This is a genomic window from Gordonibacter massiliensis (ex Traore et al. 2017) (assembly GCF_019731765.1).
GTDB classification, from domain to species: domain Bacteria; phylum Actinomycetota; class Coriobacteriia; order Coriobacteriales; family Eggerthellaceae; genus Gordonibacter; species Gordonibacter massiliensis.
In genome coordinates, this window is sequence record NZ_JAASIO010000011.1 from 57,672 (window position 1) to 115,342 (window position 57,671).

Consider the following 57,671-nt stretch of genomic DNA (forward strand, 5'->3'; position numbering starts at 1 on the left):
ACGTTCGGATTGTCGGCGATGGTCAGCGACTGCAGCGTCTGGGGCGAAGGCGTGTCCAGCGTATCGGGCGCGATAAGGGGGCACGCGGTGAACGAAACGGAGGTCGTCGACGCGGGAAGGTTGATGTTCGCAAGCTGCGGGCACTTCGAGAAGGTGACCGTCGTCACGGTCGAGGGAAGCTTGACGGTTTCAAGGCTCTCGCATTGGCTGCACGCGTCCAGCGTCGTCAATCCCTCGCATAGGGAAACGTCCACCGTTTTGAGCTTCGGGCTCATATAGAAGGCGTTCGAGCCTATCGTCGTCACGCCCGAGGGGACGACGATGGACTCCAGGTTCGGCATTTCGGCAAACGCCATCGAGTCGATGGTGTTCAAGCTAACCAGAGGGCTTAGATCGAGGGTGGAAACAGCCGCCCTGGTAAAGGCCCATTTGCCGATGGTCTCCAGCGCCGCGCAGTTCGAGAAGTCGATCGACTCCACATGGCTGCCTTCGGTGGTGCCGGAAAAGGCCTCTGTTCCCACGGACTTCAGCTTCGTGCATTTCGAAAGGTCGATCTTCTTGCACCAGTCGATCCGGTCGAAGGCATCGTCTCCGATCGTCACGATGCTCGCCGGGAGCACCAGCTCCTCCATCAGCTCCGACGACCTGAAACCGAGACGGGAGAAGCCGAACTTCTCGATGGTTTCCAGCTGGCTGTCTTCGGGGAAGATGAGCCGGCTGGTCTGCAGCGCGTAGAACGCGTACCCGTTGACGGTTTTCACCGTCGAGGGGATGGTCAGCGTCTTGGCCGACGTCAGGATCTTGCCCGCCGCCTGCCCGCCGCCCATGCTGGCGCCGTCGCCCAGGGCGGTGACCGTGAAGGCGTCGGGGCCGCTCGTCACGCTCGAGGGGATGACGACGTCCTTGCCGGCCTGGGAAGGAATGCTCATGGCCGTGATGGTGACCTCGCCCGCATCCACGTCGTCGATGCGGCAGGTCCAAGTGCCTATCTCGTCGGTGAAGGAGAACGTCTCCCCTGCCTCGCGGGCCTTGGAGCCGTACGTCTTCGCGGCGTTGAACGCGCTCGTCGCCCCCTCGAGCGGCGCGACGGCGGCGTCCACCTCGTCCTGCGTGGCGTTCTCGTTGTCGAGCACGGCCTGGGCGGCGTCGATGGCCGACTGGAAGGCGCCGAGCGCGTTGGCCGTGACCCAGTAGGTGCCGCGCGACACGTCGGCGCCGTCGGCGCTGGCCGCCACGCCGACCTTGGCCGCGTTCGCGGCCTCGAGGGCCGACGCGAGCTTCGCCGTGTCGAGATAGGTGCCGTCCTGCTGCGCGGCCGTGAACGCCACCTGGGCGTCCGCCAGCGCGGACAGCGCGCCGTCGATGGCGGACTGGGTCGGGTTCAGGCTGTCGCGCACCTGCTGCGCGGCGACGGCGGCGGCCTTGAAGGCGTCGTACGCCTCGGGCGCGACCCACTTCGAGCTGGAGGGGACGTCGGTTCCGTCGGCGCTGGTCATGGTCGCCTCAAGGTCGGCGTTCGCCTTCTCGAGCGCGCTGTCGAGCGCGGAGGTGTCGGCGACGTCGCCGGTGGTGAACTTGAACAGCACCGGTTTCTCGAGCTTCGAGTTCGTCGAGACCCCGCAGGCGCTCTCGAACACCAGGTAGTAGTCTTTGCCGGACTCCAGCACGCCGTTCTTCACGGTCAGGTAGGTGGGCGCGATCTTGTCGGTGAACACGAAGTCCATATCGCTCTGATCGTCGTCCGACCAGCTTGCCACGATCTTGCCGGGGTCGAGCGAGACCGCGTCGCTTCCCACGCCGACGCCGTCGGCGGCGTAGATGTGGATGTTGGGATAGGCCACCTGCTTCGCCATGGTCTCGCTGAACTGCTGCGAGTTCGAGCCCGAGAGGACGAACGTGAACTTCGGGTTCGCCGCGTCCACGTAGCTCGCGATGTCGTTGCAGAAGCTCTTCGTGTTGCGGGAGACGGTCAGGTTCGTCGTGATGTGCCGGGGGTTCGGCTCGGTGAGGTCGACGATGGCGGCGCCGCCCTGCTTGGCGTAGTAGGGCGTCACGATGTCCTGGCCCTCGGGGTAGTTGATAGCCTGCTGCGACGTGTCGGTGGTGAACTCGAACACGATGTTGGCGCTCAGGCTGCGCCCCAGGGTGCCGCCGTTGCCCATGGTGCAGCCCTGCTCGAACACGAGGTAGTAGGTCTTCCCGGCTTCCAGCGCGTTCGCGGGCAGCGTCCACCTGAACCCGGTCACCCAGTTCGAGTAGTGCTGGGCGAAGTCCTTGTTGTATTGGAACTGGCTCTCGACGCACGGGGCGACGAGGTCCTTGCCCAAGCCGTTCTCGTCGAGCGAGCTGTAGATTTTCACGTACGCGCCCATGCCGCTGTAGGCGCCGTTGTTGCCGCCGGGCCCCTGGCGCTCCCATTGGAACGCTATCGGCGCGGTCGCGTCGTAGGGGCGCGTGATGATGTTGTAGTAGTACGCCGGCGACTTGTTCACGGCCTTCCACAGGGCGTCGCCCGTCAGGCCGCTGTCGAGCGCGCTCAGGTCGACGGTCTCGGCGACGTACTTGCTCGTGTCGGTGACGATGACGTCGTCGATGAACGTGCCGTCGCCGGCCGGCTCGTCCATCCAGATGCCGTAGGTTTCGAGCGCCGCGCGGCCCGCGTTGTCGGGGACGTAGGTGGAGGCGCCTTGGAAGCCCTGGTAGTAGGACGCGCCCTCCCAGTTGTTGTCGGCGGTCGGCGAGGCGTAGGCCCGCCCGGCCGTGAAGCACATGCCGAGCGCGAGTGCGAGCGCCATCAAGGCGCTTTCGAGCTTGAACCGGGTCTGCCGCTTGTCAATAGCGCGTTGTCGTACAAGCATAGAGATCCTTCCTGTCGGTTTTGGCCTTCTTTCGTACAGCTTTCGGACCGGGCGGAGCGGGCCCCGGCTCGGTCGCCGCGGCCCGATTCCCGTATCCCGGATTACGCCTCGTTCCGCCCGCGCCTGCGCGCGAGCGCCGCGCATCCTAGGCCCGCCAAGGCGAGCAGGGCGAGCGATGCGACGGGCGCGGCGACGCCGTCCCCCGTCTTGAGAAGAACGGCGCCGGAGCCGCTCGATGCCCCGCTTTCGCCGGGCGTCGATCCCGACCCGTCGCCGACGAGCCCTTCCTGCTCGCGCGCCCCCTGCTGCTTGGCCGCGTCGAAGACGGCGACCGCCTCGGCAAGAGCCGCGCGCGCCGCGTCGAAATCGCCCTGCGTGGCATTCGGGTCCTGCAGCGTCGCACGGGCGTCGGCAAGGGCTTCGGACAGGGCGTCGTGCGCTTCCCGGGTAACCCACGTCGTGCCCGCCGGCACGCTCGACGCATCGGAGGCGACCACGGCGGAATCGAGGTTTTCCGAGGCCCGCTCGACGTCGGAGGCCAAGGGGCGCGGATCGGGCCTCAACCCGTCTTTCTTGGCGGCGTCGAACGTCGCCCTCGCCTCGGACAGCGCCGCCAGCGCCGCGTCGACGGCGTTCTGCGTCTTGCCCGATGCCGCGAGGGCGGCCCTTGCCCGCTCGATGGCCTCGGCGAAGGCCGCCGCGTCCGCCTCGCTCGTCCACTGCTCGGTGCAATACACCTCCGAGCCGTCCGTGCTCACCTTCGTCGCCGCTTGGTCGGCGGCAGCCGCCTCGCACGCCTGCGACAGGCGCGTCGTGTCCACGCTGGCGCGATGCGCCACATGGGCGAAGAAGTCCTCCTTCGCCGAGGCGAGCTCGCGCTGCGCGGCGTCGATGTCGTTCTGCGTCGCGCCCGCGTCGGCGGCGACGCCGCGCGCCTTGTCGATGGCGGCTTGCAGGACGGCCTTCTCGGCAGCGGTGGCCCACACCTTGCCGTCGACGACGTCCTTGCCGTCGAACGACTCCGCCACGCTCCCCAGCTCCGAAGACACCTGCGCGATGGCGGCGTTCAGCGCGATCTTGGTGGGCGCCGCCGTGTTCTTGCTCGTGCGGTCGAACTCTTCTTGGGCGGCGACGAGCTCGGCGAGGGCCGCGTCGGCCTCTTTCTGGGTGGCCTCGCCGCCGTCTGCCAGGGCTTGCGCCTTGTCGATGGCGGCTTGCAGGACGGCCAGGTTCTCGGGCGTCGCCCAATCCGTTCCCGGTGCGACGTCCTTGCCGTCGGCGCTGGAAACCAAGCCGTCCTTGTAGGCTTGGACCGCGGCCACGGCTTCGCGCAGCTTCGCGAAGTCGGCCGGCGGCTCCTCGATGACGAACGTCTTCGACACGGTTCCGCGATAGCTTCCCGTGCCGGTCACCTTCAGCGTCGCCGTGCCGGGATCGACGTTGTCGGAATAGGACACCTCGTAGTCCCTGCCCGGCTCCAAGGCGCGCGTCGAGGCGGCCGTCACGATGTCCGCTTTCGTCGCTTCGTCCCAAATGCGGATCTCGGGAACCGCGATGGTCACGGAAACGTCGGGCTTCACTTCAAAGCCCGTCCATTGCTGCGGCCCGACGTCGGAAACGGCGCAGGCGCTCACGTCGGTCGCCTCGGCAACGAAGGTCCAGCGCGCCTCCTTTTGCAGAGAGGCGGCCACGTTGTGGCCGGTCGTGTCCTTGCTGGCTACGAGCGTGTAGGTCTTGCCCGGCACGAGCACGCCCTCGTCGACGCCGAGCACGATGGTCGGGGACGTGGAGAGCGTCTGCCAGTACAGCCCGTTGCCGATGGTGGCCACCGCGGCGCCGTCCTCGTCGACGATCGAGAACGCCTGGTCTATTCCTTCGCGGTACTTGCCCCACTGCCATCCGGAATGGCCGGGCTGCCACCCGGACCCCGGGCCTCCGAAGGCCAGCGAGAACAGGGCGCCTTCGGCCGCGACCGGAGAAAGCAGGTAGTTGTCGTAATAATCGCTCGTTTCGTCGTAGAAGACGCCTTCCAAGGGCCCTGCGTTTTGAAGGGACACCGTCGCTCCGTTGCCCTGGTATCCGTAGACGGGAGTCCGGTCGGTCGAGGCCTGCTCGTCGAAACCCGTGCAGCGCACCGTGAGCGTGGCGAAATCGCCGCCGGCCGCCGTGCGGATGACGAGACGGGCCTCGCCGTTCGCCCGCCCCGTTAGCTCGTTCCAATCGTAGGGACCCGTGCCGGGGTGCGTCGCCACGTTCGTGTTCGTGACAAGGCCGACGAAGCCGCTCGTGACGAACCCGCCGTCGCGCACGACGGTCACGGTCGCCCGGGGGTCGTCTTTCGTCAACTCCACAACGTCGCCGTCGGTCACGGCCGCATGGTTCACGTAGATGCCGTCTTCGAGCGAGGCGAAGGTCACGTTGCCGTAGCCGGCGGCGGCCTGCGGCGACGTGCTCGTCGGATAGCCGTACAGCACGCAGGCGGAGGACCCTGCGAACACGCCCTGGCCCCATACCGGAAGGGAACCGTCGCCCTTGGACCGCACCGTCACCGAGGCGAGCGCGCCCATGTTGGAGAACGAACCGTCGCCGATCGAGGCGACCGATGCCGGGACCGACACCGTGGCGACCGTCGCCTTCGAGGCGAACGCCTGCGCGGCGATGCCCGTGACCTTGCACACGGTGCCGGTCGCCGGGTCCTCCACCGTCTCCGGAATCTCCACGTCCACCGGCTTCTCGCTCAGAAGGTCGATGCCCACGACCTCGGCCGTGCCCGCGGCCACGTCGTAGCGGTAGGAAAGGAGGTAGCGCTCCGGATAGTCGACGACGAACCGAAAGTCGACGTCCTTGCCCAAGAACGATATGCCGTTGTTGGCGCCGAAATCCTTGCCGAAGCGCAGCGTGTACGTGCCCGCGGGCAACGATCCGGCTTCGACGCCCACGCGGACGGCCGTGATGCCGTTGCCCTGGGGCTTGCCGTCCTGGCCGTCGAACACGATGTTGAACTTCTTCAGAAGGCCGTTGCCGTCGTCATAGGCCGCCACCGTGTTGCCGTCCGCGTCGACGATGCTGACGTAGGGCAAGCAGAAGCTCATCTGGTAGGTTCCGTCGCCGCCGTTCGCGTTGTTTCCGCGAGCCATGCCGAAGGCGAACACGATGTCGTCGTACCCGCTGAAAGGAACGGTGAAGCGGTTGTCGAAGCGAACGTCGTCCTCGCCGTAGAACATGATGTCGGGGTTGGGAAGGCTGGAACCGGGCAGGGCGTTCAGGTCGAGCAGCCTTATCTGCTGGTCGAGGCCCTGGTAGCCCTTGTATTTCTCCGGTTCGTCCACAACGGAGTTCTCGGAGAACCTCGCGTACAGCACGTAGTCCGTCACGGGCTTCCACTCGCTTGCCGGATGCATGAGGCTCGCGTCCGACGTCCACGTGGAGAACGTGTAGCCTTCCCGTTCGGGCTTCGCCAGCTTGCCGCTTTCGAACACCGTGTCCGCCGCGAAGGAGCCGCCGTTCATGACGGCCACCGCCGTCAGCGACGCGGCGCTCGAGGTGTAGCCCTCCATGGCCTTCGCGCTGTCGGCGTCCTTCACGTACACCGTGCGCTGGGTTTTGATCTGGTCCTTCCGGTCGCCGAACGAGTTTTCCGACACGCTGGCGAGCGTGCATGCCGAAAGGTCGATGCCGGTCAGGTTGAACGCTCCGGCGAAGGCGTGGTCCCCCACCGTGGCAAGCGCGTTTCCGCCCTTGACCGTGGCGAGGTTCTCCAGGCCCAGGGCATACGCCCCGATGCTGGTGACGCCGTCGCCGACGACCGCGTCGGTGATCGTGTCGGCATAGGCGGCGAACCAGGGAGCCTCGCCCGCCGAGGCGTAGTCCCGCATCGCGCCGGAGCCCTCGAACCTCAACGTATGCGTCGCGTGGTCGGGATTCGCTTCGACCGTCGCCGTCAGCGAGCCGTCCTGCGCCGCGGAGGCGTCCCACGAGTCGGGTTCGCCGGGACCGTCCCCACCGGCGCGCTCCTTGATGGAAACCGCGTAGTTGCCGCCGTATTGGATGGAATTCGCGCCGTCGAACCGGACATACCCGTCTTCACCGACCACCGCCTCGTACACGGCGCCCGACGGATCGCCCAGGATCGACAGGGCGGAGCCGAAGGTGTTCGTCGTCGACGTGTCGGAGAAATCGACGCTGTAGCCGGTGCCGCGGGAGGTCTGCCCGACGTCGTAGCCTCCGTAGTAGGACATCGTTACGGTGTCGCCGACTTTGATCTGCTTGTCTTCGGAAAGGCCGGACGTGGCACCCACCGCATCGAACGCGTAGGTCCAGCTGTCGAAGTAGGTGGCGAAGCAACCGTGCCACGCGAACGCGATGCGCAGGTCCCCCGTCGAGGTGTCCTGCGCGGAGTACGGGGAAAGGCGGAACGCGTAGGTCCAATCGGACTGCGTGCTCGATTCCAGTCCGCTCCACACGTCGGCGGCGGCGCCGCTCGCATTGGCGAGGACGGGGCCGACGCCGGCCGTGCCAACGTGTCGTCCGGCACCGTCGTGCATGTCGAACGTCATGGAGCTTGCGAGCGCACCGTCTGCGACGTTGCCCGCGCGCTGCTCGAACACGACGGCGAACGGAGCGAAGGAGTCCTCGCCGCTCGCCGCGTTGTTGCCCATCCCGCTCCAGAACGCGGAAGGCCGGGTTTGCTCCGGATCGCCTATCTTGGTGACGAGTATCCGGTAGGGATCGTCCGCCGAGCCGCTTGCCGTCGCAGCGTTGTAGGCGTCCTGCCGGGGCCCGTCGAACGCTAGCGCGGTTGCCGGAACCGCCACCACCATGCTCAAGGCGAGCACGACGCTCAACGCCACGCGCGCTGTAGCCCCGCGCGCCCGAGCGAGCGCGAAGGCGCGTTGCCCGCTTGCTTCTCTTTTTTCAGCCAAGCCCATGTTGAAGCCTACCTCCCGTACGCGTCCGTCCCGCATTCGCGAGAACGGGCTCCGGGGTATCCCAGGAGCCTCCTCGTAAAGCGTGTCCCTCTTCGTGCAAATTATTCTTATTTGTAAATAATGGTGCATTATATTCATTGTGGTATTATTCGCAAATCAACCTTGTCGCCTTTCCTGTCGCGCCTGTCCTCGGACGCGTCGGCACAGAGGCCGCATATTCCTTGATGGATGCTATTCTATTGACCGAATAAATTATTTTGAGAAGAATCGCGCGTATTGGCTTTTACGAAGGAACTGGCCGTTAACTTAGTCCATATTGTCACTTGCACTTGTATACTGTAGGCATTCGAGCATAATTCATCGTCGACGCAAGGGAGGATTGCTGCATGGCTCTGGAGAAAGCGAACGCGCCATCGAGCCAACACGGCACCGTTCGCCCTTTGTCCCGCATCGAGCTGCAGCTGGACAACGAGACCGCGCGCATGCTGGGCGACGCCGAACTGGCCGTGCGCTCGCTCGACCGCCATCGGGACGACGCACTCGCCGAGCAGGCGTTCGCCGACGCCTGCCTGCACATCGAGTCCATCGCCAACATCAAGATGACCGGCAAGCAGGCCAGCACGCAGCACGTGTTCCGCACCGCCGTCATGCAGCCCCAGCAGAAGGACAGCAAGGGCGAACAGGCGAAGTCGGAATCGCTCAGGAACACCGACGCCCTTCTAACGGCTTGCGAGCTGGGGAAAGGGCGTATCCGCAGAGACACGTTCGGCGAGATACACCGCCACCTGCTCACGGGCACGACGCGCGAATCCTTCAGGGGGCAGCTCCGCGCCAACGCCAAGCAAGTGGGCGGCAGCCGCTACCATTCGTTCGGGTCGCCCTACCGCACGCCCGATCCGGCCGACATTCCCCCGCTGCTGGGCGACCTGGCCGTCTTCTGCGACCACGCCGAGCTGCCCGCCGTCGCCCAAGCGGCGCTCGCGCACGTGCAGTTCATCGCCATCCATCCCTTCGAGCGCGCCAACGGCAAAACGGCGCGGGCCATCATCCAGCTGGTGTTCCAGCACCGCGGGCTCATCACGAAAGCCATCGCGCCGCTGTCGCTGTCCATGGTCATCTCGTCGCACGACTACCAGAAAGGCGTCGTGTCCACCATGCAGAACCTCCTGGCGGACCGGCCCGACCCGCAGGAGCTGAACGCCTGGCTGCGCTACTTCTGCACCTGCTGCACGCGCGCCGTCGACGAGGCCGTCGCCTTCGAGCGGAAGGCGGCGGCGCTGCAGGAAACCTGGCTTTCCCACCTGGGAACGCGCTCGGACTCGGCCACCACGTTGCTCGTGCGCGCGCTGCCGGGCATTCCGGTGTTCACCGCCGCCAGCGCCGCCGCCTACATCGACCGCAGCTTCAAGAGGGCCACCTCGGCCGTCGACGAGCTGATGGAGGCCGGCGTCATCGCGCAGATCACCGAGGGCAAGCGGAACCGAGTGTTCGAGTGCCCCGGCATCGTCGACGCCTACGCCGGAATCACGGGGTTCCAGTAAACCGGCAAAGCGGGAGCGGGCCCGCCCGCCCGGTATCGAGCGCGCGACCTTCTCGGCTCCGCGCAAACCGCACCCGCCCTTACCGCACGCTCACCAGCAGGTCTTGGAACGCCGCCTGCACGCAAGCCGGATGGCCGGCCCGCGCGACGACGGACGCCAGCGTCTCGGCGGGCAGCCGGTAGGTGTTGTTGTTCTGGGAGATGTGCATGGCCACCACCTGCTCCAGCTCGCCGCACAGAAGCCGCTCCAGCTCCTCGGCCGCCTGCACGTTCGAGAGGTGCCCCACGTCGGACGCCACGCGGCGCTTCACCGGGTAGGGGTACGGGCCGTCGGCGAGCATCTGCACGTCGTGGTTGCTCTCCAGCGCCAAAAGCCGCACGCCCGAAAGCGCCTCGTCAGCCTCCCCCGTCACGACGCCGGTGTCGGTCATGAAACCCGCGACGTCGCCGCCCGCCGCTTCGAAGCGGAACCCGCACGAGGCGGCGGCGTCGTGCGACGTGCGGAACACGTGCACGGACATGCCCGCGAGCGACAGCGCGTCGCCCGCGCGAAGCGCGCGCACGTCGTGCGCGCCCTCGAGCGATACCACCTCGCTGCTGGCGGCGCGCACGGCGTCGTCCACGTACACCACGGGCGCGATCCCCTGCTTCGCCAGGCCCCGCAGCACCACGCCGAGGCCCTTCGTGTGGTCGGTGTGCTCGTGGGTGACGACGATGGCTGCCAGGTTCGCCGGATCGAAGCCCGCCTCAGCCGATCGCGCGAAGAAGTCGCGCTTGCATATCCCGCAGTCCACCAACACGCCCGCGCCCGTCGCTGTATCCTCGACGATGGCCGCGTTGCCGCGGCTTCCGCTGGCCAGCACGTGCAATGCCAAACGACGTTCCATTCGCTTCTCTTCCCGTCCGTCTCCCGCATCTGTCTCGCATCCGATTGTACCCGAAGCGCCGGACGCGCACGGGCAGACGCCTGCGCGCCCGGCGCTTCTCCATGCGCGGCGCGCCCCGTCGTCGGCCGGCGAACGCGGCGGGGCCGCACCAAAAGCACCGTTTCGTTGGTTTCGCAGGGCAAGGGCTCTGCCCTCGCCGCTCGACAAGGTGCGTTTTCGCAGGCAGACGGCAAAAGCAGAGCCCTTGCCGTCTGCCTGCGATCATCGAAAACGAGCCTTTCGCCGGCCTTCGATGCAGCCCCCTTCTGTTTTCGAATGGAAAGTTAGCTTTACATTAGGAACCGAAGCGCTTATACTGCATGGAAAGCTAGCTTTACATTTGCACAGCATTCGAAAGGACCGCGTATGGAGAACCGCCTGGAGGAGATCCGCAAGGAGCGCGGCATAAAACAGGAGGACCTCGCGCTGGAGCTGGGCGTGTCGCGCCAGACCATTAGCTCGCTCGAGAAGGGGCGCTACAACCCCTCCATCCTGCTGGCGTTCAAGATAGCCCGCCGCTTCGACCTGAGCATAGAAGACGTGTTCATCTACCGAGAGGAAGACCAATGAAGAACAAGCCCGCCGTCATCACCCTGTCTCTGGGGATCCTGTTCGCCCTCGCCACCGTCGCGTTCGCCTTCAACGTAGGCGGCGTGTCCGACGCGCTGCCGTTGGGGGCGCAAGCGGCCTTCGGCCTGGGCGGCTGCGCGTTCGCGCTCGTGGTCTGCGGCATCTTCGCACTCGTGCAGAAGCCCACGAAGGCCCAGATCATCGAGCAAACCGACGAGCGCAACGTCGCCATCGGCAACCTGGCCGCCACCAAGGCGTTCAACCTCTTCACCGTGCTCGTGCCCGTGGTCGCCCTCGTGCTGTGGGTTCTGGGCCAGGTGACCCTTGCGGGCGTGCTCGCCATCATCGCCTTGGAGGTGGCGGTGTTCGCAGCCTACCTCGTGTTCATCGCCCGCGCGCAAAAGACCATGTAGGAACGACCATGGGGCTGTATCAAAAGCTGCCAAAACGCTCGTTCGCGTTGGCCGTTCCGTAGGGCAAGGGCTCTGCCCTTGCCGTCTACCTGGGGTAACATTGCTTGTCGAGCGGCAAGGGCAAAGCCCTTGCCCTACACGATCAGCGAAAACGACGCTTTTGATGCAACCCCATTCCTTCAGGACGTTCGGACCCCGTCGCTCGATAGGATGCGGCTTATCGGGACGGCGGCAAACACAGGATCGCCGACCCGCGCATGACGGTTTCGCCCCCAACGCACCCTCCCCGAACCGCGAAAGCCTGCCGAACACCCGCCCAAGACGCGCGCCGGCCGCCCTTCCGCGCCGCGCGCCGCGCGCTTCGCCTACCATGGATGCACGAGCAATCCCAACCAGAATCGCATAACCGCGTCTGCACCCGAAGGGGAACGGCATGCCCAAGCACACCATCGCAGCATTCCTTGCACGCAAGGACATCGAGGTATCGTTCCAGCGCTACGCCATCGACGCCCTGTCGGCCATGGCCCAGGGACTGTTCGCCTCGTTGCTCATCGGCACCATCCTCTCCACCATCGGCGACCTCGCGCACCTCGCCTTCCTGAACGAGATCGGCGCGTTCGCCAAGAGCGTGGCGGGGCCGGCCATGGCCATCGCCATCGGCTACGCGCTGCGGGCGCCCGCGCTCGTGCTGTTCTCGCTCGCGGCCGTGGGCTACGCCGCCAACGCGGCGGGCGGCGCAGGCGGGCCCTTGGCGGTGCTCGTTATCGCCATCGTCGCCGCCGAGGTGGGAAAAGCGGTGTCGAAGGAGACGAAGGTGGACATCATCGTCACGCCCGCCGTCACCATCCTCGCCGGCTGCGGTCTGGCGCTGGGCGTGGCCCCGTGGATCGGCGCGCTGGCCTCGTCGGTGGGCGGGTTCATCATGTGGGCCACGGAGCTGCAGCCCCTGTTCATGGGCATCATCGTGTCGGTGGTCATCGGCATCGCGCTCACGCTGCCCATCTCGTCGGCCGCCATCTGCGCGGCCTTGGGGCTCACGGGGCTCGCCGGGGGCGCGGCGCTCGCGGGCTGCTGCGCGCAGATGGTGGGCTTCGCCGTCATGAGCTTCCGCGAGAATAGCTGGGGCGGCCTGCTCTCGCAGGGCCTGGGCACGTCCATGCTGCAGATGGGCAACATCGTGAAGAAACCGCTCGTGTGGGTGCCGCCCATCGTGGCGTCCGCCGTCACCGGGCCGCTGGCCACCTGTGTGTTCGCCCTGCAGCAGAACGGCCCCGCCGTGGCCTCGGGCATGGGCACGTGCGGGCTCGTGGGCCCCATCGGTGTGTACACCGGCTGGGTGGCGGGCATGGAGGCCGGCGCGGCCGCCCCGGGCGCGTTCGAGTGGATCGGCCTGGTGCTGGTGTGCCTGGTGCTGCCCGCCATCATCAGCTGGGCCGTGTGCGCCGCCATGCGCAAAGCCGGCCTCATCGTCGAGGGCGACCTCAAGCTGGAGGACTGAGCGCCGCCGAAGGGGCGCGGCGGCGGCCGCGCGCCCCTCGCGAGCACCCCGAAAGGGCGGTGCTTCGGGCGCGGCCTGCTACAGCCTCTCCACGATGCCCGTGACCAGGCGGGCGAAGTCGGCCTCGCGGTCGCGCGCCACGTCGAGCACCTCCTCGTCGGTGGGCGAGGCGCCCTCGATGCCGCACGCCATGTTCGACACGAGCGACATGCCCAGCACGCGCATGCCCACATGCCGCGCGGCGATGACCTCCTCGCACACGCTCATGGCCACCGTGTCGGCCCCCCACGAGCGGAAGGCGCGGATCTCGGCCGGCGTTTCGAAGCTCGGCCCCAGAAGGCCCAGGTACACGCCTTGCTGCACGCGGATGCCCAGCTCGTCGGCCACCTGGAGCGCCAGCCGGCGCAGCGCGGGGTCGTAGGCGTCGAGCATGGAGAAGAACCGAAACGCGATGCCGTCGGGCTCGAGGCCCGCCACGGGGTTACGCCCGGTGAAGTTGATGTGGTCCTCCATGATGCAGAAGTCGCCCACCCGGTAGCCTTCGTTGATGGCGCCGGCGGCGTTCGTGGTGACGAGCGTGCCGATGCCCAGCCCGTGCATGAGCCACACGGGGTAGGCCACCTCCTGGGCGGTGTTGCCCTCGTAGCCGTGCAGGCGGCCCTGCATGGCCAGCACGCACTTCCCGCCCAGGTTTCCGCACACGAAGCGGCCCACATGGCTCGTGGCCGTGCTCGTCTTCATGTGGGGCACCTCGCCGAAGGGCACGTAGACGGCGTCCTCTATCTGCTCGGCCAAGGGGCCCAGCCCCGAACCCAGTATCATGCCCACCTCGGGCGCGCGCCCGCCGATGCGCTCGGCCACGACGCGCGCGGATTCGGCCAGGTTCTCTTTCAACACGTTGGGCTGGGACATGGATGCGCTCCTTGAACTATGAGATGATGACTGTTGCCAGACGTATTCTAGCGCACGATCGACCGCCGCGCGAGAAGGCCCGCGGACGATCGAGGCCCAAGGAGCACGAGGCGAGCGCGATCGCCGACAGCGCTCCCTAGCTCGCGGCCGAGCCGTCGCGGCGCACGTAGCGGATGGCGCAGCAGTCGTCGCCGCGCGCGATGGTCTTGGGCAGGTCCAGCTCGACGCCGTGCGCCTCGCCGATGCCGCGGTCGCCGCACATGGCCAGATCGCACAAGCGGGATATCTCCTCGTCCGTGCAGCCCTGCTTCTGCCACGCCTTCACGAGCGGGCAGTAGTGGAAGTCGATGGAGAGCTTGTCGTCCGTGCACTCCACCACCTTCATCTCGAACACGATCTGCGCGCTCTTCGTGAACAGCACCTTCTTCAGGCCCTTGAGGCTCTTTGTGCCGCTCTGCTTCACGATCTCGCCGCCTTGGTACAGCCCGCAGCGCTTCACGGCGTCGGCCGCGAAAGAATCGTCGGGCAACCCGTGCTTGCGCGCCTCGTCAACCAGCAGATACAGCCACAGCGCCCGGTGCTCCAGCTGCTCGCGCACTTTCACGAACAACGGAAACGTGTTCTTGGGCTCGTTCACGATGGCGCTCATGAGACCCCTCCCCCTTGTCGGCTTTTAACGTAAGGTTCATTATACGGCATGGCGCATCGGAGCCGCCCGAAGCGCAGGGACCGCGCAGCCGTAAGCCGAGCAGCAGGCCGCCGGCGCCGCGACGTCGCCAAAAGGGCCCGAGACGACGCGGGCGCTATCCGCTGAAGCAACGCCGTGCGAATCCGGCGGCCGTTTCCGAGCAGAATTGACGGTAGGGTACGGATTCCGCAAGTTCGAACCCTCCCGAATGACGTCTTCGACCGCCTTTTCGTCCGCATCGCCCTTGTATGGATTTTGCGATCTGGGCAAACGCGGCTTGATGCGCTGCTACCCCATCCGGCTCGCGTTCCCTACCGTGATTTTTGCTCGGAAAAGCATCCCCCCCTTGCACGGAGCCCGAAAACCGGAACCCCAAAGCGCATCGCGCGGCGCGTGGCACGGCTCGGAGCGCGAACCCGTGCAGCGCGCGCCCGCTTGAAGGTTCCTAAGCGCGGCGACCTGTCAACACGCGCGGCCGGTCGGCCAGGTCGCGCACGACGCGCACGTCCGCGAAGCCCGCTTCGGCGGCGAGGCGGGCCGCGTCGTCCAGGCAGGTCTCGTGCAGCTCGAAGGCGAAGCCGCCGCCCGGTTTGAGCGCGCGGGCGCAGAACGCCAGCAGGCGTTGGAACACGTCGAGGCCGTCCGCTCCCCCGTCGAGCGCGAGCGCGGGCTCGAAGGCGGCGACTTCGCGCGGGATGTCCGCCAGCACGGCCGTGGGGACGTAGGGCGGGTTGGACACCACGAGGTCGAGCCGGCCCAAAGCGCTTGCGGGAACGCCCTCGCCCAGGTCGCACTGCACCACGCGCACGCGGTCGGCCACGTCGAGCGCCTCGGCGTTCTCGCCGGCGAGCGCCACCGCCTCGGGGGCGATGTCGGTGGCGATGACGCGCGCCTGCGGATGCTCGTAGGCGATGGAGCAGGCTATGCAGCCCGACCCCGTGCAGAGGTCGGCCACGAACAGCGGCGACGGAAGGGACGAGGCGGGCGCGGCGCCGGTTGTCGGAACGGGCGCGCTGCCCGGCGAGACGGCGGCTGCTTCGCCGGTGGAGGCGTCGCCGAGCGCGGCGGGCGCGGCGGCGGCAGGGTCAGAGGGCGCGGCGTCGACCGAGTCGGAAGATGGGGCGCCCTCCCCTTCCGCCGCCATGGCCGCGAGCAGTTCCTGCGCCTCGGCCTCGGTCATGCGCGAGTCGAGCGCGCGCGGCCTGTCGGCGCTCGGCAGCAGGGCCAGCGCCTCGCTCACCAGCACCTCGGTCTCGGGACGGGGGATCAGCACGCCGGGACGCACCTTCACCGCGATATGGCGGAAGGCGACCTCGCCGGTGATGTACTGCAGAGGCTCGCCCTTGCCGCGGCGCGCCACGTAGTCGCGCAGCACGTCGCGCTCGTCCATCGACAGCGGGCGCTCGAACCCCGTGTACAGCTCGATGCGGCGCAGCCCGCAGGCCTCGCCCAGAAGCCATTCCGCCGACAGACGCGGGTTCTCGTCGCCCTTGCGCGCCAGGTAGCCCTCGGTCCACTCGAGCGCCGCCTTGACGGTCCAGATGTCGGTTTCAGCCATGGTGAATCCCTCTATGTTGGATGCCGTTCGCAGGAGCGCCCTCGAAGGCGCCCGCGTCCGCTGCGGACGGAAAACGGCTATCGGAAAAACGTCCGCGTCCGCGTTCTCGCGCTTCGCGCGAGCGGGCGCTCTGGAGAGCGCCCCTACGGATTCTCCCAGCGAGAGCCCCTTGCCATTGGGCTAGGCTCGCCCGGCGGCAGGCCGGCGGAACCTTAAACCGCCGCTTCCAGCTTTTTCGCGCGGTCGGCGGCCTGCAGCGCGGTGATGAGCTCGCCCAGGCTCGCGCCGCCGGCGCCCAGCAGCACGCCGTTGTACGTGCCGTTGTAGCCGATGCGGTGGTCGGTCACGCGATCCTGCGGGCCGTTGTACGTGCGGATCTTCTCGCTTCGGTCGCCGGTGCCTATCTGGCTGCGGCGCTCGGCGCCCTCGGCGGCCTGCTGCTCGGCCAGCATCTTGTCGTACAGGCGCGCGCGCAGCACGGCCATGGCGGCTATCTTGTTCTGCAGCTGCGATTTCTGGTCCTGCGACTGCACCACCAAGCCCGACGGCAGGTGCGTGATGCGCACGGCCGAGTCGGTGGTGTTCACGCACTGGCCGCCCGGGCCGCCGGCGCGGTACACGTCGATGCGCAGGTCGTTCTGGTTGATCTCGACCTCCACCTCGTCGGCCTCGGGCAGCACGGCCACCGTGGCCGTGGACGTGTGGATGCGCCCCTGGCTCTCGGTCTTGGGAACGCGCTGCACGCGGTGCACGCCGCTCTCGAACTTCATGAGGGAGTACACCTTGTCGCCTTTGACCTTGAACTGTATCTCCTTGTAGCCGCCGGCTTCGGAAGGCGACACGTCCAGCGTCTCGGTCTTCCAGCCCTGCTCGGAGGCGAACCGCTCGTACATCTTGTACAGGTCGCCCGCGAAGATGGCCGCCTCGTCGCCGCCGGCGCCGGCGCGGATCTCCACGATGATGTCCTTGTCGTCGGCCGGGTCGGCCGGGATGAGCATGAACTTGATGTCCTCTTCCAAGGCGGGCAGACGCGCCTCGATGCCGGCGATCTCCTCCTGCGCGAACTCCTTCATGTCCGCGTCGGAGAGCATCTCCTTCGCCGCCGCCAAGTCATCGGCGGCCTGCACGTACTCGCGCGCCTTGTTCGCGAGCGGCCCCTGGTTGGCGTACTCCTTGGCCAGGCGGTTGTACTCTTTTTGGTCGGAGAGCACGGCCGGGTCGCCCATCTTGGCCTGCAGGTCCTCGTAGGCCTCGATGATCTTCTCAAGCTTCTCTCGCATATCCGTTTCCTGCATGTGCGTGGGTGTCCTTCGTGACGTGGTTCCGGTGCGCGCAACGGGCGATCCCCGCGAGCGCGCCTCTTTTCGCAACTGTCCATGATATCAGAGAGCGCGGCAAAGCGCAGCCTATTCGCGCGAAGCGCGAAAACAACCTCGCTGGTCGGCGCTGCGAGCAGGCACGGCAATGCAAGACGCGAGGCAAACGCCTCAGGTCGACCGTAGGGGCGCTCTCCAGAGCGCCCGTTCGCGCGAAGCGCGAAAACTGCCGCCCAGGTTGGCGCTAGTAAGCCAGCGAGGGCCGTCCTCGTACCCGAGATCGTGGGGAGGCCGGGGGCGAAGCGTACTTTGGTACGCGAGCCCCCGGCATCGCCGCGAGGTCGGGTGCGAGGGCGGGCCGCAGCGTCGAGGGGTTCCGGCGGCCGGCAGGCCGCCGGAACCTAAATGGCCAGGTACTCCGCAGCCTCTTCCGCGCACAGGGCGCCGTCGGCCACGGCAGTTACCACTTGGCGCAGGCCCTTCGTGCGCACGTCGCCGGCCACGTAGACGCCGGGCACCTCGGTCGCGCCCGTCTCGTCGGCCACGAGGTAGCCCGTCTCGTCCATCGTCAGCGCGCCGTCCAAAAACTCGGTGTTGGGCTCGGTGCCCACGGCCACGAACAGGCCGTCCACGGCGATGTCGCGCTCCTCGCCGGAATCGAGCAGCTCCACGCGCACGCCCGCGAGCTTGCCTTCGTCCGCCACCAGCTTGCGCGGCACGGCGTTCCACACGAACTCGAGGTTCGGCAGGTCCTCCAGGCGCTTGTGGTAGATGGCGGTGGCGCGCAGCTTGTCGCGGCGATGCACCAGGTACACCTTCTTGCAGATGCGCGACAGGTAGATGGCGTCGGCCGCGGCCGTGTTGCCGCCGCCCACCACCATGACCTCCTTGTCGCGGAAGAAGTTGCCGTCGCACGTGGCGCAGTACGACACGCCGCGGCCCTGCAGGTCATCTTCCAGCTCCAGCCCCAGCTTGCGCGGGCGCGCGCCGGTGGCGATGATCACGCTGTTGGCGCGGTACTCGTTGAACGCGGTCTTGAGCACCTTGGGGTTCTGGGTGAAGTCCACGCCCAGAATTTCCTCGCCCACATGGCGCACGCCGAAGCGGTCGGCCTGCTGCTTCATGGAGAAGGCCAGCTCGAAGCCGTTCGTGCCGTCGGGGAAGCCGGGGTAGTTCTCCATGTGCTCGGTCTGCGCGAGCTGGCCGCCCGGGGCGATGCGCTCGAACAGCACGGTTTCGAGCCCGGCGCGCGCGGCGTAGAGCCCGGCCGTGAGGCCGGCGGGGCCGGCGCCGACCACCGCGACGTCGATGACCTGGTCTTCGGCCGCGGCGGCCTTGCACTCGGTGGACGTTTCGTTGTTGACGGGTTCCTCTGCCATGGGGAAGCCTCCTAATCGTGGAACCTATGCGTTTGGTGCTCAGTATAAGGCTCGTCGTTCAACTGTCACCGAATCGGCACCAATATACGCCGAATATGCAGGAATCGGTTGGAGTACCGTCAAGACGCCGCCCCGAAGGAGGTCCGTCCCCTTCGAAACGTCAGCAAGCCTCGCCCGCTCCCGCGGGCTGCACCGCCGCCTGCTCGGCGCGCCTCCGGTGGCGGAAGCGCAGGAGCGCGCCGGCCGCACAGGCCAGCAGCATCTGCACGATGGTGACCGAGAACCAGATGCCGTCCACGCCGGCCGCGCGCGCGATGCCGAACACCACCAGCACCACGAGCACGGCCTCGCCGTACACGATGGCGTTCGACGCCTTCGCGTCGTCCACCGCGTAGAAGTACGACGTGGACGCGTGCGTGAACCCGTAGAACACGTAGGCCATGGAGAAGATGGGCAGCGCGTAGGCCACGATGGCCGCCGTCTCGGCCGACGAGCCGAACAGCAGCGGCACCTGGTTGCGCAGCAGGTACATGGCCAGGAGGCCGACAGCGCCCAAGCTGATGGTTATGACGTAGTTCGTGTTCCTGAACCGCCGCACGCCGTCGGCGTCGCCCATGCCGTAGTGCTTCGAGATGAGCGGCTGGCTTCCGTCGCCCACGCCCTGGATGAGCATCTGGATGACGCAGGCCGTGTACGACACCACCGCGTAGGCCGCGAGCGCCGTCTCTCCGCCGTAGGCCGACAGGTTCACGTTGATGGCCACCACGGTTGCCTCGGGCAGCAGCGTGAGCCCGAACGGCGCCATGCCCAGCTTGAGCGCGTGCGCGACGATCTTGCCGTCCGGGCGCAGATCGGCCCGCGCGACGCGGTTCTTCTTCAGCAGGAAGAACACGAGCACCGGCACGAACGCCGCCGCCTGCGACACCGCCGTGGCGGCTGCGGCGCCGGCCGTTCCCCAGCCGAACAGCATGACGAACACGTAGTCCAGAAGCACGTTCATCAGGCCCGCGAGCACCTGCACCGCCATGGCGAAGCCCACGCGCCCTTGGTTGCGGATGAGCGGCGTGCAGCCCGTGACGAATATCTGGAACGGCACGCCCCACGCGATGACGCTCGTGTACGCCACGGCCTGCGCGAGCGTCTCGCCCTGCCCGCCCAGAAGCCGGCAGATGGGCTCGGCCGCGAACAGCAGCAGCGCCATGACGGGCAGCGCCGCCACGAGCAGCATGACGAACGTCGTGCCCACGGCGCGCCGCGACTTCGCCTCGTCGCCCGCGCCGCGCGCGATGGACGAGATCACCCCGCCGCCCATGCCGATGCCCGTGCCCACGGCCATGACGAACGCCACGAGCGGGAACGCCACGTTGATGCCGGCCACGCCCGCATCGCCCACCGCATGGCCCACGAACATGCCGTCCACGATGCTGTACACGCTCGCCAGCGTGAACGTGAGCATCGTGGGCAGGATGTAGCGCAGGTACTCCTTCAACATGCTTTTCTTGATCATGGTGATTCGCTCCGATAAGTCTCTTGCTTCAGGTATCGACCGCATGCTACTCTAAACCTTAAAGCGGCTTTAAGGTAAAGACGCAAGAAGAGATGATTCGCATAATCTTCAAACCTCGTGCCCCATCAGCAACGACGATGCGAGGACGCAAAGAGCGCCCGGACGGCAGCGTGCGAGGGAGCAGGGATCCGCACGGGTGCGAAGCAACGCGCGGATGCGAGCAAGCGCAAGGACGCAACCCGGTGGAGCGGGCGCGAGCGGGAGGGCGCGAAGCGGCCCGCGGAAGGCGACAGGACGACGCGCCTCGAAAGGAGCGGCATGGAGTACCCCAAGCGATACGACATCAAGGACGCGGCGCGCTACCTGGGCGTGGCGCCGTCGGCGTTGCGCTACTGGGAGCGCGAGGGCCTGGTGACCGCGGAGCGCAACGGAGCGAACGACTACCGGCGCTACTCCGTTCACGACCTCATCGACGCGGGCGAGATCGTGTTTTACCGCAAGCTCGGGGTTCCGGTGAAGGAGCTGCAAGGCTACCGCTCCCTTTCCCTCGAAACGCTCGACGAGGCGCTCGCCGACACGCAGTCGGACATCGAGCGGCGCATCGCCGAACTCGAGGCCGTGGGCGCCCGTCTCGCCCGGCAGCGCAACCTCAACGCCTGCGCCAAGCGCCTTGCGCGCGGAGGCATGAGGCCGGGCATCCCCGCCATCAAACGGCTCTCCCCGCTCGATTACGATTCCGAGCGGCAATGGCAGCTGTTCGTCGACGAGCCGTGGCGCTACGGCATCATCGTCGAGGCCGCGCGGCCCGACGTCTACCGCGAGGCCGTGGTGGACCTGCCCGCCTCCGAAGGCGAGACCATCTGGCCCGAAAGCGCCGAGGCGAACCGTCGCGAGAAGGGCGGCAGGGCCACCCGGTCGCTCGAGTGCCTGCTGCGCATCGATCCGGATACCGACGAGACGAACGCCCCCGCCCTGTTCGCCGAAGCCGTCCGCTACGGGTTGCGCGCGCGGCTGATCATCGGAAGCTACCTGCTGGCCGCCGCCGACGACGGCACCGACGGCCCGCGCTGGGACTACTACCGAGCCTGGGTCATCGCCTGAGCCGTTTTGGGTCTCGCGGGACAAAATCGGGAGCTATGGTAAGTTTTCCTGGCAATGCCCTCTAAACGCGCATGCGCCACCAGGGGCTTTCCCACATCATGCCGCCAGACGCCCTCAAGAACTTGCCATTGCGGTCGAATTTGTCCATGACTGAATTACTTACATAATTAGGTAGGAGCTACGCGCCCAGAGCCACGAACGCGAGGAAGCGGGCGGGCTGGCGGGCGGGCAAGGCTTCAGGCTGCTTGGGAGAATTCCGTCCGCCCTTGCGCGCGTCCAGCGCAGATCCGGCGCGGCTCCAACTTAGCCCCCGTGCGACTCCGGTCATCAGCGCAAAGCGGAGTCACGCTCTTATAGAACGAAAAGCATTTCCGCAGGACAGCGGCGAATGAAAGAACCCTCGCCCTGCGGACCTCCCGGCCCCGATACGCGAAGGGGCGCCGGTCGCGATCGCGACCGGCGCCCCTTGAAAGCCTTGCGCGCCCGACGGGCTAGGCCAGCATCGACAGGATGTTCTGCTTGGGCTGCACGCCCACGGCCTGCTTCTTCACCTGGCCGTTCTCGAACACGATGAGCGTGGGGACGCTCATGACGCCGTACTTCTGCGCGATGTCCGGGCTCTGGTCGATGTCCAGCTTGTACACGGACGCCTTGCCGGCCTGCTCGCTGGCGATCTCGTCGACCGTGGGGGCGAGCATCTTGCACGGGCCGCACCACGTGGCGAAGAAGTCGACGAGCACAGGACCCTGCGCGTCGAGCACCTTGGACTGGAAATCGGAAGAAGAAACAACCTCGCTCATGAAAAGCCTCCTTATGTGTCCGGGCCGCTGAGCGGCCGCGTCGCGGTGCCCACGGCGCCGCATCGCCGCGCCCGGCGGGCGCGCGATTCCTTCTGTTCTCCTCGTATTGTAAACGCCTTCGCTCAACTGTGCATCTAATTGTTACGGTTTGGGGCATAAATCTTGGTTTTCCCGACATTTTCACGCGGCGAGCGGTTTGCACGGCGAGCGCGCTCCACCGTTGCTCCACAGCTCGGCCGCCCCGCACGGCGGGCAGGCCGACCTTGCGGTTCGCTTTCGGAAGGCGCCGCCGCATCCTCGCTGCGCTATAATGGGCGCGAGACGCAGAAAGGATGCCCGCATGAGCGAAACGAACCCCCGCACCTCCCCTTCCCGAACCTCGGAAACCCGCGAGCCCGCCTGGCGCGGGCACGCCGCGGCGCCCGTCGACCTCGTGCTCGAGGGCGGCGCCATGCGCGGCCAGTTCACGGCCGGCGTGCTGGACGCCTTCATGGACCGCAAGCTCTTCTGCGAGCGCGTCATCGGCGTTTCGGCGGGGGCGCTTTGCGGCTACAACTACGTGGCCGGCGACGCGGGCCGCTCGTGCTACCTCAACGTGAAGTACGCGGGCGACTGGCGCTACCTCTCCATGAAGAGCTTCGTGCGCACGGGAAACGCCTGCGGCCGCGACTTCGCCTTCAACGTGATACCCAACCAGCTGGAACCCTTCGACTACGACGCGTTCAACGACTCGCCCCTGCGCCTCGTGGCCGTGTCGAGCGACCTGGACTCCGGCGAGGCCGACTACCACGAGTTCCACGACGCGCTGGACGACGTGCCCTACCTCATAGCCTCGTCGTCCATGCCGCTCGTGAGCCAGATCGTGGAGGTTGACGGCAAGCGCCTGCTCGACGGCGGCACGTGCGACAGCGTGCCCGTGCTCTACTCGCTGCTCACCGGCCCCGCCAAGCGCATCGTGGTGCTCACGCAGGACTCCGGCTACGTGAAGGGGCCGAACAAGCTCATGGCGCTTCTGCGCCAGCGCTACGGCGACTTCCCCTTCTACCTCGATAGGCTCCAGCACCGCCACTACGAGTACAACCGCCTGTACCGGGCCCTGCCGTGCCTGCACGACGAGGGGCTCATCTTCCTCATCAGGCCACCCGAGCCCGTCACCGTGGCCAGCATGGAGAAGGACCCGGCCAAGCTCATGGCGCTCTACGAGCAGGGCTACGCCGAGGCCTTGCGCGTCTGGCCCGCCCTCGAACGGTACCTGTCCGAATAGGCGATTCGGAAGCCGTCGCCGCGGGCGGCGCGCGCTCCCTCCGCCGACGCGTGGTGTAGTGTTGGTGTGCTGCCTCGCCTACCATGGCGAGGGCATGCTTCCCCGCCCCCTCGGCGCGGACGGGAGGCGGCCCCGCGGGGCGCGCTTTGCGCGAACCCGAAGGAGCAACGACGACAGGAGGTTTCCCATGAGCGTCAAAACGAACGGAACCGAGAGAACCGCCGCCCTGCCCCGCCTGCTCATGACCGCGGCGCTGTGCGCCCTCGCGCTGGTCGCGGCGGCGGCGTTGAGCTCGTGCGGCGGAGGCCAGGCGAAGTCCACCGTGGCGGTGACGCTGGAGAGCCAGGCCGGCACCGGCTACCAGTGGACCTACGTGGCGAGCCCCGACGACGTGTTCAAGGAGACGGGCCACGACACGAAGGCCGACGAGAGCAAGGCGGGCGGCACCGTCACGGACACCTTCACGTTCCAAGCCCAGAAGGGCACGGGCGACGGCGACGCCTCGATCACCTTCCTGCTGGAGCGCCCCTGGCTGAACGCCGAGGAGGACGAAGACGTGAAAACCGTCCAGTACGTGTTCAAGGTGAGCGACGACAAGAACGTCACGCTGTCCTACGCCAACGGCGAGAACGCCCCCGACCCCGTCATCTCGTAACCGCCGCGAGCTTCAACCGTTGCTCCAACCAACCCGCCGCGCGGATGCGGCGCGCCGCCGGCTGTCATAATTGGGAAAACGCCGCGCCCCGCCGCCTGGTCCGGGCGCGGCATAGGCAACGGGCATCGGGAAGAAGAGGCGCATGGGCAAGCGAATCACCTGGCGCGCGAACGCGCTCATCTGCATCATCATCCTGCTGGGTTTCGCGCTCACCTCCTACATCAGCTACCACTCGAACCGCGAGGCGTTCGAGCAGGACGCGGAGCGCGTGTCGCAGCTCACGTCCGAAGGCATCGCGCGCGACATCGACGCGCAGTTCACGCGGCCCATCGACGTGTCGCTCACCATGGCGAACGACAGCCTGCTCAAGGAGTACCTGACCGTCGAGCGCGAGCACCTCGACGACGCGGACTACCTGGAGTCGCTGCGCGCGTACCTGGACGCCTACCGGGCGAAGTACGGGTACGACTCCGTGTTCCTGGCCTCCGCCGCCACGGCGCGCTACTACCATTTCAACGGCCTCGACCGCATGCTCGACGACCGGGGCAATCCGGAGAACGACTGGTACCACGCCTTCCTTGCCGGCAGCGAGGAGTACGCGCTCAACATCGACAACGACGAGGCCACCGACGACGCCATCACCGTGTTCATCAACTGCCGCATCCTCGACGAGGACGGCGGCACGCTCGGCATCGTGGGCGTGGGCTTCCGCATCGACGACCTGCGCGGGCTGTTCTCCGCTTACGAGGAGCAGACCGGCACGAAGGCGTACCTCGTGGACGGCGCGGGCACCGTCGAGGTGGCCACCGACGGCTCGGACGACGGGCATACGAACCTGTTCGCACAGGGCGCTTTCGCCGGCTTCGACGAGCAGGTGACGGCCAGCCGCGAGGAGGATCGGAACCTGTGGTACTCCACGGACGAAGGATCGGGGTACCTCGTGGCCCAGTACATCCCCTACCTTGACTGGTTCCTCGTGGTCGATCACGACACGTCGGAGCTCGACGCGCAGACCGCCCGGCAGTTCGCGCTGGCCGCCGCGGTGATCGCAGGGGTGGTCGCGCTGGTGCTGGTGGCCACCACGAGCATATTCCGCCGCTACAACGAGCTCATCGTGAAGCAGACGGCCGCGGCCGAGCAGGAGCACAAGTCCCTGTTCCAAGAGGCCGCCGAGCAGCTCTACGACAACATCTACGAGATCGACGTCACGCACGACCGCGCCGCGAGCGAGGAGACGGAGCAGTACTTCCAGAGCCTGGGCGTGCCGCCGGGCACGCCGTTCAGCAAGGCGCTGGCCGCCATCGCCGAGAAGCAGGTCAAAGAGGAGTTCCGCCAGCGCTACCTCGACACGTTCGCGCCCGCGGCGGTGCTCGAGGCCTACGCGCGCGGCGAGGACGGCCTCTCCTACGAGTTCATGATGTCCGACGACGACGGCACGTATTCCTGGATGCGCATCAACGCGCACCTGTTCACCTGGAGCGACGACGGCTCGGTTCGCATGCTGGTGTACCGGCAGAACGTCGACGAGGAGAAGCGCCGCGAGCACGCCATGATCGAGCAGATGCAGCGCGACTCCCTCACGGGGCTCTACAACAAGGCGGCCACGCAGGAGCGCATCCGCGACCGCCTGGCCGCAGCGCCCGACGACCCGTTCGCCTTCCTCATCTTGGACGTCGACGACTTCAAGTCGGTGAACGACCGTCACGGGCACAGCGCGGGGGACACGGTGCTCACGGAGTTCGCGCGGGCCGTGAGCGGCCAGTTCCGCCGCGACGACGTGGTGGGCCGCATCGGAGGAGACGAGTTCGCGGCGTTCCTGTCCGTGCCGGACGTCGCGGCCGCGCGGAAGAAGGCGGCCGAGCTCGTGGAGGCGTTGCGCCTGGACGTGGAGACCGACGCCGGAACGTGCCGCCTGTCGGCCAGCGTGGGCGTCGCGCTCGCTCCCGCCTGCGGGCGCGACTTCGAAGCGCTGTACCGCCGGGCCGACCGCGCGCTGTACCGGGCCAAGGCGCTCGGCAAGGACTGCTTCGTGCTCGACGAGGGCTGAGGCCGGGGCTGCGAGGGACGCCGAACGCGTCATACGCGCGAGGGGCTCGCGAGCGAACCGGGCGCTCGCGTCCACGTTCAACCCCGAGCGTACGGGCCGCCTTGAACGCAAAGCGCCGGCTCAGCCCTCGTCCTCGGCGTCCCCCTCCTGCACCTCTTCGGCTTCCCGCCCCGCTTCCGGCGCACAGGCGCCGTCCTCGCGCTCCGTCTGGCGCTCGCGCCTGCGGCTCCGCGCGTCCTGGGCTCGGAACTCGGACACGAACCCCGCCGAGAAGATGCCGGCCGGAATGGCCACCACGCCGATGGAGAGCACCATGGTGAGGAACCCGATGAGGCGCCCCGCCGCCGTAATGGGCACGAGGTCGCCGTACCCCGTGGTGGTGATGGTGGTCATGGCCCAGTACATGCCGGTGAGCACGCTGTCGAACTTCTCGGGCTGCACGGGATGCTCAACCTCGTACATGAGCACGCTTGCCGTGACAGTGAGCAGCGCCAGCACCATGAACGCGGCGATTATCTCGTGGCGGCGCTTCTCGAACACGCGCGAGATGGAGCGCAGGCCGCGCATGTAGCGCGACAGCTTGATTAAGCGAAGCAGGCGGATGATGCGCGCGGCGTTGAGCATGGAGGCCGACACCGGCACCACGAGCACCAGCAGCCCCGGAAGGAACGCCAGCAAGTCGATGAGCCCCATGGGCGAAAGCGCGTAGCCCACCCGGGCGCGTGCGGGAGTGCGGCCGGGGCGCGCGAGGTCGGCCACCCACAGACGGGCCGCGTACTCCACCGCGAAGCAGACGCTCGATGCGAGACCGAACGCGAGCAGCACCTGCGACACCCCCGTCGACACGTCCACCTGAGGCTCGGTGAACACGAGCAGGGCGTTCGCCACGATGAGCGCGAACAGCGCGATGCCGAGCACCCGCGCCGCGCCGTGGGCCCGACGCACGTCCTCGAGCGCGAAGAACGTCTGCCGCTTGAACGCGGAAGCCTGCGCCCAGCGGGCGGCTTCGCCTTGCATTTTCCCGTCGTTGGTCATGAGGCCAGTATACCGGATGCCCGCGCTCCTTCAGAACATACGGCCGCGCGGAACCGATTCCGTCTACGCCTGCGCGAGGGTCACGGCCGTGCCGGAGGCGGTGACCATGAGCATGTTGCCCTGACCGAGCACCTCGTAGTCCATGTCCACGCCCACCACGGCATGCGCGCCGAGCGCCGTCGCGCGCTGCTCCAGCTCCTGCAGCGCCTCGGTGCGCGCCTGCATAAGCTCCTGCTCGTAGCCCTCGCTGCGACCTCCCACGATGTTGCGGATGCCCGCGCCGAAGTCGCGCAGGAAGTTGATGCCGGTGATGACCTCCCCGAACACGATGCCGTAGTACCCGGTGACGCGATAGCCCTCGACGGAGGGCGTGGTGGTGACGATCATAGGGTTCGCTCCTGTCCTCGTTCGCTGAGCGCGCGGCCCATCGGCCGGAAACGCGCGCAACCCAGTCTACCACGTCGCAGCGGCCGCACCGATTCGCGTCAGTCCCTTCGTCCGCTCAAGCACCCGCGACGCGCTCACCGCACGCAAGTCGAATGCGCGGAGCGCAACGAAACGATCCGCATCGCGGAAGCTCGCCCGACCATGTCCGACGCGCAGAAAGATCACGGAGCGTGCGGGCTTGCACGAATCGCGAACACGCGTCCACAACGTGCATGAAAGACGACATGGAGCCGGTGCGCCTGCAGGCAAAGACGCCAATCGCGACGCGCGGCACGGGCGCTGGCCTCCGAAAGACAGCGCGAACCCTCCTCCAGCCCCGCGCCAAGCGCAGCACCGCCTTTTCTAAGAGTGCGTAATAGTTTTCTCGCTTCTCGATGCAACTTTTTCGAGGTTATGATGGCTTGAAGCCCCGAGATCGACTTTACGTGCCGCATATGCGAGCATTTGCCCAGTTCACTTTTTTCGCGCATCCCAGCAAAAACCCTTACGGGCCATCATAGCTTCGATTTTTTTACATGACTCTTTCAATTATATTTTCCGTTGCAGCACAAGTTTTCTTCGTAGGCGTGGAACCAGCGCGACCAGCCATGCGAGCCCGCCCCAAGGCGGCTGGAATCGGCTCGGCGCACGAACGGATCCTTCGAACCGAAAGCCGAGCGCGTTACGGCCGCGTTTTCAGTCCTGTCGAGGTCCAGGCAGGTCTTGCAAGAAACCGGCTCTCAGCTCGTAACGCTTCATCATCCAGCTTGCGTTGTTGGCGGGCAATCGCTTCCCCATGCGCTTCGCCAGTGCGCGCGCCGCCTCGTCCAGCTTCCTCGCATCGAAAAACTGGTCGGTCGTCACCGTGATGACCAGCACGTCACGGATAAGCAATCCGCTGCGCCGGGAGGAATCGCGGGCCTCCGCCTTCGATCCCGAGTGGAACTGCGCGCTGTCGTATTCGACGGCAGTCTTGTGCTCCTCCCAGTACAAATCGCATTCGAAGTAGGACCTTCCCATCAAACTTCCGTGAGCGCGGGCCTCTATACGGGCGTTGAGCTGCGGCAGCTCGAACCCGTAGCCGCCCAGCATACGCGGCAGGCACAAGGCCATGGCAAGGTTCGTCTCCATGGGCGAGGCCGACCCGTTCGCGACGTAACGCAGAGCGCGGGTCGCCCGGTTCACGCCGCGTTCCCCCCGCGCGCCCTCGGCACGTTCGCGCAGCGCTTCGACCGTAGTCGGAGAACCATGAAGGCGCCTGCGAAACCCCCCGCCGCCGGAATCGAACACGTACGTCCCGCACAGCAGGTAGCCGAAGCGGACAAGCTCGACGAGAGGCAGCTCGACGGACATGTCCATGAAGGCTTGCTCGGGCGAAGCAACGTAGAGGCCCTCCTCCACGCGCGGGAACGCGCCCGGACGAACGGGCTCGGACAAAACGTGGCAGGTCAGCCCTTTCGCCTGGCTGCGATCGTTTGCACCAGCCACAGCGACGTGCACGGGCGCGGCCGAGACGCCGAAACGCCGCACGTCGAGGGCGTCGACCTCGGACTTGCTCGGACGCTCCCCCGGCAGAGGCCGGGCGCGCGCCGGACCTAAGTTCGGCAAGGGGTCGTTCGCCCGCCAGTACTCGAAGGCCGATCTATGGCTCAGATAAATGCTCATGGTTTCAGTGTAGCAAATCGCGTAGCGGAACGGCGAATCGGGAGCGTTCGCGAAGGATGCTCGTCCCGCAGGGCGAAGGTGTACAATGAGCGGGATTCACCGGTTTCGCACCCGTGCCCGAAAGGCCCCGATCCATGCCCGTCGACCTCATATCGCTCGCCATCATCGCGCTCGTCGCGGCGGCGTGCCCCATCCTCGCAAAGCTCATACCCGGCAAGCTCGTCCCCGAAACGGTGTTCCTGCTCATCGCCGGCGCGGTGCTCGGGCCGAACCTCGTGGGCGCCATCGAGCTCACCGAATCGGTGGGACTGCTGTCCGATTTGGGTCTGGCCTTCCTGTTCCTGCTGGCAGGCTACGAGATCAACCCGAAGAGCCTCACCGGCTCCCAAGGCAAGCGGGGCCTGGCAACCTGGGCCGTGTCCATCGTGCTGGCCTTTTTGTTCGTGCATTTCGCCGGCAGGCTGTTCGACAACGAGCTGGAATCGGTGGCGGTGGCCATCGCGCTCACCACGACGGCGCTGGGCACGCTCATGCCCATTTTGAAGGAGCGCGAGCTCATGGGCACGCGCGTGGGCGAGTCCGTCCTGGCCTACGGCACGTGGGGCGAACTCTGCCCGGTGCTGGCCATGGCGCTGTTGCTGTCCACGCGCGCCGAATGGAAGACCGTCCTCATCCTGCTGGCGTTCGCGGCGCTTTGCGTGCTCGTGGCCGTGGTGCCGGCCAAGGCGAAGAAGGCCGGGCACAAGCTGTTCAACTTCCTCACCGCGAACGCCGAGGGAACGTCGCAGACCATGATGCGCGTGACCGTGCTCTTGCTCGTGGGGCTGGTGGCGCTTTCGGCCGCGTTCGACCTCGACATCGTGTTGGGGGCGTTCGCGTCGGGTTTCGTGCTGCGCTACATCATCCCCGAGGGCGACCATGCGCTCGAGCACAAGCTCGACGGCGTGGCCTACGGCTTCCTCATACCCATCTTCTTCGTGGTGTCCGGCGCGAAGATCGACCTTCTGGCCGTGTTCCAGCAGCCGGCACTGCTCGTGGGCTTCATCGTGCTGCTGTTGCTCATACGCGCCGTGCCCATATTCGCGGCGCTCTCCACCGGCAAGGACACGCGCGACATCTCGTCGCACAACCGCTTGACCATCGCCCTGTACTGCACCACGGCGCTCCCCATCATCGTGGCCGTGACGTCGGTGGCCGTGAGCGCAGGCGCCATGCCGCAGGAAACGGCCAGCGTGCTGGTGGCCGCCGGCGCCATCACCGTGTTCCTCATGCCGCTTTTGGGATCGCTCACCTACCGCGTGGCCGACGCGAAGCCCATCGAGGCCGTGCGCGAGATCGCGCGCAACCCGCGCGACATCGGCGACATCCTGCGCGAGCACTGGGAGCTGGAGCGCCTGCTGGCCCGCCAAGAGGCCGCCGCCCGCCTGGCGGCCCGGCGCGACCGGCACGAGGGCCGCGAAACGCCGTGGGAGGATATCGCGTTCGGCCTGCAGCGCTCGTCGGCGCGCAAGCGGGCGTTGGACGAGGCGCTGGACTTGGCCGCGCAGGAGATGTCCGCGAAGAAGGCCGCGGCCGGCGAATCCGTGAACGAGCATGTGGCGCCTCTGGCGGAGCGGCGGCTGCAGCAGCGGGAGGAGCGGAGGCAGCGCATGGCCGAGCGCGCCGTGCGCGAGTACCACCGCCGCATGAAGGAGATGGGCAACGCGGCCGAGCGCATGGGCATCGACCGCGAGGAGGCGCGGCGCATGTTCGAGGACGCACGGGACGCCCGGGCGTCCCTCCTACGCGAATTGCACGAAGAGCCCCGCCGCGACGACGAGGAAGATGATCCCCGAGCCTAACGGCGAATCCTCACTTGGCAACGAAAGACCATCGCCTGCCCTGTGCACGGAGCTCTCCAAAACTAACCTTGGATACGTTTCACCTTAGATACGTTTCTTAGCCCGAAGCTAATGCCAAGCTAAAATTGAATAGTAAAATGATTCCGAATTGTTCATATTTGGATATAGAAGCTTGGATCGTAATGGAGACCTCATGATATGCAGTCTGTGCGGGAATCAGGTTAACGAAACAGATCGCTATTGCTTCGCATGCGGCACCGAAATCACCCGCCAACCGTCAGAACAGCGCCCCGGATCGCCCTATCCGGTGCCATACGACGAAAAGGTGCTGAGAAAAGAAGCCCGGAAAGCCAGAAAAGCAATGAGCCCGCAGCAGATAAAGTACTTGGACACCCTGCTCGAGCAATGCGACATGGCAAAACGCAACTACGATGCAGCTCTAAAGAACACGCAAGCCCGAGTCGGCCAAGCAAACTATACCCTTCACGCCTTTTTGCAGCAGTACAATCACGGAGTCGAACTTGCGGAGTCCAAGCTCGACGATGTACGTGGTCAATTTCTCAAAAAGACCGCCAAACTGTCGCCATGCACGCTTTACAAAGACCGCATCACCGTGAAGGCCGACGCTTTCCCCCTCGACTCTCTCCAGGAAGTTCGCGTTGAGGCAACAGGCGCTGTCTACGAGTCCTTCGATGTCAAGCATTCCGCCCGACCGACATTAACCAGAATCGCTGTGGGAGGGTTAGTGGCGGGGCCCCTTGGGGCCGTAGTCGGAGGGACGGCCCAAAAGCACAAAACCTCAACGACGCGCGAGGTGCACGATGACAGAAAAGTGTTCTTGACAATCTTTTCCTCTCTCGGATCGGCATCGGCATCATACCCCTTCTCCAAGGAGGCGGCGGTAAGAGAGTTTGCCGACAACATCAGGGTAGCCGCAGCAAATTACGATAGCGAAAGGCAAGCGTACGAAGCGGCCGTCGAGCAAGCAGCGAACGAGCTGTGCGCCGCTCGACAATCCACGTATCACGTCGACCAAGCAAGAGCGGCATTGCGCGCCGCAGAAAGCGACGTGAGGGAGATCGCGGCGGCTTCGTCCCACTATCTTCAATCCCAAATCACGGTTTACAACTATATCGCCCCGTTTCGCTCCTAACGAGAGAAGGGTTTTCATGTTTTGCAGACAATGCGGAGCCGAGATCGAAAAAGAAGCCCACTTGTGCCCCCGCTGCGGAGCACCCACCTCGTCAACTGGAAATTTTGCTACGAATGAGAATTCCGATCCGAACAGCCAGCAGCAATTTTACGAATACGGCGGAGAATACAACCCGCCAGGAGCGCATGTTTCTCCACCACCGCGACAACCCTTCTACAAGAAGAGATGGTTCATAATAACCGCTTTCCTTTCGTTAACGCTCGTGTCCGTCATCGTCATGATGATCGGCAAGAGCCCCTCAAAAAGCAAAGCACTCGACCAGCAGCCTGACCATCCCGGAGCCGTTTCCGAGCAACAGAGGACATACGGCAGCGACGAAGATAATCTGGCAATAGGCGAAACGGCTCGATATAGCGACTACGAGATAACGCTCGTATCCGTCGAACCATACGAAAGAGGCGACCGCGCTTATTTCGAGATCGAGGGGAAACGCAAAACGACCATTAAACGATATTGGTTCGAAGGAACAGCCGCAACCAGAAAAACCCTTTCGATCGACGAGGCATCAGAAACGCTCGATCAGTCGCTGCCAGAAAAAATCCCGCTCGCAGATGGACAGTCGTTTAACGGGTACGTCTACTTTGAAGGGGGCGGACTGTCGTCGATAAGGTTTTCAGGGGGCGTTCTTTCTTCTGATCGGACATGGAACTTCGATCAAGACGCATCGACAGCGGAGCAGCAAGAGGCAGACGAGTATTTCGCCGCCTTAGAGAAGTTCGGCCTAACTCCAGACGAATCCGAAAACGTGCGGGCCCTCTTCAACGAACTTGGAATCGCGGGATGTCAGATCGATCAAACGGAAGCCATGTTCGGCTCGGGAATAGACGAACTGCAATCGTTCAGAACATGGATAGGCATCAACCCAGAAAAAGGGAAGCTCAACCATGGTGTTTTCGAGCACCAAATCAATTTCACCTTTGAAGAACGCCGCATATTCTACGTTGAGATAACTGGATTCATCGTCGGCACGGATCAAAATAAGTCCTACACCCTCTTCAACAGCGACGAAGGCGGGTACCTTGCACGCTACATACCGGAATCCGACAGCGTGGAACCTTGGTGACCCGTGCATGCAACCGGTCCGCGCACCCCTGCGCGGCCGGGACCTGGCATGTTAGGAGTCCTCGCGTTCGGATTCTTCACGGGCGGCGTGGAGCGCCCAAACGACGAACAGGTCGACCAAAACGATGATTGCGCCCGCGAAGGCGAGCATTCCGTCGTTTCCGGGCACGTAAGACAGCCAAGCCTGCCAGCCGCCGATGCCCGCCACGCCAAGCCCGAGGAGCACGAGGAGCACGCCCATCACGCGCACTGCCTGTCCGGTGGCGGCGAAGCCCCTTTCGCGCTTCGAGAGAGCCGAAGCCCCTGCGAGCACGTGCCTCCAACGGCCGCGGGCCATCTGCACGCCCGCGACGACGAAGACGAGCCCCATCAGCAATATGCCCGCCACGAACACCGCAAAGCCCCAATCGAACCCCATGTGCCAACCCCCTCAAACGAAGCGCCCCGCCGTTGAGGGCGAGGCGCGCGTTCCGTCATGTTCAAGCAAGCACGGAAATCATCCTGGAAGAACGGAACGGGCGATCCGCCGTGCGCCTTCGTCCAGAATAGCATACCTGAAGCCGCATTCCCCGGTGCGGCGCTACCCCAGAAGGGCGCCGGCTATGTTGCGCTCGGCCGAGGCGGTGGGCGACCAGGTGTTGTTCGCGAGCTCGTAGTCGAGCACGATCGGCTCGGTCTCGGTGGGCTCGATGCCCGCCAAGGCGGTCATGACGGTTTCGCCGATCTTCTGGTTCATGGCGCTCCGGTCGAGCTCCGCGAAGGACTCGTCGCCCATGAGCTGGTCGGCCGCATCTTGCAGCGCCTTCTCGTAGGCGGAGAAGCTCTTGCACGTGAGCACGACGGTGACCTGCGCCTTGTTGCCGTCGACCGTGACGTCGTCGATGCGGTAGTCGAAGCCGTTCAGGTAGGCCTTCATGAACTCGTTCGCGTCGAGGCCGTACACTTCCAGGCCCGACATGTTCGCGCCGGACACGATCTCGGCCATGGCCGCATCGTCCTGGTTCTTCAGGCCGTCCAGCTCCTGGGTCACGCCGTCGCGGATGACCTCCTCGCTGCTCGGGCCGCAGCCCGCCAGCATCCCCAGGCACACCGTCATGAGCGCGGCGATGCACGCGACGGCTATTCTCCTTTTCCTCATACCAATCCTCTCCCATAGGTTACAACGGCTCGCGAAGTATGACGAGCCCGCACAGTATAGCGGTATCGGCACACGCCACGAGAAAACGCAAGAGGCTGTATCGAAAACGTTGATAAAGCGTCCCCAGATCGAATACACCCCCTGAACGACGAATGCCGACAACCAGAGCAGTCGCCGACATTCGTGGTATTGCGCAATTATACGGTTTTCGAAGCGCCGAGGCGACCCTCCCCCTTCGACAAAACGGCGAAGGTCGCGAAAGCCTTACAGCGCCGCGTCGCGCACGGTCTGCACCAGCTTCTCCACGTCCCACGCGCCGAGGTCGCCTTCGTGACGCTCGCGCACGCTCACCGTGCCGTTCTCGATCTCCTTGTCGCCCAGCACCACCATGTACGGGATCTTCTGGCTCTGGGCCTTCGCGATCTTCACGCGCATGGGCTCGTTCTGGTCGTACACCTCAACGCGCCCGCCTGCGGCCTTGAGCTTCTGCGCCAGCTCGGCGGCCGCGTCGTTGTGGCGGTCGGCCAGCGGCAGCACGGCCACTTGCACGGGGGCCAGCCACAGCGGCAGCGCGCCGGCGTAGTGCTCGATGAGGATGCCTAAGAAGCGCTCGATGGAGCCGAAGATGGCGCGGTGGAGCATCCAGGGGCGCTCCTCGGTGTTGTCCTCGGTGCGGTAGGTCAGCTCGAAGCGCTCCGGCATGTTGAAGTCCACCTGCACGGTGGAGCACTGCCAGGTGCGGCCGATGGCGTCTTTCACCTTGATGTCGATCTTCGGGCCGTAGAACGCGCCGTCGCCCTCGTTGATGTCGTAGGCCAGCTCGTGGCGCGCGCAGGCCTCCTTGAGCGCATTGGTGGCATGCTCCCACATGTCGTCGGTGCCGATGCTTTTCTCGGGGCGCGTGGAGATCTCGGCCTCGTAGGCGAACCCGAACGTGGACATGATGTGGTCCACGAGGTCGAGGATGGCCACCACCTCGTCCACCACCTGGTCGCGCGTGCAGAACACGTGCGCGTCGTCCTGGGTGAAGCCGCGCGCGCGCAAAAGGCCGTGCACGACGCCGCTCATCTCGTGGCGGTACACGGTGCCGAATTCGAAGTAGCGCAGGGGCAGGTCGCGATAGGAATGCAGCTCGCTCTTGTACAGCATCACGTGGCCCGGGCAGTTCATGGGCTTCACGGCGTACTCGGTGAGGCGCGGATCCTCGTCGGTGCCCTCGTTGATGTTGAAGAAGTACATGTTCTCTTTGTAGAAGCCGTAGTGGCCCGAGGTCTTCCACACGTCGGCGTTGTAGATGTGCGGGGTGATGACCTCCTCGTAGCCGCGCTCGTACAGGTCGCGGCGCAACCACTCCTGCATGGTGCGGATGATGCGCGCGCCCCTGGGAAGGTAGAGCGGAAGGCCCACGCCGGCCAGCTGGTCCATGGTGTAGATGCCCAGCTCGCGGCCCAGCTTGCGGTGGTCGCGCTTCTCGGCCTCCTCCAGGTTGCGCACGTGCTCATCAAGCTCCTTCTGCTTGAAGAACGCGGTGCCGTAGATGCGGGTGAGCATCTCGCGCTCCGCGTCGCCGCGCCAGTACGCGCCGGCCAGCTTGGTGAGCTTGAACGCGCCCAGCTTGCCGGTGGAGGGCAGGTGCGGCCCGCGGCACAGGTCGGTGAACTTGCCGATGGTGTAGGTGGTGATGACGGCGTCCTCCGGCAGCTCGGCGATGAGCTCCAGCTTGAACGGCTGGTTGGCGAAGATCTCCTCGGCCTCGGCGCGCGTGACCACGCGGCGCTCGAAGGATTCGTCGGCACGCGCGATCTCGGCCATGCGGGCCTCGATGGCGGCGAAGTCGTCCGGCGACAGCGCGCGATCGAGCTTCACGTCGTAGTAGAAGCCGTCCTCGATGGCGGGCCCCACGCCGAACTGCACGTCGCCGTAGAGGTCGACGAGCGCCGCGGCCATGACGTGCGCGGTGGAGTGGCGCAGAAGCTCCAGGCCCTCGTCGCTCTTGGCCGTGACGATGGCCACCGAATCGCCCTCGGCCACGGGGGCGGCAAGGTCGACCGGCTGGTCGTTCACGATGCCCGCGAGCGCGGCCTTCGCCAGGCCCGCGCCGATGGACGCGGCCACGTCGGCGACGGTGGCGCCGTCGGCGAGCTCCTTGTTCGAGCCGTCGGGAAGTACGATGTTCATGATGGTTCCTTTCCTGCCGGGTGCAGACAAAGCACCTGCATTGATTGAGGCCGCGTCTTGAGTGCGCGACCGTGTCCAGTATGCCACGAACGGCCTGGCGGCCAGCCGCGTCCACGATTTCAACAAACGCCGGATCGGGCGAAACGGCGCGATCCGCTCCATCAGGGCCCCTCGCCCGGCACGATGGAAACGGGCCATGATCCTGCCTTGTGAATAAATGCTATGGGGAAAGCAACAGATAGGTGACAGGAACGGCACGGGCGTCTCCTTCCCGTTACCATAGGGCCTCGCAAAATACTAAAGCGATTTACTAGAAATTAGGGAAAGCGCGCTGAAGCGCTGGACGTGGAACGGATTCGATCATAGGCAACTTCGGGAAAACCATACGCCACGGCGTCGTTGTCCTGCTGGCAGTCGTGCTGGCGGCGGGGACCTGCGCGCCCTCCTTCGAGCGCGCGTTCGCCTCCTCGCAGGCCCCCGCCGAAAGCGCGGGGATGCCGCAGGGCGAAGCGCGCGACGACGCGGACGACCGGGACGGGCTCGACGACGGCGGCGCGGGCGGACTCTCGCACGAACCCGAGGCGGAGCCGGAAGCGACCGAGCCGGAGGGCGGCGACGCGGATGCCGCCACCGCAGAAGAGCCCGCTCCCCCTGCCGCCATGAGCGACGTCGAAGACGGTGCCGTGCCTGCAGAACCCCTCGACGCGGCCGAAGAGGGGCGCGCAAGCTCCCCGGTGACCACGTTCCAAGAGCTTCCCGCAGCCGTCGCCGCGCCGGACGTCGACGCGATCGTCCTCGGCGGCGACATCGTTATGACCGGGCATATCACCATCCCCGCCGCCAAAACCGCGCTGACGATAGACGGCCAGGGCCGCTACACGCTCGAGCAGCAGGGCGCGACCACGTTCACCTCGTCCTCGACCGCGAGCCCCGTGTACACGCTGAGGAACATGACGATCGTCGGGCGAACCTACTACGGCGTGGTCTGGTGCACCGCGGCGTCCGGTGCGCCGACCATCGTCCTCGACAACGTCGACTACACGGGCCCCCAGCTCGTGTACAACCGATACGGCAACGTGTCGTTCGTCGGAGAGAACAACGTGCTCGTCAAGTCGAACGGAAGCAACTCGAACACGGCCGAGGAGATAGGCGAGGTGCACGGCGTTTCCGTGCTCGGCAAGCTCACCGTCGAATCGACGTCGGTCGGCAGCGCCTTCTTCTGGATGTTCGGCGCAGGGTCCGAGAAGCCCTTCCTCACGATCGCGAGCGGGGCGCAGGCGTCCTTCAAGACTTCCGCCAACACCGGCCGGGGCTTCTTCTGGATCGAGGGCACGACCTACAACGTCGTCTTGAACGTCGAGGACGGCGCTTCCCTCCTTGTCGATATAACGGGATACAACCCGCTGAGCACGGCGGAGGACCACCGCGTCGACTCGATGCGCATCGGAAGGAACGCCACAGCGGTGTTCAACTTCGCCGGAGGCATCGCCCTTTCCAACGAGCTCGTCGTGGAGGAGGGCGCCATCCTGCGCATGAACTACCTCAACAAGCCGGGAACGAACGGCTCCGCGTACGCCTACCCGCTGTTCCGCTTCCTCAGCCCGGCCGGAGGCGACCCCGTCGTGCAGATCGACCGGGCGAAAGCGGTGGTCTTCGCCGTGCAGCCCTCGAACAGGCCCATCTTCGGCTTGGCGCAGGCGAACTCCCTGCGGTTCGCCACGACGGACTTCAACTACTGGCCGACCTACGCATCTGCGGCCACGCAGGAGAAGCCCGCGCGCATGTGGTCCTCCGAAGACCCCGACGGACTCCTTGCAACCCTCGATTTGGCCGCAGGCCAAGACGTGCTGAAGTCCATCGCCTCGAACGACGACGGCCTCGCCGCTGAGTTCGACCCCAAGGGCGCCCGCGTCATCCAGGTGGGCACCGAGCCCCTGCTCCTGGCCCCCGAGCGGCAGTGGGTCCACTCGGTCGCCGCAACCGGATCGACGGAGCCCGCCGCGCGGGTCTACGTCGACTACGCAGGCAACGACGGTTCGGAGCGGGGCTTTTCGGGAACCAGCGACAACGCCGGGCGTTACTCCGTGGCGATAGACAACACGGCCGTCGACTCCCGAACCGCGCTCGAGGTGACCGCGGTCCACGACTTCATCGCCCTCAAGAGGAAGGTCGCGGTGCTCGAGGCCGAAAGCCCCTCGGCCGACCCCGTCCTCCAGATCGTCAGGCAGGGCGACCCGTTCCCTACGGACGCATGGGCGCTCATCGAGAACGCCGACGCCGGCGACGAGGGCCCCTTGCAGGCCGTCATCGCCGAGGCGCCCGGCACCGACGTCGTCGGGCCGGCCGTCGCCAAAGTCGCGCTGACCAACGCCACGGGGAAAAGCGCCCTGGTAACGGTGCCCGTGTTCGTGACCGACGAGAGCACCGTCGTGGACACGACGCGCCGCGTCGCGCTGCGCGCGGAGGACTTCTCGTTCCGAATGGGCGAATTCCCCCGCGACGACGCGGCGAGGTTCGTCCTGGATCGGAGCCGCGCCCAGGCGTGGGACGTTCTGACCGGCGAGGACCTGTCCCCGGAGATCGTCCTGCCCGTCGACCCTTTGGCGGAAGCGGCGGGAACGCAAACCGTCACGCTGTCGGCGCGAGGCGTCGAGCGCGCCATCGCGGTCACCATCGTCGACGAGGCCTCGTGGGTCGACGTCCGCATCCCCACGAAGATGCTCTTCGGGACGCTCGACGTGTACGAGGGCGGCAAGATCGTCTCTCCGCTCTACGAGATAGAGAACGGCTCCAGCCTCCCCGTGAGCGTGTCCCTTGCCGGGTTCGACGTCGCGGAAGGCGACGGGGTCAACCTGATGAGCGGGCCCGAAGCGGCATCGGGCGGCAACGACCTCAAGCTCGACCTCAGCGTCGACGGGGCGACGGCCCTCGAGTACCTGCATCCCTTCGCCGCCGAGAGCCCGTCGGCCGGCTGGCGGACGACGCTCGCCCCGTCAGCGCGCACCCGCCTTGCCTTTTCCGGCACCTACCTCGGAGCCTTCTCGCCCGGAGTGGTGCACCGCCCCTCATATTCCCTGGTGTGGTCGTTCGCACCGGTGTTCGAAGGAGAAACCTATGATCGATAACGACATGAACGATAGGGGCGCAAGGCGAGCGCCCGTCCAAACGGAACCGCCCGACGCGTCGGAAGGCGCGCGGGAAAAGCGGCGGAGGAACAAGAAGCTGTTGCTGGCGCTCCTCCTCCTTCTGCTCCTGCTCGTTTTGGGCACGTGCACGGCTGCGCGCTTCCTCGGCGACAAGCAGGAAGACGCGCCGGCCGCCGTCGCGATCATGCCCGGGCTCGACGCGAACGCCGAGGACATCGCCGATCGCGAGGGCATGGAGAACGCCATGCAGAACACGGCCGACGCGAACTACTTCACGCTGCAGGTCAACCCCGAAGCATCCTTCTCCTCGGAGACGGGCGAAGGCAGGTTCGAGCTGGTCAACCCGTTCGACAACGTCTTCCCGATCTCGTTCGACATAACCCTCGACGAGAGCGGGCGGACGATCTACCAATCGGGGGCGGTCATGCCCGGCAAGCAGATCAGGGGCATCACGCTCGACTCGAAGCCCGATCCCGGCTCTTACCAGGCAACCGTCGATGTTTTCATATACGACCGGCAGACGCAGGAAAAGGAAGGTGAGACCAAAGTGAAAATTACCCTGAACGTCGAATAAGGCATCGATCGAAAGCAACGCACACGACAAGGAGTCGACCATGACCAAGAACAAAAAGCTCTTGTCCGTTTTCCTGGTGTTCGGGTTGGTCGCGGCCATCGCCCCGACCCCCCTCGCCGCGTACGCATGGGAAGGCGGATCGGAAGGCAACAGCGAGAACGCGAACAGCAGCGGCGTCCAGGGCACGTCGGACGGAAAGACCGACGTCGAGGGCTGGATAGGCACCTTCGACGGCGGGGAGGACCCGAACCGCCCCGATCCCCCCGCCGAATCGTGGGTGAACGTCAAGATCCCCACGACCGCGCTTTTCGGATCGCTTTCGAGCGACGCCGGAGCGGTGTACTCCCCCGTCTACCGCATCTACAACCACTCGGCACGCGGCGTGACCGTGGAGCCGACGGGCTTCACCAAGGTCTCTGAGCCCCTCGAGCTTGCGGGGATGGTGCTGAACCTGAACTTCACGCACCCGAACAGCCTGACCGTGCCGTTGAGAAGCGCCGACGACGCCTTTCTGGGCGCCGGCTTGACGAGCCCGGGATCGATCACCCTGGGCGCGGGATCCGAGTCCTCGCCGCAGACCGCCGCCTTCACCATGAGCGGCCAGCTGCCCGAGGGCTTCAACTATCCCAGCAACGCGCCCCATCAGCCCAGGTACGGCCTGGTGTTCAGCTTCACCGCGGAACCGCCCGCAGCCGTGCAGTAAGGGAGAAGGCGCGCATGCCCGACCGCGAGAAGCGGGCGGGCTCACGGTCCCCGAACGACGAGAACCGCCCCGTGCTCCTTGGAGCACGGGGCGGTTCTCTTTCTTGGCGATGCGGGTTCTACTGGATGGGCGGCTCGCCTTGCGGAGCGCGCGAGCGAACCTGCCTCTGCTGAGCAGCCGCCTGCTGCGGCTGCTGCGCGCGGGCTCGCGGGGCGCTGCGACGCGCCGCCGGGGCCGCGCCGCCCACGGGGGTGGCGCAGTACGGGCACACGGTCCACGAGGGGTCGAGCGCGTGGTTGCAGGTTCCGCACAGGTTCTTCAGGCGCTGATGGCAGTTCGGGCAGAGCACGAAGTCGGCCTCCACCGGATAGCCGCAGTTCGCGCACTCGCCGTACTTCATGAGCTCGCGTTGCTTGAGCGCGATCTCCAGCTCCTGCTCGTCGCGGTCGATCTGCAGAAGCGGCGGACGCAGCAGGCAGTAGGCGATGATGCCGAGCAGCGGGATGAGCGCCACGATGGCCCACACGTACCAGTAGGAGCCGCGCAGGTAGGCGTCGCGGACGACCCAGACGATGGACAGCACGTACAGGATAACCAGCAGCACCACGACCACGGTGAACGCGGCTTGCAGTTCGGGGGTCCACAGCTGGGCCAGCAGTTCGTTCATGTCAACCTCGTTTTCTTACGTTTGCCCGCGGCGTGCGCCGGCATCCGACTGCCGTGCCGGCCGCCGAAGCGCCGACACGAAAAGTCATTATAGCAAAGATGCCGGAAGGCGCACGCCTGTTCAGGCAATTTCCGCAAGCTGGGCCTCCACGCGGGCCAGCTTGTCGGCGAGCTCGGCGTGCTTGGCGCGGTCCTTCTCCACGATCTCGGGCGCGGCCTTCGCCAAAAAGCCCGGGTTGGACAGCTTCTTCTCGAGCTTGCCCGCGTCGGCGGCCAGCTTCGCGCGCTCCTTCTCCAAGCGGGCGCGCTCGGCGGCGAAGTCCACCAAGCCCGACAGCGCGATGTACACCTCGAGCCCCGCGCCCAGCGTGACGCTGGACTCGGCCGGCTTCTCGGCGTCGACGGCCATCGCGAGCGAGGACGTGTTGCCCATGCCCTCGATGAGCCCGCGCTGCGCCTCGAGCAGCGCGACGTCGGCCTCCCCCGCCTTCACCGTCACCGCGAGCGGCGTCTTCGGCGAGATGCCGTAGCGGGCGCGCGTGCTGCGGATAGCCGACACGCACTCGCACACCATCTCGATGGCGCGCTCGGCCTCTTCGTCCACGTAGGCCGCGAGCGCCGCGGCGTCCGGCCACGCCGCCCCGATGAGGTACGGAGCGCCCGCACGGTCCAAGGGCAGCTCCTGGTAGATCTCCTCGGTCACGAACGGCATGATGGGGTGCAGCAGGCGCAGCGCCTGGTCGAGCACGAACACGAGGTTGCGCTGGCACGCCGCGCGATCCTCCGGCGAACCGGCGAGGCGCGCCTTCGAGAACTCGATGTACCAGTCGCAGAACTCGTTCCAGAAGAACGAGTACAGCTCGCGCGTCGCCTCGCCGAACTCGAAGGAGTCGAACGCCGCGTCGAGGCGCGCCACCAGGCCGGCCAGCCGCGAGAATATCCAGCGGTCCGCGGGCGTCGTGGGCTCGGGGTCGCCGGGCTCGAAGCCGTCGAGGTTCATCATGACGAAGCGGGCGGCGTTGCGGATCTTGTTCGCGAAGTTGCGCGAGCTTTCCAGCTTCGCCTCGTTGAACTTGAGGTCCTGGGCGCCCGTCACCTGCATGAGCAGGCCGAAGCGCATGCCGTCGGCGCCGTAGTCCTCCATGAGGCGCAGCGGGTCAACGCCGTTGCCGCGGCTCTTGGACATGGGCTTGCCGTCGGCGGCCATCACCGTGGGGTGGATGATGACGTGCTCGAAGGGGATCTGGTCGGTGCAGTACATCGACGCCATCACCATGCGCGCCACCCACAGGCCCATGATGTCGCGGGCGGTGGAGAGCACCTGCGTGGGGTACGCGGCGCGCATCTCGGGCGCGTCGACCCCCTCCTCCGTCCAGCCCATCGTGGCAAACGGCCACAGCTGCGACGAGAACCACGTATCCAGCACGTCCTCGTCTTGGCGCACGGGCTTGCCGCACACGGGGCACACGTCGATGTCCTCCACGCTGGCGTCTTCCCAGCCGCACTCGTCGCAGTAGAACATGGGGATGCGATGCCCCCACCACAGCTGGCGCGAGATGCACCAGTCCTTGAGGTTGGCCAGCCAGTCGAGGTAGACCTGGCGCCAGCGCTCGGGATGGAACTGGATGGAGCCGTCCTCCACCACGCGTGCTGCGTCCTCTTTGAGGCCGTCCACGGCCACGAACCACTGCTCGGATTCCCAGGGCTCCAGCTTCGTGTGGCAGCGGTAGCACGTCATGACCGAGTGGTCGTGGTCCTCCACCTTGTCCAACAGCCCCAGCTCGTCGAACGCGGCCACCACGGCCTCGCGGGCCTCGTCGCGGTCCATGCCGCTGAACTTCCCGTAGCCGTCCACCACGTGCGCCGTCTCGTCGAAGATGTTGATGCGTTCGAGGCCGTTGCGCTCGCCCATGGCCCAGTCGTTCGGGTCGTGCGAGGGCGTCACCTTCACGCAGCCGGTGCCGAACTCCCTGTCCACATGCCAGTCGGCGAAGATGGGGATCTCGCGGTCCACGAGCGGCAGCTTCACCGTCTTGCCCACGAGGCGCTTGAAGCGCTCGTCCTTCGGGTTCACCGCCACGCCCGTATCGCCGAGCATCGTCTCGGGGCGCGTCGTGGCCACCACGAGGTACTCCAGGCCGTCCTCCGGCTCGGTGAGCGGGTAGCGCAGGTACCACAGGTGCCCCGTCTCGTCCACGTACTCGGCCTCGTCGTCGGAGATGGACGTGGTGCAGTGCGGGCACCAGTTCACGATGCGCTTGCCTTTGTAGATGAGGTCGTCGTGGTACCAGTCCACGAACAGCTTCCGCACGGCCTTCACGTAGGCCGGCTCCAGCGTGAAGTGCTCGTCGTCGTAGTCGCACGAGCAGCCCATGCCCTTGATCTGGTTCACGATGGTGGTGCCGTACTCCTTGTACCAGTCGTAGCACGCCTCGATGAACGCCTCGCGGCCGATCTCCAAGCGGCTGATGCCCTGGTCGGCCAACTTCTTGTCCACCTTGGTCTGCGTGGAGATGCCGGCGTGGTCGGTGCCCAGGATCCAGCGCGTGGGGCGCCCCTGCATGCGCGCGCGGCGGATGCACGTGTCCTGGATGGTGTCGTTGAGGGCGTGGCCCATGTGCAGCACGCCCGTGATGTTCGGCGGCGGTATGACGATGGTGTAGGGCTCGCCCTTCTTGGCGCCGAAACCCTCGCCGCGCTGGAAGTAGCCGGCGTCTTTCCATGCCTGGAAGAGCGGGCGCTCGTGCGCCGCGAAGTCGTAGTCGATCTTCTTCGCCCCGGTGCTCTCGTTCGTGTTCTCGGCCATGGTCTGCTCTTTCGTGTCGAACCGAAAAGCGGGCGCGGCGCCTCTCGCACCTGCCCGCTCCCTCTCCTACTTTGCCCCGCGTGGCGGGGAAACGCCGCTCGCCCGTCATCCTGAGCGCAGCAGCGTGCAGCGCGCCCACTCGTCATCCTGAGCGAGGCGCAGTGCCCCTCTGTCATCCTGAGCGAGCGGAGCATTCGACAGTCCGGCGGACTGTCGAACTCCCGAGCACGCGGAGCGGGCGCAGGGAGGCCCCGCGAAGCGGGGACGGAGGATCCCGTGCGGCGCCAGCGGCGACGTTCCCAGCTGCCGCCGCACGGGATCCTTCGACTCCGGCGCTTCGCGCCTGCGCTCAGGATGACAACCTAATCCTTCGCCTCAAGCGGCAACCCATCCGCTCGCTTGAGGCGACGGCCTATCCTACGCGCTCTTCTCCACTGCCTCGGCCACCGGCTCGATGGCCGGCTTCGTCTCGCCCGTGATGTCGCTTGCGCGCACCGTGACGGACGTGGCCCCCTCGTGCTCGGGCAGGTCGTACATCACGTCCATGAGCACGCGCTCGCAGATGGAGCGCAAGCCGCGGGCGCCCGTGCCGTGTTCCACGGCCTCGTGGGCGATGGCCGTGAGCGCCTCCGGCTCGAACACGAGCACGGAGTCCTCGAAGTCGAACATCTTCGTGTACTGCTTCACCAGCGCGTTCTTGGGCTCGGTGAGGATGCGCACGAGGTCTTCCTCCGACAGCTCGTTGAGCGACGTGACCACGGGGATGCGGCCCACGAACTCGGGAATCATGCCGTACTTGTTCAAGTCCTCCGGCAGCACTTGCGCCAAAAGCTCGGCTTCGGCGTGCTTCTTGGACTCGGGCATCTCGGCGTTGAAGCCCAGGCCGCTCTTGCCCACGCGCTCGGCGATGATGTCGGCGAGCCCGACGAACGCCCCGCCCAGGATGAACAGGATGTTCGTGGTGTCGATATGCAGAAGCTCCTGCTGCGGGTGCTTGCGGCCGCCCTGCGGCGGAACGCTCGCCTCCGTGCCCTCGACGATCTTCAGCAACGCCTGCTGCACGCCCTCGCCCGACACGTCGCGCGTGATGGACAGGTTCTCGGCCTTGCGGGCCACCTTGTCGATCTCGTCGATGTAGATGATGCCGATCTCGGCGCGCGGGATGTCGAAGTCGGCGGCCGTCATGAGCTTGAGCAGGATGTTCTCCACGTCCTCGCCCACGTAGCCCGCCTCGGTGAGGGTGGTGGCGTCGGCGATGGCGAAGGGCACCTTCAGCGTGCGCGCGAGCGTCTGCGCCAGCAGCGTCTTGCCGGAGCCCGTGGGACCCAAGAGCATGATGTTGCTCTTGGCCAGCTCCACGTCGCCCTCGGCGGCGTCGGCCCCCAAGCTGATGCGCTTGTAGTGGTTGTACACGGCCACGGACAGCGCCCGCTTGGCCGCCTCCTGGCCCACCACGTGCTCGGACAGCTCGCCGTAGAGCTCGTGGGGCGTGGGCAGGTCGGCCAGCACGTCTTCGGGTGCGGGTTCGGCGTCCGCGACGTAGGGCTCGCCCGCGCGCTTGGCGTGGCGGCCCTGCGGCTCGGGCTCCATCGGGGCCGTCGCCTCGGGCGGAACGGAGAGCCCCAGGTCGCGCATCATGGCGTCGGCGCACACGGAGATGCACTCGTCGCAGATGTAGATGCCGTTGGGACCCGAGATCATCGCGGCAACTTCATGCGGGTGCTTGCCGCAGAAGGCGCACGCGATGTCGTCCCGGCCCGAGAATTCCTCGTGAATGTCGTTCGTCATAGCGGGTTATTCGCTCTTCTTCTCTTCGGTGCCCGCAGCGGTCGCGCGCGACGTGGTGATGCGGTCGACCAGACCGTACGCCAGCGCCTCCTCGGCGGTCATGTAGTTGTCGCGCTCGGTGTCGGCCTGGATGGTCTCGAGCGTCTGGCCCGTGTTGTCCGCCAGGATCTTGTTCAGGCGGTTGCGGGTCTTCAGCATGAAGTCGGCCACGATGGCGATCTCGGTCTGCTGGCCCTGCGCGCCGCCGGACGGCTGGTGGATGAGCACCATGGAGTTCGGCAGGCACATGCGCTTGCCCTTGGCGCCGTTGGACAGCAGCACGGCCGCCATGGAGGCGCACTCGCCCAGGCAGATGGTGGACACGTCGCACTTGATGAAGTCCATCGTGTCGAGGATGGCCAGGCCCGCCGTGACGGAGCCGCCCGGCGAGTTGATGTAGAGGGAGATGTCCTTCTCGGGGTCGGCGCTCTCCAGGTGCAGCAGCTGCGCCACCACGGAGTTCGCCACGTTGTCGTCGATCTGCTCGCCCAGGAAGATCACGCGGTCGTTCAACAGGCGGGAGTAGATGTCGTAGCTGCGCTCGCCGCGGGGGGACTGCTCGATGACGTAGGGGATCAATGCTGCTTTGGTATCGTAACTCATAGCTTGTTGCCTCGCTTTCGCTCGCGACCCCTGCGGGGGCCGCACAGAATCGTCTTATGCCATAGTGATGTACGCTTCGCCGCCACGCAAGGCCAGGCTACCGTTTCGTTACCCACGGCGAGACGAACGGACGCGCCCCGAGGGGCGCGTCCCGCTTGCCGCTCGCGGCGCTATTCGGCGTCCGCGGCCTTGTCGGCTTCGGCGGCCTCGTCCTTCTTGGCCTTCTTCGGGGCGGCCTTCTTGGCCGGCTTCTTCTCGGTTGCCTCGGGCTCGGCCGCGGCATCGGCCTTGGCCTCGTCCTTCTTGGCGGTCTTCTTGGCCGCGGCCTTCTTGGCGGGCTTCTTCTTCTCGTCGGCGGGCTTGCCCGGCTCGATCTCGGTCACGACGGCCTTCTCCATGACGTCTTGCGCGGCCCTCGTGCGGGCGATGCCGTTCTTCACCATGTGGAGCTGGCCGTTCTTGCGCCACTCCTCCTGGAGCTTCTTCGGATCCTCCACGCCGCTCTTCACGAACTCCTCGGCCACGTCCTCGTCGGTGACCTCCATGCCGAAGTGGCGGGCCCACGCGTCGAGCGCGAGGTCCTGCTTCGTCATGTCGGCCGCCTGGGCCTTCACGTCCTCCTTGAACTGGTCGGGCTTGATGCCCTGCTGCGCGAGGTAGGCGTCGAAGCTCATGCCCTGGCGCTGCAGCTGCTGGAAGAAGTCCTGCAGGAGGCTGGTCTCGGCCTCTTCGCACATGGCCTCGGGCGCCTCGCCCTGCAGGCGGTCGGCCAGCTTGGATAGGCACTGGTTCTCCTTGATGCGGGGCAGCACGTCGGCCTTCTGCTCCTCGATGGACTCGGCCACGCGGCTGCGCAGGTCGGCCACGTTCTCGAAGCCGAGCGTGTCCTTGGCCCACTCGTCGGTGACCTCGGGCAGCACCTTGTTCTTGACGGAGATGACCTCGACCTCGAAGTTGATCTTGGTCGTTTTGCCCATGAGGGGCTGCGTCATGACGGTCGGCTCGGCCGGCACGTCGATGGAGAACTCCTTCTTCTGGCCCTTCTTCATGCCCACGAGCTCGGCGTCGAACTCGGCCGGGAACAGGCCCGTGCCCAGGCCGTACAGGCGCGTGGGCGTGGTCAGCGACTCGATGTCGGCTCCGGCGTCGTCGGTGGCCTTCATGCCGAGGTCGAGGTAGCTGTCCTCCTTGACCTTCGTGGCCGCCGCGGCGTCCTCGTAATCGTAGTAGTGCTCGCGCAGCTGGTCGATCTGATCGTCGATCTCGGCGTCGCTCACGCCCTCGGCGGGCATCTCGATCTCGACCGGATCGTAGCTCGAAAGCTCGAGCTCGGGCTTCACTTCGACCTCGAGCGAGTACTCGAAGGGCTTGCCCGCCTCGACGAGGCCCATGTCCTCGTCGAACGTCGGCTTCGAGACGGGGTACAGGTTGCTGCCGTCGATGGCGAGGGGATAGGTTTCGTTCACCACATCGTCCGTCACCGTGGCGGGAACCGCTGCGGCGCCCAGCGCGTTGTCGATGATCGGGCGCGGGGCCTTGCCGGCACGGAACCCGGGGAAGTTGTACTTGTGCGCGAAGTCCTTGTAGGTCTTCTTGATGCGGGCGTCGATATCCTTGGCATCGACGGTAACGGTCACTTTGACGCGGTTATCCTGCAATGCCTCAACTTTTGTTTCCACGTAACTATCCTCCATCATTTCCTGTCAATCGCCTCGCGGCGGCGTGCGGCGCGCCCGGCGGGTGCCCCTTGCGGCGCTCATCCGCATCGGTTTCGCAAGCAATCCGATTCGCGCTCTGAGCACACCGAAACGGAATTATCGCACATATGGAACGGTTGAGGAAGGAGGTTCACGAAGAACCGACGAAACACGCGGACGAGTCAAGCCGCAGGCGGGCCCCTGTAACGCAGCGTTGACTGATCTCCGGGTATTCTCCATACCGCGCCTCCTCCCCGAACGAGTATCATGGAACCTTACAAGAGGAATCATTGATCGAGAGGCGACGCGTGTCCATCGTTTTGAACATACCGCAGGAACGCGAGCTGGCGCGGCTCATCGACTACGAGCGGGCGACGTGCAGCGTGGACGGCGAGCTCGTGTACCGCTGCGCCTTCCCCTACCGCCCCGACGACGAGTTGCAGGCCGAGCTCATCGATTGCGGCGCGCTGGCCGCGAAGGCCGAGGGCAAGCGCGGCACCATCGTGGTCATCACGTCGGACGGCTACTCCTTCTTCCTCGAGCGCAACCGCGCCGAGCGCGAGCGCGCCCGCCGCGAGAAGCGCGACGCGCGCCTCATCGGCCTTTCGGCCTTCTTCGCCGCGCTTTGCATGGCCGTCGGGTTCTTGCTGGGCAGGTTCTTGGCGTAGATGCCGGCGGCGTCCGGCACCTGCGTCTGCACGCGGGAGCCGACGCATCTCAAGCCCAGGCCGTTCATGAGCTGTTGGAACAGATACGCCATCGGCAAGAACTACGGCTACACGTCAATGGCGGTTTGACAGCGGAACGCCCCCAACATGGCAGAGATTTCGAGGTATGTGATTTTTTTTCGAGCGGAAACTCGCTTGGAAAGCACGAGGGAATTCCCCGATCAGGCCAAATGCAGCCGCCTATCCACATGCAGCCGATTTCTGCGCGCAAGCAAATCACACACCTCGAAATCTCTGCCATTTTTTGGCCCCTCCGCGGATAAACCACCATCGACATCCCGCGAGCCGACGCGTCGTCGTCCTGAGCGCGCATGTCCTTCTGCCCCTGCGACGCGCCAAGCCGCCGTCGGGCACCCGCCCTAGGACGCGTCAACGATGGTTTGACGGCGGAAACGAGACCTTGAAGGCGCGAAAATCACTGCTGTGAAGCGTTCCTCGTGCGTTTCGAGGGTGTGCGCGCTTCTTTCGGAAGGCCCCCGAATGCGCCATCAGGCGTTTCTTCCGCCTGTTTCGCCCGTGCGACTTCACAGCGGTGATTTTCGCGCATCGGGATGCCGAGTGCGTGCATTCCGACGCACGTCGCGTTTTCCCCTACGCGAAGAACGTCTGGGTGAGCCAGGGGCCGTACTCGCCTTCCCACATGCCGCCCAGCTGGGCGAACACCTGCGGCCAGTCGATCGTCTGGCCGAACAGCAGCTCGAGGTAATGGCGGTTGCCGATGCCGCGCTCGGGCGGCGCGCCCAGACACGCCTGGGCGACCGTGTAGGTGCAGGTGGGGCATGCGGTCACGAGCGTCTCGGCGCCGGTTTTGCGCGCCTCGTCAATAACGCGCCACACGCGCCGCTGCGTGACGTCGTCGTCGTAGGACGCCACGGCCCCGCCCGCGCCGCAGCAGAGCGTGCCCTTGCGGTGGTGGTCCAGCTCCAAGCGCTCGGCGTCGGGCAGGTTGCGCGCCACGAGCGCGCGTATGGCGGCGCCGTGGCGGCCGTCGGCCCGATCGTGGCACGAGTCGAAGAACGTGACGCGGGCCTCGGGAAGCGGCGAGAATCCCGCGGGCTTGCCGGCCCGCTCGAGCGCGCGGCTTTTCTTCAGCAGCAGCTCCGGCAGGGGCACGATGTCCACCTCGTCGCCCATGAGCTCCGCGAACTCCTCGCCGCAACCAGGGCAGACCGTCACCACGCGCGTGATGCCCGCCGCGCGGATCTGGTCGAGGATGCGCTGACGCAGCGCCGCGGCACGGTCGAACAGCCCCGCACTCATGAGCGGGCTGCCGCAGCAGTCGTCGGAAAGCGCCCAGGCCATGCCGGCGTCGGTGAGCCACCTTCCCACCGTGCGGGTGAGCTCGGGCGCATAGCTCACGAGCGAGCAGCCGGGAAAGAACAGGGTGTCCACCGTGTCGGGGCCCAGCTCGGCCGCCTGCGCGAGCGAGGTGAACTCCGGGTAACCGACGCCGTAGATGGCGCGGTAGGCACTGAAGATGTTCCACTCGTTGTCCACCATCACGAGCTTCGAGTCGTCCGGCGGCATGAGCCCGGCGCGCATGAACAGCACGCGCCAGTCGCGCATGCGCTCGGGCGCCAGCAGGTGGTGCTGGCAGGTGGCCGTGCAATACCCGCAGAAGCAGCAGCGGCGCAGCGCGTGGTAGAGCTCGGGGCGCTCCTGCACGACGCGCAGCACCGCGTCGGGCTGGTCGCCGAAGGGCAACGCGACAACGGCGCGGTAGCCCTCCTCCACGAGGCCCATGTCGAGCGCGGGCTCCTTCAGCACCTCGCAGCGCAGCGTGCAGCGCTTGCAATGGGAGCAGGTGAGCTTCTTGTTCGCCCAGGCGGCCAGCATATCGAGCTTGGCCGAATCCAAGCCGGCTATCTGCTCCAGGTCTTCTTTCGAAAGCTTTTCGGGTCTTGTCTGCATGCGAACTCCCCCTCCGATTCGCCGTCCAGTTTAGCGCAATGCGCCTTGAGCAAGGCGAGAATCAGGCAAGGAAGCGCATTTTGCACAGCGCACGGCACGGAGATTCTGGCAACGTCGGTCGAATCGCAAGGCTCTGGACCTTGCTTCGTTATGCGTTTCACTTGCTGTATCACGAATCGTCAGAAAGCATCTGGAGAGCCCCGCCCGCTCTTCCGAATCGAAGCGGAGTGGATGGCAGGAGGACAGTATGGCCATTGACGACCCCACCGAGCGAAGCGAACCATACGCGAAACAGCAAGACACAGGGGCCGCAGAAAGGCAAACCGCTTTCGCAGTTCCCAACTATGCAGGGCTGCAATCGTTTCTTGACGCTTTCGATGAAGAAAAAAGACAACACGTAGGAGAGATATCACCAGGGGTTTATCGCGGAAAAGGGCCGGTTCTATCCGCATATCTTGAAGATTTGTTTGCCGTTTACCTGAAAAAGGCGTTCGACTCGAGCTCGATTTACCTCTTGATTGATGTGTCGGTGCGGATAGGAAGCATATCCTGCAGACCCGATATCGCCGTCATCGAAATCGAGCACGACAACGTAACGGTGCTCGGATTCGTCGACTGCAAGACTTCTCTTGGCTGGAGCCGGGACAACGTATACGGTATGGCCGATAAATACCGGAACTTGAGAGACGCGGTTGTTGAGAATGGCTGCAGCGTTTGCATCGGCGGCGTCGACGGAAAACACGATGGCACCAAGAGGTTCAATGGCGAACACCCCGTGAAACCCGACTTCGTCTGGGACGTCTTCGTCAAGGACGTTTGGGGGAAAGGGTCTGCCCAAACGGTTTTAGAGCAGATCGAATCTTGGAATGATGACAAGAACGCACTCCGTACGAAAATCTGGTGGGGCCAATACTGGTCGGAAAAGAAGGAAGGCGTTTACAGGGTGTCCTCCGAAGACACGTTCGCGCGTCTGGCGAGCAGAATGCGAAACGGGAACTAGATGAGGAAGACCGGATAATTTATCGCCTTCACATCGGCTCAAAAACCTCCGACGATGCAAGACATGGAAGATGGTGCGGGCGTTGATACAGAACTTTTTTTGAAAACAGAACATTTATCAGCAGAAACGTGGCAGTCGATAAGCAGTGAAGCTTCTAAACAGGTAAGCATGGTTCAAATTTACTACAACGAGGTATAGCGAGTCGCGATGCCTCTAGGCATTGTCCCTATTTTATAATTATAAGGAAATAATGCTGGCACAAAGGGCTTCGTGCTCTACGCAGGCAATTACTGTAGAGACCAGATCGATAACTCGATTCAGTTCAAAGCGCTCAGAGCGATCAGACACCTGCTCCCACTCATGATGCATAAACTGGTTTCTGATCTTCTGAATTTCATGATAGAAAGCAAGTTCCTTGGAGAGTATCGAGAGCATATCGCACTGACAGCACGCACCGATTTTTTGCAGTGCGTGCTCCACGCCAGTAATCGACCGGGGCTTACGTCCGAACGATATTTCCTTCCTCTCGCAAAACCAGTGCCCTATCTCGTCCAAAGCAGACTCAAGATATGCAAGCCACAAAGTCAACATCGAGCATCTGCTGATATCATTTGCCAAATTTTTCCATGTCAGTAAATCACTTATATAACCTAGCTCGATCTCCGCTTCTCCGATATAAAATTCAAAATCTGAGCAGTCTTTCTCAATACTTGCCAAGCGCCCCTCGTCGGACAGTACAGAAAAACGATCAACCTTGCCATCCTTAATAGAAAGCACTCTTTCATGGAGATCGTTTTGTACAAAATAGCAATAGTCATTGATTTCGCTGATTTCTTCTTCAAATTTCACAAAAGGGTAGATGCCGCTTTTTGAAAAATATATGAAATAATCGACGTCTTTTGAGCTATTGAAATAGTAGGAGCTTTCTACGAGGCGATCATCAATCAGGTTGATATTTTCATATTTGTATGCCATTTTTCCTCCCGACAGCAACGTGAGGATGCTGCATTATTCCATCAGGCCAATCAAACATCACCTCGCGGGAGCATCTATAACATGCAATCCGTTAATTGATGCCAAAGAGATTTCCTTATTCCGCAAATTGGCACGTAAACACACCCTTATGCGTCTTGTTTTTGCACCAGCTTGATGGTATTTCCGGTTATTTCAATTTGCACCCGTACATATATTTTTGCCCGAAAATTTCGCAAAATATGCAGGCAATGCCTAGAGCGACTTCAGCACCATTACACTTGTCTATACAGGTAGAAATCATACCATCAGGGTCAGGTGAACAACTTGCTGACATCTTCATCAAGCTGCAAAGACTTATTGAGTACAGAACTTTTGTTTATTATGCCTGATTAAAGATATTAGAAACTTCTAATATCACGATTTTTGCTGGTGCGGGCGAAAGGACTTGAACCTTCACACCTTGTGGGTACCAGAACCTAAATCTGGCGCGTCTGCCAATTCCGCCACGCCCGCACGCCGTGCGCCGATTTCGCGCAGCGAACATGATAGCAGAAGTTGACGGCTTTCGGCCGAGACCGAAAGCTCTGCTATCATAGGCGCCCGAACCGGACGGAACCAGACCAAGGAGCGAATGTGAACCTCAAGAGGATTGCGCGCGCGTACAACGACGTCAGCCTTATCAAGCGCATCGTGGCGGGCCTCGTCGTGGGCGCGGTGCTGGGCATCGCCCTGCCCGGCATGGAAGTGGTGGGGCTTTTGGGCACGCTGTTCGTGTCGGCGTTGAAGGCCGTGGCGCCCGTCTTGGTGTTCTTCCTCGTTGTCAGCGCGCTCGCGAACGCGAAGGCCGCCGGATCCATGAAGACCGTCGTGGTGCTGTACGTGGTGAGCACGTTCGTGGCCGCGCTCGTGGCCGTGGCGGCCAGCTACCTGTTCCCCACCGAGCTGACGCTCGCGGCGCCGGCGGCCGAGCAGAGCTCTCCCTCGGGCATCGGCGAGGTGCTGGGCACGCTGGTCATGAACATGGTGGCGAACCCGGTCGACGCGCTGGCGAATGCGAACTACCTGGGCATACTCGTGTGGGCCGTCGTGCTGGGCATCGCCCTGCGTGCGGCGAGCGGCACGGTGAAGGACGTGTTCACCAGCGTGTCGGACGCCGTGTCGACCGTGGTGCGCTGGGTCATCGCGCTCGCGCCGTTCGGCGTGCTGGGCCTCGTGTACACCACCGTGTCCGAGAACGGGCTCGACATCTTCGCCGAGTACGGCCGGCTCATCCTCGTGCTCGTGGGCTGCATGCTGTTCATCGCGTTCGTCACGAACCCGCTCATCGTGTTCGCCAACGTGCGCAAGAACCCCTACCCGCTCGTGCTGCGCTGCCTGAAGGACAGCGGCATCACGGCGTTCTTCACGCGCAGCTCGGCGGCGAACATCCCCGTGAACATGGAGCTTTGCCGCAAGCTCGGCCTGGACAAGGACAACTACTCGGTGTCCATTCCGCTGGGCGCCACCATCAACATGGCGGGCGCGGCCGTCACCATCACCGTCATGGCCATGGCGGCCGCCCACACGCTGGGCGTGTCGGTGGACCCGGTCACCGCGGTGGTGCTGAGCGCGCTGGCCGCCGCGTCCGCCTGCGGCGCCTCGGGCGTGGCCGGCGGGTCGCTTCTGCTCATACCGCTGGCGTGCTCGCTGTTCGGCATCGGCAACGACGTGGCCATGCAGGTGGTGGCCATCGGCTTCATCATCGGCGTGGTGCAGGACTCGTGCGAGACGGCACTGAACTCGTCGTCCGACGTGCTGTTCACCGCCACGGCGGAGTACCGCGCGTGGCGGCGCGAGGGCCGGGATTTCCGTCTGGGCCGCGACGCGTTCAGCGAGGACGAGCTGGCGTAACGCGAGCGCGCGGCGAGAACCTGCGGATCGCAGGCGGGATGGCGGGTGCTTGCGAAGCCGGAGGCGCTTGGTGCGCTCGCCGCGGTGGCGGCCTGCTGGCCGCCCCTGCGGGGGTCTTTCGGCTTCGGGAACGAGGTTACGCGTCCACGATCTGCAACGTGTAGGCGTTGTCGCCCACGGTGAACGGGTGCAGCAGGTTCTCCACGAGGGTGCGGGCCTGCTCGTTGGCCTGCTCGATCATGCCGGTTTGGTTGACCCGCTCCTCGGCATCGGTCTGGGCCGTTTTGAGGGCCTCGGCCGTGTCCTGCTTGTTCTCCCAGTTGAACAGCGCGAACGCCGAATCGTAGAACTCGATGGAGTTCGGGTCGATCTCGATGCCCAGAAGCTGCGCCTGCGGCAGGCGCACGGTGACGGTGCGGCCGCTCACGTCGACGGACGCCTGCGCCAGGTCGACGCCCGCGCGCACCTCGGCGTCGTAGACCATGGTGAAGCCCTTCTTGTTGATGAAGTCGATGTCGCCGTTCTCGTAGCGCACAAGGCCCCGGTACTCGAGCTTGGCCGTGGCCAGCTCGCTCGAGTTCGAAAGCTGCTCCTGGATGGACGTGGTGGTGAGCTTGACGCTGGGCTCGAACGCGCGCTGGAACGCGAGCGTGCCCACGACGCCGACGGCGACGAGCGCCACGGCCACGACGATCATGAGTATCTTCTTCATGGATGCATCCTTCTCGATCTAACGGGTGTCTCGACGGCAGGATACCACGGACGGACAAACGCCCGTCGCCCGTCAACAAGCGGTTAAGGCTTCGTGGACACGCGAGGCGCAAAAGGCTGCGGCCGGAAGCAGAAAGCCGCCCGAGAAGCCCCGAGGGGGCCCAGCTGACCGCCACGCGACTCGCATCGAGGCCCGTGGGCAGCCCCGGCACCCTGGCGAACCGCGATGCCGTGCGCGGATCGTCCGCCGCGCTCACCGCATGCGCACCGAGCTTCGCCGGCGCCCATGCGGTTCAAAACGTCATCAGCGCACGGCGCGGAGAAGCGCCTATTTGGCCAATCGGGCGTAGAACTGGCCGTCCCGCTCTTCCACGTCGATGCCCGCCATGTCGACCAGGTAGGGTCGGAACTGGGCGTATCCCAGATCGCGCAGCTTGAACGTGCGGAACTTGCCGCGCACGCGCTTGCCGAGCGTGGCCAGCGCTATGCCGTCGGGCTCCGCATCGGCCACCGCCTGGCGGATGAACGCCTCGGGGTCGGTTGGAGCGGGCTCCGCCTTCGCGGGCGCCTTCGCCCTCGCGGGCTGCTTCGGCGACGCCTTCGGGGCCGTTTGCTTGGAGGACGCCTTCGAGGAAGGGCGCTTCGACTGCGCCTTTCCTGCGGGCTTCCCCGCCGCCTTCGCGGGAACCGGAGTTTCGGAAGGCTGCGCGGGCTCCTCGACCGGGGCCTCGACCACCTTCGGGGCGGTCTGGGACGCCTTAGCCTTCGGGGACGCCGCTTTGGCGGACTTGGCCGCCGGCTTGCGCTTCGCCGGCGCGGCGGGTTCCTGCTCGGCCGGCGCCTTGGCAACCTGATCGGCGACGGGAGCGCCCTGCTCCGCCGGCGCCTTTTCGGGCTGCGCCGCCTTGGCGGGCTTGCGGCTCTTCAGCGCATCGGCCCAAGCGGCCGCCGCGCGCTTGCGGGCGGCGCGGCCGGGCCGGTTGTCGACGGGAGCCGCCTCCTCGACAGGTTCGGGCTCGACGGTCTCGGGCTGCGTAGCGGCAGGCTGCCGTTCCTCGGACGCAGGGGCGTCGGAGACCGCCTTCGCGTCGGGCGCCTGCTCGACGGAGGCCTTCGCCGCGCCCTTCTGCGCGGCGCGACGAGCCGCCATGCGCGTCGAACGACGAGGCTTCTTCTCGGGCACCTCCGCGTCGTCCGTGGGAACGTCCTGCTTGTCGGATGCGTTGTCGGATGCGGCTGCCTCGACGTCGGAGGGCGCGGCATCGACCGGCACCGCGGATGCGTCCTCGGCGGGTTGCGCGTCGGACGCCTCCCCCTTCGGCGCCTGCGGCTCCTCGGCCGGAACGTCCGCGCGCGCGGCCTCGTTGCCGTGCGCGGCGTCTTTGCCGTGGCCGTTCTTGCGCTCGCGGTCGTCGCCCGCCAGCTCCACCGTGACCGAGCTGCCGTCCTTCGTGATCTGGACGCTTTGGAACTCGTCGAGCAGCTTCGACAGCAGGTTCGTGCCGTAGCTGCGCACGTCGAAGTCCGGGTAGCGCTTCAGCAGGCGGCTGCCCACCTCGCCGAGGCCCGTGGACTTGCCGTTGTTCTGGTTGTCGGTGATGATGTTCACCACGGCCTGCTCGATCTCGTCCTTGCTCGCGGTGGCCGTGCCGGCACCCGAGCCGCCGCTCGTCGCGCCGGCCTGGTCGCTCCGGCCCTTGCCGCGGCCGCCGGACTTGCCGCCCGCGTCGCCCAGCAGAAGCTCCAGCGTGGTGAAGATGTCGCACGCCTTCCTGAACGGCGTGGGCGTCTTCTTCTCGCCCATGCCGATGACCGTGAGGCCGCTTTCGCGGATGCGGCTGGCCAGGCGCGTGAAGTCGCTGTCGCTCGACACGATGCAGAAGCCCTCCACCGAGCGCGTGTACAGGATGTCCATG

At 65.6% G+C, this 57,671-nt stretch carries 42 protein-coding genes and 1 tRNA gene (2 of these 43 cut by a window edge); 17 read left to right on the plus strand and 26 right to left on the minus strand.

The genetic code is table 11. The annotated features are described in order from the left end of the window. Together HCH03_RS12000 and HCH03_RS12005 are read right to left on the minus strand one after the other, a co-directional pair. Window positions 1-2,858: the 5' portion of a leucine-rich repeat protein gene (locus HCH03_RS12000; RefSeq protein WP_221689697.1), read on the minus strand. The gene continues 2,428 nt to the left of window position 1, outside the view; only the first 2,858 of its 5,286 coding nucleotides appear in the window; its start codon is at window positions 2,856-2,858; its stop codon lies off the left edge, out of view. 101 nt (window positions 2,859-2,959) lie between these two features. Then, entirely contained in the window at window positions 2,960-7,786 is a 4,827-nt protein-coding gene (locus HCH03_RS12005) for a leucine-rich repeat protein (protein ID WP_221689698.1), read from the minus strand. A 386-nt stretch (window positions 7,787-8,172) separates the two neighbouring features. On the opposite strand from HCH03_RS12005, the gene HCH03_RS12010 reads away from it, so the two are divergent. Next, window positions 8,173-9,327, plus strand: a complete 1,155-nt coding sequence (locus HCH03_RS12010) for a Fic family protein (protein ID WP_221689699.1) — start codon at window positions 8,173-8,175, stop codon at window positions 9,325-9,327. A 79-nt stretch (window positions 9,328-9,406) separates the two neighbouring features. Here HCH03_RS12010 and HCH03_RS12015 read toward each other — a convergent pair whose 3' ends face one another. After that, complete coding sequence (locus tag HCH03_RS12015) at window positions 9,407-10,213, minus strand: MBL fold metallo-hydrolase (protein WP_221689700.1); 807 nt, start codon at window positions 10,211-10,213, stop codon at window positions 9,407-9,409. A gap of 405 nt (window positions 10,214-10,618) precedes the next feature. Between HCH03_RS12015 and HCH03_RS12020 the strand changes: the two genes are divergently transcribed. The 3 genes from HCH03_RS12020 (at window position 10,619) to HCH03_RS12030 (ending at window position 12,733) form a co-directional block, all read left to right on the plus strand. After that, entirely contained in the window at window positions 10,619-10,822 is a 204-nt protein-coding gene (locus HCH03_RS12020; protein WP_080143322.1) for a helix-turn-helix transcriptional regulator, read from the plus strand. After that, window positions 10,819-11,235 carry a hypothetical protein gene (locus HCH03_RS12025; RefSeq protein WP_080143323.1) on the plus strand — a complete coding sequence of 139 codons (417 nt, stop codon included), beginning with the start codon at window positions 10,819-10,821 and terminating at the stop codon, window positions 11,233-11,235. The genes HCH03_RS12020 and HCH03_RS12025 overlap by 4 nt, the downstream gene beginning before the upstream one ends. A 433-nt stretch (window positions 11,236-11,668) precedes the next feature. Then, entirely contained in the window at window positions 11,669-12,733 is a 1,065-nt protein-coding gene (locus HCH03_RS12030) for a PTS transporter subunit IIC (protein ID WP_221689701.1), read from the plus strand. Between the two features lie 78 nt (window positions 12,734-12,811). Here HCH03_RS12030 and HCH03_RS12035 read toward each other — a convergent pair whose 3' ends face one another. The 6 genes from HCH03_RS12035 to HCH03_RS12060 form a co-directional block, all read right to left on the minus strand. After that, window positions 12,812-13,645: a purine-nucleoside phosphorylase gene (locus HCH03_RS12035; protein WP_221689702.1), complete on the minus strand. Its 834-nt coding sequence runs from the start codon at window positions 13,643-13,645 to the stop codon at window positions 12,812-12,814. Between the two features lie 136 nt (window positions 13,646-13,781). Continuing rightward, window positions 13,782-14,294 (minus strand): L-2-amino-thiazoline-4-carboxylic acid hydrolase, encoded by a 513-nt coding sequence (locus HCH03_RS12040; RefSeq protein ID WP_080143326.1) that lies wholly within the window; start codon window positions 14,292-14,294, stop codon window positions 13,782-13,784. 484 nt (window positions 14,295-14,778) lie between these two features. After that, the gene (locus HCH03_RS12045) at window positions 14,779-15,891 is read right to left on the minus strand and encodes a N5-glutamine methyltransferase family protein (RefSeq protein ID WP_221689703.1); all 1,113 of its coding nucleotides are present in this window, start codon (window positions 15,889-15,891) and stop codon (window positions 14,779-14,781) included. A gap of 212 nt (window positions 15,892-16,103) precedes the next feature. Continuing rightward, on the minus strand, window positions 16,104-17,171 hold the full coding sequence (gene prfA, locus HCH03_RS12050) for a peptide chain release factor 1 (RefSeq protein WP_221689704.1): 1,068 nt from the start codon (window positions 17,169-17,171) through the stop codon (window positions 16,104-16,106). 437 nt (window positions 17,172-17,608) lie between these two features. Then, on the minus strand, window positions 17,609-18,586 hold the full coding sequence (gene trxB / locus HCH03_RS12055; RefSeq protein WP_221689705.1) for a thioredoxin-disulfide reductase: 978 nt from the start codon (window positions 18,584-18,586) through the stop codon (window positions 17,609-17,611). A 160-nt stretch (window positions 18,587-18,746) separates the two neighbouring features. Then, a complete protein-coding gene (locus tag HCH03_RS12060) occupies window positions 18,747-20,093 on the minus strand; it encodes an MATE family efflux transporter (RefSeq protein ID WP_221689706.1) in 1,347 nt (448 codons plus the stop codon). 318 nt (window positions 20,094-20,411) lie between these two features. On the opposite strand from HCH03_RS12060, the gene HCH03_RS12065 reads away from it, so the two are divergent. After that, a complete protein-coding gene (locus HCH03_RS12065; protein WP_221689707.1) occupies window positions 20,412-21,194 on the plus strand; it encodes a MerR family transcriptional regulator in 783 nt (260 codons plus the stop codon). A gap of 491 nt (window positions 21,195-21,685) precedes the next feature. Here HCH03_RS12065 and trxA read toward each other — a convergent pair whose 3' ends face one another. Next, window positions 21,686-21,994 carry a thioredoxin gene (gene trxA / locus HCH03_RS12070; protein ID WP_080143331.1) on the minus strand — a complete coding sequence of 103 codons (309 nt, stop codon included), beginning with the start codon at window positions 21,992-21,994 and terminating at the stop codon, window positions 21,686-21,688. Window positions 21,995-22,334: 340 nt separating this feature from the next. On the opposite strand from trxA, the gene HCH03_RS12075 reads away from it, so the two are divergent. The 3 genes from HCH03_RS12075 (at window position 22,335) to HCH03_RS12085 (ending at window position 25,960) form a co-directional block, all read left to right on the plus strand. Further along, entirely contained in the window at window positions 22,335-23,258 is a 924-nt protein-coding gene (locus HCH03_RS12075) for a patatin-like phospholipase family protein (protein ID WP_221689708.1), read from the plus strand. A gap of 187 nt (window positions 23,259-23,445) precedes the next feature. Beyond that, on the plus strand, window positions 23,446-23,913 hold the full coding sequence (locus HCH03_RS12080) for a protease inhibitor I42 family protein (RefSeq protein ID WP_221689709.1): 468 nt from the start codon (window positions 23,446-23,448) through the stop codon (window positions 23,911-23,913). 142 nt (window positions 23,914-24,055) lie between these two features. Next, complete coding sequence (locus HCH03_RS12085) at window positions 24,056-25,960, plus strand: sensor domain-containing diguanylate cyclase (protein ID WP_221689710.1); 1,905 nt, start codon at window positions 24,056-24,058, stop codon at window positions 25,958-25,960. A gap of 120 nt (window positions 25,961-26,080) precedes the next feature. Here the strand turns inward: HCH03_RS12085 and HCH03_RS12090 are convergent, their stop codons facing one another. The 3 genes from HCH03_RS12090 to HCH03_RS12100 form a co-directional block, all read right to left on the minus strand. Continuing rightward, on the minus strand, window positions 26,081-26,977 hold the full coding sequence (locus HCH03_RS12090) for an ion transporter (RefSeq protein ID WP_246600004.1): 897 nt from the start codon (window positions 26,975-26,977) through the stop codon (window positions 26,081-26,083). Between the two features lie 81 nt (window positions 26,978-27,058). After that, window positions 27,059-27,382, minus strand: coding sequence for a heavy metal-binding domain-containing protein (locus tag HCH03_RS12095; protein WP_185905023.1), 324 nt, complete (start codon window positions 27,380-27,382; stop codon window positions 27,059-27,061). Between the two features lie 735 nt (window positions 27,383-28,117). Next, complete coding sequence (locus HCH03_RS12100; protein ID WP_221689712.1) at window positions 28,118-29,086, minus strand: hypothetical protein; 969 nt, start codon at window positions 29,084-29,086, stop codon at window positions 28,118-28,120. A gap of 134 nt (window positions 29,087-29,220) precedes the next feature. Between HCH03_RS12100 and HCH03_RS12105 the strand changes: the two genes are divergently transcribed. The 3 genes from HCH03_RS12105 (at window position 29,221) to HCH03_RS12115 (ending at window position 33,203) form a co-directional block, all read left to right on the plus strand. Next, window positions 29,221-30,927, plus strand: coding sequence for a cation:proton antiporter (locus tag HCH03_RS12105; protein ID WP_221689713.1), 1,707 nt, complete (start codon window positions 29,221-29,223; stop codon window positions 30,925-30,927). Window positions 30,928-31,120: 193 nt separating this feature from the next. Next, window positions 31,121-32,080, plus strand: a complete 960-nt coding sequence (locus HCH03_RS12110; RefSeq protein WP_221689714.1) for a hypothetical protein — start codon at window positions 31,121-31,123, stop codon at window positions 32,078-32,080. A gap of 16 nt (window positions 32,081-32,096) precedes the next feature. Further along, window positions 32,097-33,203, plus strand: a complete 1,107-nt coding sequence (locus HCH03_RS12115; protein ID WP_221689715.1) for a zinc ribbon domain-containing protein — start codon at window positions 32,097-32,099, stop codon at window positions 33,201-33,203. Window positions 33,204-33,254: 51 nt separating this feature from the next. On the opposite strand, the gene HCH03_RS12120 is transcribed toward HCH03_RS12115, so the two are convergent. From HCH03_RS12120 to thrS, 3 genes are all read right to left on the minus strand, one after another. Further along, window positions 33,255-33,620, minus strand: coding sequence for a hypothetical protein (locus HCH03_RS12120; RefSeq protein WP_221689716.1), 366 nt, complete (start codon window positions 33,618-33,620; stop codon window positions 33,255-33,257). Window positions 33,621-33,782: 162 nt separating this feature from the next. Then, entirely contained in the window at window positions 33,783-34,340 is a 558-nt protein-coding gene (locus HCH03_RS12125; protein WP_221689717.1) for a hypothetical protein, read from the minus strand. 264 nt (window positions 34,341-34,604) lie between these two features. Then, window positions 34,605-36,518, minus strand: a complete 1,914-nt coding sequence (thrS, locus tag HCH03_RS12130) for a threonine--tRNA ligase (protein WP_221689718.1) — start codon at window positions 36,516-36,518, stop codon at window positions 34,605-34,607. Window positions 36,519-37,012: 494 nt separating this feature from the next. On the opposite strand from thrS, the gene HCH03_RS12135 reads away from it, so the two are divergent. From HCH03_RS12135 to HCH03_RS12145, 3 genes are read left to right on the plus strand one after another with little or no spacing between them, the layout of a single operon-like run. After that, entirely contained in the window at window positions 37,013-39,643 is a 2,631-nt protein-coding gene (locus HCH03_RS12135; protein ID WP_221689719.1) for a pectate lyase-like adhesive domain-containing protein, read from the plus strand. Continuing rightward, window positions 39,633-40,238 (plus strand): hypothetical protein, encoded by a 606-nt coding sequence (locus HCH03_RS12140; protein ID WP_221689720.1) that lies wholly within the window; start codon window positions 39,633-39,635, stop codon window positions 40,236-40,238. The genes HCH03_RS12135 and HCH03_RS12140 overlap by 11 nt, the downstream gene beginning before the upstream one ends. 40 nt (window positions 40,239-40,278) lie before the next feature. Further along, on the plus strand, window positions 40,279-40,941 hold the full coding sequence (locus HCH03_RS12145; protein ID WP_221689721.1) for a hypothetical protein: 663 nt from the start codon (window positions 40,279-40,281) through the stop codon (window positions 40,939-40,941). A gap of 118 nt (window positions 40,942-41,059) precedes the next feature. On the opposite strand, the gene HCH03_RS12150 is transcribed toward HCH03_RS12145, so the two are convergent. The 5 genes from HCH03_RS12150 to tig all read right to left on the minus strand — a co-directional run bounded on the left by HCH03_RS12150 (window position 41,060) and on the right by tig (window position 48,522). Beyond that, a complete protein-coding gene (locus tag HCH03_RS12150; RefSeq protein ID WP_080143343.1) occupies window positions 41,060-41,608 on the minus strand; it encodes a zinc ribbon domain-containing protein in 549 nt (182 codons plus the stop codon). A gap of 120 nt (window positions 41,609-41,728) precedes the next feature. Then, entirely contained in the window at window positions 41,729-44,413 is a 2,685-nt protein-coding gene (locus HCH03_RS12155; RefSeq protein WP_221689722.1) for a valine--tRNA ligase, read from the minus strand. 417 nt (window positions 44,414-44,830) lie between these two features. Next, window positions 44,831-46,201, minus strand: coding sequence for an ATP-dependent Clp protease ATP-binding subunit ClpX (gene clpX, locus HCH03_RS12160; RefSeq protein ID WP_185905014.1), 1,371 nt, complete (start codon window positions 46,199-46,201; stop codon window positions 44,831-44,833). Window positions 46,202-46,207: 6 nt separating this feature from the next. Further along, a complete protein-coding gene (locus HCH03_RS12165; RefSeq protein ID WP_080143346.1) occupies window positions 46,208-46,843 on the minus strand; it encodes an ATP-dependent Clp protease proteolytic subunit in 636 nt (211 codons plus the stop codon). A 170-nt stretch (window positions 46,844-47,013) separates the two neighbouring features. Beyond that, window positions 47,014-48,522, minus strand: a complete 1,509-nt coding sequence (gene tig / locus HCH03_RS12170) for a trigger factor (RefSeq protein WP_368041279.1) — start codon at window positions 48,520-48,522, stop codon at window positions 47,014-47,016. 326 nt (window positions 48,523-48,848) lie between these two features. Between tig and HCH03_RS12175 the strand changes: the two genes are divergently transcribed. Continuing rightward, window positions 48,849-49,208 carry a hypothetical protein gene (locus tag HCH03_RS12175; protein WP_080145185.1) on the plus strand — a complete coding sequence of 120 codons (360 nt, stop codon included), beginning with the start codon at window positions 48,849-48,851 and terminating at the stop codon, window positions 49,206-49,208. Between the two features lie 651 nt (window positions 49,209-49,859). On the opposite strand, the gene HCH03_RS12180 is transcribed toward HCH03_RS12175, so the two are convergent. Beyond that, window positions 49,860-51,179 (minus strand): (Fe-S)-binding protein, encoded by a 1,320-nt coding sequence (locus HCH03_RS12180; protein ID WP_221689723.1) that lies wholly within the window; start codon window positions 51,177-51,179, stop codon window positions 49,860-49,862. 247 nt (window positions 51,180-51,426) lie between these two features. Here HCH03_RS12180 and HCH03_RS12185 point away from each other — a divergent pair, with 247 nt between their 5' ends. Beyond that, window positions 51,427-52,179, plus strand: a complete 753-nt coding sequence (locus HCH03_RS12185; RefSeq protein ID WP_221689724.1) for a hypothetical protein — start codon at window positions 51,427-51,429, stop codon at window positions 52,177-52,179. 237 nt (window positions 52,180-52,416) lie between these two features. Here HCH03_RS12185 and HCH03_RS12190 read toward each other — a convergent pair whose 3' ends face one another. Further along, window positions 52,417-53,154 carry a hypothetical protein gene (locus HCH03_RS12190; RefSeq protein ID WP_221689725.1) on the minus strand — a complete coding sequence of 246 codons (738 nt, stop codon included), beginning with the start codon at window positions 53,152-53,154 and terminating at the stop codon, window positions 52,417-52,419. A gap of 427 nt (window positions 53,155-53,581) precedes the next feature. Beyond that, window positions 53,582-53,667: transfer RNA gene (locus HCH03_RS12195), tRNA-Leu, on the minus strand. Between the two features lie 120 nt (window positions 53,668-53,787). On the opposite strand from HCH03_RS12195, the gene sstT reads away from it, so the two are divergent. Next, entirely contained in the window at window positions 53,788-55,044 is a 1,257-nt protein-coding gene (sstT, locus tag HCH03_RS12200; RefSeq protein ID WP_221689726.1) for a serine/threonine transporter SstT, read from the plus strand. A gap of 136 nt (window positions 55,045-55,180) precedes the next feature. On the opposite strand, the gene HCH03_RS12205 is transcribed toward sstT, so the two are convergent. Further along, complete coding sequence (locus HCH03_RS12205; RefSeq protein WP_080143353.1) at window positions 55,181-55,756, minus strand: DUF4230 domain-containing protein; 576 nt, start codon at window positions 55,754-55,756, stop codon at window positions 55,181-55,183. Between the two features lie 327 nt (window positions 55,757-56,083). Next, window positions 56,084-57,671 carry the 3' portion of an NYN domain-containing protein gene (locus HCH03_RS12210; protein ID WP_246600005.1) on the minus strand. 353 nt of this gene lie beyond the right edge of the window, so the window shows 1,588 of its 1,941 coding nt (coding positions 354-1,941); its start codon lies beyond the right edge, outside the window; its stop codon occupies window positions 56,084-56,086.

Excerpts from the sequence above, each read along its gene's own strand:
- HCH03_RS12100 (WP_221689712.1), bottom strand. The coding sequence starts at position 29,086 with ATGAGCATTTATCTGAGCCATAGATCGGCCTTCGAGTACTGGCGGGCG.
- HCH03_RS12005 (WP_221689698.1), bottom strand. The coding sequence starts at position 7,786 with ATGGGCTTGGCTGAAAAAAGAGAAGCAAGCGGGCAACGCGCCTTCGCG.
- HCH03_RS12010 (WP_221689699.1), top strand. The coding sequence starts at position 8,173 with ATGGCTCTGGAGAAAGCGAACGCGCCATCGAGCCAACACGGCACCGTT.
- HCH03_RS12015 (WP_221689700.1), bottom strand. The coding sequence starts at position 10,213 with ATGGAACGTCGTTTGGCATTGCACGTGCTGGCCAGCGGAAGCCGCGGC.
- HCH03_RS12060 (WP_221689706.1), bottom strand. The coding sequence starts at position 20,093 with ATGATCAAGAAAAGCATGTTGAAGGAGTACCTGCGCTACATCCTGCCC.
- thrS (WP_221689718.1), bottom strand. The coding sequence starts at position 36,518 with ATGAACATCGTACTTCCCGACGGCTCGAACAAGGAGCTCGCCGACGGC.
- HCH03_RS12180 (WP_221689723.1), bottom strand. The coding sequence starts at position 51,179 with ATGCAGACAAGACCCGAAAAGCTTTCGAAAGAAGACCTGGAGCAGATA.
- clpX (WP_185905014.1), bottom strand. The coding sequence starts at position 46,201 with ATGACGAACGACATTCACGAGGAATTCTCGGGCCGGGACGACATCGCG.
- HCH03_RS12025 (WP_080143323.1), top strand. The coding sequence starts at position 10,819 with ATGAAGAACAAGCCCGCCGTCATCACCCTGTCTCTGGGGATCCTGTTC.
- HCH03_RS12125 (WP_221689717.1), bottom strand. The coding sequence starts at position 34,340 with ATGAGGAAAAGGAGAATAGCCGTCGCGTGCATCGCCGCGCTCATGACG.
- HCH03_RS12185 (WP_221689724.1), top strand. The coding sequence starts at position 51,427 with ATGGCCATTGACGACCCCACCGAGCGAAGCGAACCATACGCGAAACAG.
- HCH03_RS12095 (WP_185905023.1), bottom strand. The coding sequence starts at position 27,382 with ATGATCGTCACCACCACGCCCTCCGTCGAGGGCTATCGCGTCACCGGG.
- HCH03_RS12120 (WP_221689716.1), bottom strand. The coding sequence starts at position 33,620 with ATGGGGTTCGATTGGGGCTTTGCGGTGTTCGTGGCGGGCATATTGCTG.
- HCH03_RS12110 (WP_221689714.1), top strand. The coding sequence starts at position 31,121 with ATGATATGCAGTCTGTGCGGGAATCAGGTTAACGAAACAGATCGCTAT.
- trxA (WP_080143331.1), bottom strand. The coding sequence starts at position 21,994 with ATGAGCGAGGTTGTTTCTTCTTCCGATTTCCAGTCCAAGGTGCTCGAC.
- HCH03_RS12105 (WP_221689713.1), top strand. The coding sequence starts at position 29,221 with ATGCCCGTCGACCTCATATCGCTCGCCATCATCGCGCTCGTCGCGGCG.
- HCH03_RS12145 (WP_221689721.1), top strand. The coding sequence starts at position 40,279 with ATGACCAAGAACAAAAAGCTCTTGTCCGTTTTCCTGGTGTTCGGGTTG.
- HCH03_RS12030 (WP_221689701.1), top strand. The coding sequence starts at position 11,669 with ATGCCCAAGCACACCATCGCAGCATTCCTTGCACGCAAGGACATCGAG.
- HCH03_RS12040 (WP_080143326.1), bottom strand. The coding sequence starts at position 14,294 with ATGAGCGCCATCGTGAACGAGCCCAAGAACACGTTTCCGTTGTTCGTG.
- HCH03_RS12075 (WP_221689708.1), top strand. The coding sequence starts at position 22,335 with ATGAGCGAAACGAACCCCCGCACCTCCCCTTCCCGAACCTCGGAAACC.
- HCH03_RS12020 (WP_080143322.1), top strand. The coding sequence starts at position 10,619 with ATGGAGAACCGCCTGGAGGAGATCCGCAAGGAGCGCGGCATAAAACAG.
- HCH03_RS12205 (WP_080143353.1), bottom strand. The coding sequence starts at position 55,756 with ATGAAGAAGATACTCATGATCGTCGTGGCCGTGGCGCTCGTCGCCGTC.
- HCH03_RS12115 (WP_221689715.1), top strand. The coding sequence starts at position 32,097 with ATGTTTTGCAGACAATGCGGAGCCGAGATCGAAAAAGAAGCCCACTTG.
- HCH03_RS12150 (WP_080143343.1), bottom strand. The coding sequence starts at position 41,608 with ATGAACGAACTGCTGGCCCAGCTGTGGACCCCCGAACTGCAAGCCGCG.
- HCH03_RS12190 (WP_221689725.1), bottom strand. The coding sequence starts at position 53,154 with ATGGCATACAAATATGAAAATATCAACCTGATTGATGATCGCCTCGTA.
- HCH03_RS12140 (WP_221689720.1), top strand. The coding sequence starts at position 39,633 with ATGATCGATAACGACATGAACGATAGGGGCGCAAGGCGAGCGCCCGTC.
- HCH03_RS12045 (WP_221689703.1), bottom strand. The coding sequence starts at position 15,891 with ATGGCTGAAACCGACATCTGGACCGTCAAGGCGGCGCTCGAGTGGACC.
- HCH03_RS12165 (WP_080143346.1), bottom strand. The coding sequence starts at position 46,843 with ATGAGTTACGATACCAAAGCAGCATTGATCCCCTACGTCATCGAGCAG.
- HCH03_RS12085 (WP_221689710.1), top strand. The coding sequence starts at position 24,056 with ATGGGCAAGCGAATCACCTGGCGCGCGAACGCGCTCATCTGCATCATC.
- trxB (WP_221689705.1), bottom strand. The coding sequence starts at position 18,586 with ATGGCAGAGGAACCCGTCAACAACGAAACGTCCACCGAGTGCAAGGCC.
- prfA (WP_221689704.1), bottom strand. The coding sequence starts at position 17,171 with ATGCGAGAGAAGCTTGAGAAGATCATCGAGGCCTACGAGGACCTGCAG.
- HCH03_RS12035 (WP_221689702.1), bottom strand. The coding sequence starts at position 13,645 with ATGTCCCAGCCCAACGTGTTGAAAGAGAACCTGGCCGAATCCGCGCGC.
- HCH03_RS12155 (WP_221689722.1), bottom strand. The coding sequence starts at position 44,413 with ATGGCCGAGAACACGAACGAGAGCACCGGGGCGAAGAAGATCGACTAC.
- HCH03_RS12135 (WP_221689719.1), top strand. The coding sequence starts at position 37,013 with ATGCCGCAGGGCGAAGCGCGCGACGACGCGGACGACCGGGACGGGCTC.
- HCH03_RS12090 (WP_246600004.1), bottom strand. The coding sequence starts at position 26,977 with ATGCAAGGCGAAGCCGCCCGCTGGGCGCAGGCTTCCGCGTTCAAGCGG.
- HCH03_RS12065 (WP_221689707.1), top strand. The coding sequence starts at position 20,412 with ATGGAGTACCCCAAGCGATACGACATCAAGGACGCGGCGCGCTACCTG.
- HCH03_RS12080 (WP_221689709.1), top strand. The coding sequence starts at position 23,446 with ATGAGCGTCAAAACGAACGGAACCGAGAGAACCGCCGCCCTGCCCCGC.